General features: G+C 56.3%; 41 protein-coding genes. 26 read left to right on the forward strand and 15 right to left on the reverse strand.

The window, feature by feature from the left end; all coding sequences use genetic code 11:
• Positions 1-248 precede the first annotated feature (248 nt).
• From AC0L8N_RS10500 to AC0L8N_RS10560, 13 genes are all read left to right on the forward strand, one after another.
• Positions 249-1,079 (forward strand): alpha/beta hydrolase family protein, encoded by an 831-nt coding sequence (locus AC0L8N_RS10500; RefSeq protein ID WP_473667598.1) that lies wholly within the window; start codon positions 249-251, stop codon positions 1,077-1,079.
• Positions 1,076-2,149 carry a C45 family autoproteolytic acyltransferase/hydolase gene (locus AC0L8N_RS10505; RefSeq protein ID WP_473667599.1) on the forward strand — a complete coding sequence of 358 codons (1,074 nt, stop codon included), beginning with the start codon at positions 1,076-1,078 and terminating at the stop codon, positions 2,147-2,149. The genes AC0L8N_RS10500 and AC0L8N_RS10505 overlap by 4 nt, the downstream gene beginning before the upstream one ends.
• A gap of 211 nt (positions 2,150-2,360) precedes the next feature.
• Positions 2,361-3,710 carry an ABC transporter substrate-binding protein gene (locus AC0L8N_RS10510; protein ID WP_473670121.1) on the forward strand — a complete coding sequence of 450 codons (1,350 nt, stop codon included), beginning with the start codon at positions 2,361-2,363 and terminating at the stop codon, positions 3,708-3,710.
• 6 nt (positions 3,711-3,716) lie between these two features.
• Positions 3,717-4,658 carry an ABC transporter permease gene (locus tag AC0L8N_RS10515; protein WP_473667600.1) on the forward strand — a complete coding sequence of 314 codons (942 nt, stop codon included), beginning with the start codon at positions 3,717-3,719 and terminating at the stop codon, positions 4,656-4,658.
• Positions 4,655-5,488, forward strand: coding sequence for an ABC transporter permease (locus AC0L8N_RS10520; RefSeq protein ID WP_473667601.1), 834 nt, complete (start codon positions 4,655-4,657; stop codon positions 5,486-5,488). The genes AC0L8N_RS10515 and AC0L8N_RS10520 overlap by 4 nt, the downstream gene beginning before the upstream one ends.
• A 17-nt stretch (positions 5,489-5,505) precedes the next feature.
• Positions 5,506-7,266, forward strand: a complete 1,761-nt coding sequence (locus AC0L8N_RS10525) for a dipeptide ABC transporter ATP-binding protein (protein ID WP_473667602.1) — start codon at positions 5,506-5,508, stop codon at positions 7,264-7,266.
• On the forward strand, positions 7,263-8,078 hold the full coding sequence (locus AC0L8N_RS10530; protein WP_473667603.1) for a carbon-nitrogen hydrolase family protein: 816 nt from the start codon (positions 7,263-7,265) through the stop codon (positions 8,076-8,078). The genes AC0L8N_RS10525 and AC0L8N_RS10530 overlap by 4 nt, the downstream gene beginning before the upstream one ends.
• A 6-nt stretch (positions 8,079-8,084) precedes the next feature.
• The gene (locus AC0L8N_RS10535) at positions 8,085-9,275 is read left to right on the forward strand and encodes a diaminopropionate ammonia-lyase (protein WP_473667604.1); all 1,191 of its coding nucleotides are present in this window, start codon (positions 8,085-8,087) and stop codon (positions 9,273-9,275) included.
• A 633-nt stretch (positions 9,276-9,908) separates the two neighbouring features.
• Positions 9,909-12,863: a TonB-dependent receptor plug domain-containing protein gene (locus tag AC0L8N_RS10540; RefSeq protein WP_473667605.1), complete on the forward strand. Its 2,955-nt coding sequence runs from the start codon at positions 9,909-9,911 to the stop codon at positions 12,861-12,863.
• 477 nt (positions 12,864-13,340) lie between these two features.
• On the forward strand, positions 13,341-15,059 hold the full coding sequence (locus AC0L8N_RS10545) for a DUF1592 domain-containing protein (RefSeq protein ID WP_473667606.1): 1,719 nt from the start codon (positions 13,341-13,343) through the stop codon (positions 15,057-15,059).
• A gap of 59 nt (positions 15,060-15,118) precedes the next feature.
• Positions 15,119-16,456, forward strand: coding sequence for a DUF1552 domain-containing protein (locus AC0L8N_RS10550; RefSeq protein ID WP_473667607.1), 1,338 nt, complete (start codon positions 15,119-15,121; stop codon positions 16,454-16,456).
• Between the two features lie 86 nt (positions 16,457-16,542).
• On the forward strand, positions 16,543-17,985 hold the full coding sequence (locus AC0L8N_RS10555) for a COG4315 family predicted lipoprotein (RefSeq protein WP_473667608.1): 1,443 nt from the start codon (positions 16,543-16,545) through the stop codon (positions 17,983-17,985).
• 39 nt (positions 17,986-18,024) lie between these two features.
• Positions 18,025-19,131 (forward strand): hypothetical protein, encoded by a 1,107-nt coding sequence (locus AC0L8N_RS10560; RefSeq protein ID WP_473667609.1) that lies wholly within the window; start codon positions 18,025-18,027, stop codon positions 19,129-19,131.
• Between the two features lie 394 nt (positions 19,132-19,525).
• Here the strand turns inward: AC0L8N_RS10560 and AC0L8N_RS10565 are convergent, their stop codons facing one another.
• From AC0L8N_RS10565 to AC0L8N_RS10580, 4 genes are all read right to left on the reverse strand, one after another.
• Entirely contained in the window at positions 19,526-21,166 is a 1,641-nt protein-coding gene (locus tag AC0L8N_RS10565; RefSeq protein WP_473667610.1) for a SulP family inorganic anion transporter, read from the reverse strand.
• 669 nt (positions 21,167-21,835) lie between these two features.
• Positions 21,836-22,282 carry a cupin domain-containing protein gene (locus AC0L8N_RS10570; protein ID WP_473667611.1) on the reverse strand — a complete coding sequence of 149 codons (447 nt, stop codon included), beginning with the start codon at positions 22,280-22,282 and terminating at the stop codon, positions 21,836-21,838.
• Positions 22,283-22,304: 22 nt separating this feature from the next.
• Complete coding sequence (locus tag AC0L8N_RS10575) at positions 22,305-23,669, reverse strand: Na+/H+ antiporter NhaC family protein (protein WP_473667612.1); 1,365 nt, start codon at positions 23,667-23,669, stop codon at positions 22,305-22,307.
• A 370-nt stretch (positions 23,670-24,039) separates the two neighbouring features.
• Positions 24,040-24,198: a hypothetical protein gene (locus AC0L8N_RS10580; protein ID WP_473667613.1), complete on the reverse strand. Its 159-nt coding sequence runs from the start codon at positions 24,196-24,198 to the stop codon at positions 24,040-24,042.
• Positions 24,199-24,369: 171 nt separating this feature from the next.
• Between AC0L8N_RS10580 and AC0L8N_RS10585 the strand changes: the two genes are divergently transcribed.
• Positions 24,370-25,308 (forward strand): hypothetical protein, encoded by a 939-nt coding sequence (locus tag AC0L8N_RS10585; protein ID WP_473667614.1) that lies wholly within the window; start codon positions 24,370-24,372, stop codon positions 25,306-25,308.
• Here AC0L8N_RS10585 and AC0L8N_RS10590 read toward each other — a convergent pair.
• Complete coding sequence (locus tag AC0L8N_RS10590; RefSeq protein WP_473667615.1) at positions 25,305-27,269, reverse strand: tetratricopeptide repeat-containing sulfotransferase family protein; 1,965 nt, start codon at positions 27,267-27,269, stop codon at positions 25,305-25,307. The two genes, AC0L8N_RS10585 and AC0L8N_RS10590, sit on opposite strands and share 4 nt — an antisense overlap.
• 256 nt (positions 27,270-27,525) lie before the next feature.
• Between AC0L8N_RS10590 and AC0L8N_RS10595 the strand changes: the two genes are divergently transcribed.
• Both AC0L8N_RS10595 and AC0L8N_RS10600 read left to right on the forward strand, forming a co-directional pair.
• Positions 27,526-28,404: a methylenetetrahydrofolate reductase gene (locus AC0L8N_RS10595; RefSeq protein ID WP_473667617.1), complete on the forward strand. Its 879-nt coding sequence runs from the start codon at positions 27,526-27,528 to the stop codon at positions 28,402-28,404.
• Positions 28,397-30,367 (forward strand): tetratricopeptide repeat-containing sulfotransferase family protein, encoded by a 1,971-nt coding sequence (locus AC0L8N_RS10600; protein WP_473667619.1) that lies wholly within the window; start codon positions 28,397-28,399, stop codon positions 30,365-30,367. The genes AC0L8N_RS10595 and AC0L8N_RS10600 overlap by 8 nt, the downstream gene beginning before the upstream one ends.
• 18 nt (positions 30,368-30,385) lie before the next feature.
• Here the strand turns inward: AC0L8N_RS10600 and AC0L8N_RS10605 are convergent, their stop codons facing one another.
• Together AC0L8N_RS10605 and AC0L8N_RS10610 are read right to left on the reverse strand one after the other, a co-directional pair.
• On the reverse strand, positions 30,386-30,976 hold the full coding sequence (locus AC0L8N_RS10605) for an aspartyl/asparaginyl beta-hydroxylase domain-containing protein (RefSeq protein WP_473667620.1): 591 nt from the start codon (positions 30,974-30,976) through the stop codon (positions 30,386-30,388).
• Between the two features lie 165 nt (positions 30,977-31,141).
• Positions 31,142-31,603: a YybH family protein gene (locus AC0L8N_RS10610; protein ID WP_473667621.1), complete on the reverse strand. Its 462-nt coding sequence runs from the start codon at positions 31,601-31,603 to the stop codon at positions 31,142-31,144.
• A 426-nt stretch (positions 31,604-32,029) separates the two neighbouring features.
• Between AC0L8N_RS10610 and AC0L8N_RS10615 the strand changes: the two genes are divergently transcribed.
• The 5 genes from AC0L8N_RS10615 to AC0L8N_RS10635 all read left to right on the forward strand — a co-directional run bounded on the left by AC0L8N_RS10615 (position 32,030) and on the right by AC0L8N_RS10635 (position 41,519).
• A complete protein-coding gene (locus AC0L8N_RS10615; RefSeq protein WP_473667622.1) occupies positions 32,030-34,657 on the forward strand; it encodes a TonB-dependent receptor in 2,628 nt (875 codons plus the stop codon).
• Positions 34,658-34,684: 27 nt separating this feature from the next.
• Positions 34,685-36,619, forward strand: a complete 1,935-nt coding sequence (locus AC0L8N_RS10620; RefSeq protein WP_473667623.1) for an NAD(P)-binding protein — start codon at positions 34,685-34,687, stop codon at positions 36,617-36,619.
• Positions 36,620-36,659: 40 nt separating this feature from the next.
• Complete coding sequence (locus AC0L8N_RS10625) at positions 36,660-38,540, forward strand: NAD(P)-binding protein (protein WP_473667624.1); 1,881 nt, start codon at positions 36,660-36,662, stop codon at positions 38,538-38,540.
• 222 nt (positions 38,541-38,762) lie between these two features.
• Complete coding sequence (locus AC0L8N_RS10630; protein WP_473667626.1) at positions 38,763-40,103, forward strand: glutamine synthetase family protein; 1,341 nt, start codon at positions 38,763-38,765, stop codon at positions 40,101-40,103.
• Positions 40,104-40,124: 21 nt separating this feature from the next.
• Positions 40,125-41,519: an aminotransferase gene (locus tag AC0L8N_RS10635; protein WP_473667627.1), complete on the forward strand. Its 1,395-nt coding sequence runs from the start codon at positions 40,125-40,127 to the stop codon at positions 41,517-41,519.
• Between the two features lie 15 nt (positions 41,520-41,534).
• Here the strand turns inward: AC0L8N_RS10635 and AC0L8N_RS10640 are convergent, their stop codons facing one another.
• The 3 genes from AC0L8N_RS10640 to AC0L8N_RS10650 all read right to left on the reverse strand — a co-directional run bounded on the left by AC0L8N_RS10640 (position 41,535) and on the right by AC0L8N_RS10650 (position 43,116).
• Positions 41,535-42,167 (reverse strand): TetR/AcrR family transcriptional regulator, encoded by a 633-nt coding sequence (locus AC0L8N_RS10640; RefSeq protein WP_473667628.1) that lies wholly within the window; start codon positions 42,165-42,167, stop codon positions 41,535-41,537.
• A gap of 398 nt (positions 42,168-42,565) precedes the next feature.
• Positions 42,566-42,886: a hypothetical protein gene (locus AC0L8N_RS10645; RefSeq protein ID WP_473667629.1), complete on the reverse strand. Its 321-nt coding sequence runs from the start codon at positions 42,884-42,886 to the stop codon at positions 42,566-42,568.
• Complete coding sequence (locus AC0L8N_RS10650) at positions 42,883-43,116, reverse strand: hypothetical protein (protein ID WP_473667630.1); 234 nt, start codon at positions 43,114-43,116, stop codon at positions 42,883-42,885. Before AC0L8N_RS10650 ends, AC0L8N_RS10645 begins: the two co-directional genes overlap by 4 nt.
• Positions 43,117-43,253: 137 nt before the next feature.
• Between AC0L8N_RS10650 and AC0L8N_RS10655 the strand changes: the two genes are divergently transcribed.
• Positions 43,254-43,712 carry an Lrp/AsnC family transcriptional regulator gene (locus AC0L8N_RS10655; protein ID WP_473667631.1) on the forward strand — a complete coding sequence of 153 codons (459 nt, stop codon included), beginning with the start codon at positions 43,254-43,256 and terminating at the stop codon, positions 43,710-43,712.
• Between the two features lie 70 nt (positions 43,713-43,782).
• On the opposite strand, the gene AC0L8N_RS10660 is transcribed toward AC0L8N_RS10655, so the two are convergent.
• On the reverse strand, positions 43,783-44,502 hold the full coding sequence (locus tag AC0L8N_RS10660; protein ID WP_473667632.1) for a helix-turn-helix transcriptional regulator: 720 nt from the start codon (positions 44,500-44,502) through the stop codon (positions 43,783-43,785).
• A 112-nt stretch (positions 44,503-44,614) separates the two neighbouring features.
• On the opposite strand from AC0L8N_RS10660, the gene AC0L8N_RS10665 reads away from it, so the two are divergent.
• Complete coding sequence (locus AC0L8N_RS10665; protein WP_473667633.1) at positions 44,615-45,220, forward strand: glutathione S-transferase family protein; 606 nt, start codon at positions 44,615-44,617, stop codon at positions 45,218-45,220.
• A gap of 169 nt (positions 45,221-45,389) precedes the next feature.
• Here the strand turns inward: AC0L8N_RS10665 and AC0L8N_RS10670 are convergent, their stop codons facing one another.
• A complete protein-coding gene (locus tag AC0L8N_RS10670; protein ID WP_473667634.1) occupies positions 45,390-46,856 on the reverse strand; it encodes an amidohydrolase family protein in 1,467 nt (488 codons plus the stop codon).
• A gap of 351 nt (positions 46,857-47,207) precedes the next feature.
• Between AC0L8N_RS10670 and cueR the strand changes: the two genes are divergently transcribed.
• Both cueR and AC0L8N_RS10680 read left to right on the forward strand, forming a co-directional pair.
• Entirely contained in the window at positions 47,208-47,603 is a 396-nt protein-coding gene (gene cueR / locus AC0L8N_RS10675) for a Cu(I)-responsive transcriptional regulator (RefSeq protein WP_473667635.1), read from the forward strand.
• A 20-nt stretch (positions 47,604-47,623) separates the two neighbouring features.
• A complete protein-coding gene (locus tag AC0L8N_RS10680; RefSeq protein WP_473667636.1) occupies positions 47,624-50,032 on the forward strand; it encodes a copper-transporting P-type ATPase in 2,409 nt (802 codons plus the stop codon).
• A gap of 150 nt (positions 50,033-50,182) precedes the next feature.
• Here AC0L8N_RS10680 and AC0L8N_RS10685 read toward each other — a convergent pair whose 3' ends face one another.
• Entirely contained in the window at positions 50,183-52,549 is a 2,367-nt protein-coding gene (locus AC0L8N_RS10685; protein ID WP_473667637.1) for an esterase-like activity of phytase family protein, read from the reverse strand.
• A gap of 242 nt (positions 52,550-52,791) precedes the next feature.
• A complete protein-coding gene (locus tag AC0L8N_RS10690; RefSeq protein WP_473667638.1) occupies positions 52,792-54,462 on the reverse strand; it encodes an alkaline phosphatase D family protein in 1,671 nt (556 codons plus the stop codon).
• Positions 54,463-54,671: 209 nt separating this feature from the next.
• Between AC0L8N_RS10690 and AC0L8N_RS10695 the strand changes: the two genes are divergently transcribed.
• Positions 54,672-56,816 carry a tetratricopeptide repeat protein gene (locus AC0L8N_RS10695; protein WP_473667639.1) on the forward strand — a complete coding sequence of 715 codons (2,145 nt, stop codon included), beginning with the start codon at positions 54,672-54,674 and terminating at the stop codon, positions 56,814-56,816.
• Positions 56,817-56,831: 15 nt separating this feature from the next.
• Here AC0L8N_RS10695 and AC0L8N_RS10700 read toward each other — a convergent pair whose 3' ends face one another.
• Positions 56,832-57,578, reverse strand: coding sequence for an IclR family transcriptional regulator (locus AC0L8N_RS10700; protein WP_473667640.1), 747 nt, complete (start codon positions 57,576-57,578; stop codon positions 56,832-56,834).
• Positions 57,579-57,671: the final 93 nt, after the last annotated feature.

Consider the following 57,671-nt stretch of genomic DNA (forward strand, 5'->3'; position numbering starts at 1 on the left):
GTTTCCGCTGTGCACGAATACTGTGATCGCTCGCGGTGGACTGGCGTTTGCTTTGGTCGGCGACTTTGCGCTGGCGACGAAGCTGATTGTCAGTACGTTGTGATGCTTGTCAAGGCGAAGTCGCGCGTACTCGAATACCGATTGCAAATGGTTTTTTATGCTTATAAAATACCATTTGGTTGTGAGGCTGCGGCCAATATCGACAATGACTAACAGCAGCGAAGCCAGCTCAAATAAGGAAACTTGACATGCTGAAAGCGAGAACCCTTGGGTACTACGAAAAAGGCGCCGCAGCCTACCGTGTCTGCCAGACAGACCCCCGATTCGGTTTCTTCATGTACCTGCCCACAGGGTTTACGTTGCAATCTGCGGCCGAAAGCAAGGTTTGTGTTCTGGTGCATGGGTCTGCCAGAACACCGCATACCTACAGGGACAAGTTCATCGACTTCGCCGAAAAGCACAACTGCGTCATCGTTGCCCCGATGTTTCCGATCGGTATTACGGATCCGGAAGACGAGTCGAGTTACAAGTTCTTGAAGGCGGACTCGCTGCGATACGACCTTGTCTTGCTTTCCATGCTTGATGAAATTCAGGAGCGATACGGAGTATCGACACAGAGTTTTATGTTGCACGGGTTTTCCGGTGGTGGTCACTTTGTTCACCGTTTCTTTTATTTGCATGCCAATCGCGTCTGCGCGTTGTCAATCGGCGCGCCTGGGATGATCACGCTGCTCAACCCTGACATAGACTGGCACTGTGGCATCGGTGGTATGGAAGATATGTTCGAGCTGCCTATCGTCTGGGACGAAATGCGCTCGACGCCCGTGCAAATGATTGTCGGATCGGAGGACACGGAGACCTGGGAAATAACCGTCGAACCCGGCAACCGCTACTGGATGCCGGGCGTGAACGATTGCGGCACAACCCGCATCGATCGTTTGACCACGCTGCGCCGCAGCTTCGAGGCTGCCGGAATTCCGGTGCAATTCGATCTGGTGCCTGGCGTCGGTCATAAGGGGTACGACATTTTGGGACCGGTGAAGTCTTTCTTTGCCAAGCACCCGGGAGCAGCCTCGTGATCGATGCATTTCCACTGATTGAACTTGAAGGTGACGCAGAGATGCGCGGTCTCGCTTACGGGCGCGCGGCCGGCGACCGGATCGAACGCGGATTGCAAATCTACCGTGACGATTTTTCCCGCCGAAACTCTTCGTGGAATGCCGTTCTCGCCACTGCCCGTCAATACCTCCCGGTACTCCAGAAATTTGATGATGACCTGTACCAGGAGATCGGTGCGATAGCACGCGGTGCAGGGCAACCGATTGAAGCCATCGCACTGTTAAATGCCCGCACTGAGCTTGGTATCGGTACACACGTTTCCGAGGAGTGCACGGCGGCACTCGCATTGCCCGCAGCAACGGCGGATGGTCATGTCCTTCACGGTCAGAACTGGGATTGGCGTCCGGGGTGCGTATCGACCGGCGTGGTCCTGCGAATCAATTGTGGCGATGGACATCAGGTACTTACGTTTTGCGAGGCAGGACAACTTGCACGACACGGATTAAACAGCGCCGGAATCGCATTGACGGCCAATGGCCTCCAGACTCCGGATGACCCCCGCAGCGATGGTATACCCACACCATTGTTGCGCCGGCGCCTGCTGTTGAAACGATCACTGGCAGAGGCTGCCACTGTGGTTTTCGAAGCACAGCATTCCTGTTCTCATGCGTTGACGATCAGTCACTCGGATGGCGAGGCCTACTGCCTGGAAACGACACCTCGCAAAATGTACTGGCTGCTGGCCGAGCATGCGCTGCTTACGCACGCGAATCATTTTAAGACGTTGGATGCCCGACTAACCGAAGTGGACTTGAGTCTGGCACGGCATCCCGAATCTCTCTACCGTGACAGCCGTACCTTGGCAACGCTCCGTCGCAATCACGGTGCAATCACCGTAGAAACATTCAAGGAAGCATTTGCCGATCGTTACGGCTGGCCAAACTCGGTTTGCCGCCCACCGACCGAGCGTGCGGATGATGCGGAATCGGCAACCGTAGCCAGCTTGATTATGGATACCACTGACCGCAAGTTGTGGATTGCCCCGGCCCCGTACGTCGAAGCAAATTATACGGAATACGGACTTGCCTGATTTAATCCCGACCCGCTTTGCCTTTCTATATCTGTTTTGCTTCGCATTCGGTGCCGGGGGCGCATCACCAGCTGACAGCCTAAGGCTGGCAATCCAGGTTGATATCCGCGGTCTGAATCCTGGTGTTACCCGCGACGGTGACACAGACACGGTTCACCAACATATATTCGAATCTTTGGTCGCGTACGACGCCGAGCTGAACGTACGACTGATGCTCGCGGAGAACCTAAACGTATCGACCGACGGCAGACGATACGAGTTCACCCTCCGCGAGGGTATCACTTTCCACAACGGCGAATCGCTGACCGCGAACCACGTCGTTTGGAACTGGCAACGAATGCTGGACCCCGCAACCGGTTGGCGTTGCCGAACCTGGTACGACGGCAGCAATGCCGCCGGCGTGAAAATCGAATCCGTCACCGCACCGGATAACAGAACTATCGTGTTCGAGATCGAGCAACCGTCATCCGTGTTTCTGGATCGCATGGCGTACGTGCAGTGCTTTACTGCGATTCTGCATCCCGACAGCATTGATAGTGACGGTGAGATCCGCCGGCCACTCGGTACAGGCCCATACCGCCTGCGCGAATGGCGTCGCGGAGAGTTCGTCGAACTGGAGCGCTACCAAGGTTATAGGCCACGCAGCGATGAACCGAGCGGATTTGCCGGCCGCAAGCGTGCGCTTATCCCGGTCGTCCGCTTCATGATCATTCCGGATGCTGCAGTTGCCGAAGCAGCCCTGTTGAGCGGCGACATAGACATCCTGACAAAGGTGCCACTACACCTAGTGTCACAGTTGGCGCGTGTACCTGATGTGGCAACGGCCTCCACACCCCAACTCTATTGGATGGCATTGCTGCTGCAATCCGCGGACCCGCTTTTGGCCGACTCGAGAATTCGAAAAGCGCTGGCGCACGCTATCAATATTGATCAGGTCGCGGCGATCGCCACCTTTGATCATGCTAAGGGCAATCCATCGGCCGTGCCTCGCACGAGTCGTTTCCATGATGCAGCACATGACCGGGCCTTAGCCTACGACCCGGAAAAGGCTCGAAAACTGTTGGCTGCAGCGCGCTATGACGGCAGCGAGCTTCGCTTACAGACAAATCGAAAGTTCCCCGCGATGTTCGATTCGGCGATCGCCGTGCAGGCGATGCTAACGGCGGTGGGGGTAAATGTGCGCCTTGAGGTCCTCGACTGGGCAACGCAACTGTCGAACTATTTCGATGGTGATTTTCAATTGATGTCCTTCGGCTATTCCGGGCGCACGCATCCAGTTTTGAATTACGCAACGATACTTGGCGACAAATCCCAGAATCCCGCCTACCAGTGGGGTGACCCGCAGGCTTTGCAATTGCTGGCCCATGCATCGCGGACTGATAACGAGTTGGAACAGCGCAAGGATTTCGATCACTTACATGGTTTGATGATCGAGCAGGTTCCTATACTGGGCCTCTACAATGAATTCCAGGTCGACGCAGTACGTGGAGAGGTGCGTGGCTATGAGCCGTGGCAGCTCGGCCGCCCGCGACTCTGGAACGTAACGAAGAACGGGGAGTAGTCAGTAGTGCTCCGCTATATCACCGCCAGGCTCCTGCTGACGCTACCGACTCTCCTGGTCCTGTCTGTCATCATCTTTGTGCTGATCCGTTCGGTACCGGGTGATCCGGCAGTTTTTATGATCGGCGACCTGGCCGACCCAATTGCACTCGCTGAGGCACGCACGGCACTGGGCCTTGATAAACCCTTTTTCGTGCAGTATCTGCTTTGGCTGCAAAACGTGCTGCAAGGCGATCTTGGCACTTCAGTGATGACGGGCCAGCCGGTTGCCGAGGCAATTGCCAGTCGGTTTGCGGTAACGGCCCAGATTGTTGGCATTGCATTGTTGCTGGCGTTAGTTATCGCGGTACCGGCGGGCATCTATGCCGCGTGGCGACAAAACCAGCTGGCGGACATAGGCACAATGTTTCTGGTCAACCTTTGCTTGTCGATACCGAGCTTCTGGATGGGGTTGTTGCTGATCCTCGTGTTTGGCATCTATCTTGAATGGTTGCCAACGGTCGGCTACGTGTCGTTGACACAGGACCTGGGTCAGGGCCTGCAATACCTACTGCTGCCGGTTTTCTCGATTGTCCTGGTCGAAGTCGGGTCGCTGACGCGTATGATGCGCGCCAGTACCATCGAGGTACTTCGCCAGGAGTACGTGACGCATGCGCGCGCGAAAGGCTTGCCCGAGCACATCGTACTGAGCCGGCATGTGTTAAAAAATGCCTTCGCGCCTACACTCACGCTGACGGGCCTGATGCTCGGTTCGCTGCTCGGTGGCGTTGCGGTCATCGAGACAGTGTTCACGCTCCCGGGGATAGGACGACTGCTGGTAGACAGCATTTATGCACGCGACTACGCCATCGTGCAGGGCGTACTATTGTTTGTCGCCTTGATCTATGTGTGCGTCAACCTGCTTGTTGACATGCTCTACCCGTTGTTCGATCCAAGGGTGCGAATGTGACGGCGTTCGCTCCCTGGTGGCTGCGGCGCCCCAATGCCGCCTTCGGCGGCGCGTTGCTATGTGGTGCCGCTGTTCTGACCGCATGGGGCATCATAGCGCCACCCTTCAGTCCGATTGAGCTCGACTTTGCCGCGCGCCTCGACGCGCCGTCCGCCATTCACCTGTTCGGCACCGACCAATTTGGACGTGACGTATTCAGCCGTGTATTGACGGCCACCGGCGTCAGTTTGTATGTCAGTTTGTTGACCGTTACCTTCGCCACCGTTGTGGGAACGGCTATCGGGGCATTTACCGGTTTCCACGGCGGCTGGGTCGACCGCGGGGTAATGACCGTCATGGATGCGTTACTGGCTTTGCCGAGCATCCTCTTGGCTCTGGTCATCCTCAGTATTCTCGGCCCAGGCAAGCTTGGTGTCGTGTTGGCACTCGGTGTTGCGTACACGCCAAGCGTGGTCCGTGTTGTGCGCGGAACAGTGTTGTCAATTCGCGAACAGGAATACATAGATGCGTCGCGCGCGATGGGCAATTCCGCTGTCTACACCATAGTCAGGCATGTCATCCCGAATTGTTTCAGTTCACTGACCGTGCTTGCGACTGCCTTTTTCGCGCTCTCGATACTGACGGAAAGTGCGCTCAGTTTTCTTGGCCTTGGCGTCCCTCCCCCGTACCCGAGTCTTGGCGGCATGATTGCAGACTCGCGCACTTATTTCTCGATTGCCCCATGGCTTGCGATATTTCCCGGCGTCGTCGTCTCTTTCTTGTTGCTGGGATTCAACCTGTTCGGTGACGCTGTAAGGGACCGTTTTGATCCTAGGATGACGGGGCTGTGACGGACGTGCTACTCACAGTGGATAAGCTGACCGTGCAGCCGTTGCAGGACGCGGCAGCGTCGGAACTGGTCAGCAAAGTGTCGTTTGCAATTGCACCGGGCGAAATCTATTCGCTGGTCGGTGAGTCCGGGTCGGGAAAAACCATCACGTCACGCGCGATCCTTGGCCTGCTGCCGCCTGGCCTAACAGCGACCGGTGGTCGTATCGTATTCGACGGGCATGATTTGCTCGACTGCCCGGTCGGGGAACTGCTCAAGGTGCGGGGCAGGCGGATCGGGATGGTGTTCCAGGAGCCGATGACATCGCTCAACCCTGCTTTGACGGTAGGCAGGCAACTGACCGAGGCGCAGGTACGGCATTTGGGGCTCAGTGAGAAAGAGAGTAGATGCGCGGCAGTCGACATGCTGGAAAAAATGCAGGTACCGGACGCCGCGCAAAGCCTTGCAAAATATCCACATGAATTTTCAGGCGGCTTGCGCCAAAGGATTCTGTTGGCGGGCGTACTCGCCTTGCGCCCGTCGCTAATAATTGCCGACGAGCCGACAACTGCACTCGACGTGCTGATCCAGAAGGAAGTACTCGACTTGATGGTTTCTGCAGTGCGGGACATCGGTAGTGCGGTGCTGCTGATTACGCACGATCTCGGCGTGGTCGCGAAGTACGCAGACCGAGTTGGCGTTATGCAGCGCGGACGTCTGCTCGAGGAGGCTCGCACAGAGGACCTGTTGCACCAACAACGTCAAGATTACACACGAGAACTCTTCGCCGCGATTCCGGTACGAGACCACGCCGCCACTGCGGCTGTTGCACGACGATCATCCCTGGTTACCGTGGAAAACCTTGCGGTTGACTACTTTCGCCGTCGTCGCCTGCCGTGGCGTCCACGGTTGGCGACGCGTGTTCTCGAGCACATTGATCTGACTGTGCATGCTGGCGAAACCGTGGCGATTGTCGGTGAATCGGGCTCGGGAAAGACGACGCTTGCAAAGGCACTGCTCCGCCTTGTTCCGACCGCTGCCGGTACGATTAATTTTCTCGGCGAGGACATAACCAAGGCCGGTGGCAGAGCATTGCGGAAGCTGCGGCGTCGCATGCAGATTGTGTTTCAGGACCCGTATTCAGCGTTGGACCCGCGAATGCGCCTGACCGATATTGTTGCGGAAGGCTTGCGGCATCTCGAGCTCGATCGCACGGAAACGGCAAGACGGGTACACGAAGCCCTCGATGACGTCGGTCTCGACGGCTTCGGGATGAGATTTCCACATCAGTTATCCGGTGGGCAACGGCAGCGCGTGAACATCGCGCGTGCGCTTGTGTCCGGGCCGGAGCTCGTGCTCGCTGACGAGCCGGTCTCGGCATTGGACGTCACAGTGCAGGCGGAAATTTTACGGCTATTCACTCGCTTGCAGGAGAAGCATGGGTTTGCCTGTCTGTTTATTTCCCACGACCTCGGTGTCGTAGAGCAGATCGCCAGCCGGGTGATGGTGATTTATCGCGGCCAGCTCGTTGAAATTGGCACGCGTAACCAGTTGTTCGATCGCCCTCATCATCCGTATACCTGCGCTTTGTTGAACGCGGCACCGCGCTTGGTCCGTGCGGACGGTGAATACCGGCTTGCGCCAGAAACAGCGACTCAGCGGGTGCCCGGACCGGGGCATGATTACGATGGCTGGAATGAGCGGCCAGCACGCAGGGAAGCCCGGCTCATCTGTGTCGACGATGAACACTACGTGTCGGCTTACCCGACACGATCAATCAGCGCGGAGGTGAAGTTGTGAAGGTTACCGTGATTCAGATGAATTCCAGGGACGACAAGGCTGCAAACCTGGAGCAGGCCGCTGCATTGATCGGGGAAGCAGTACAGGCGACTGCGCCCAACTTGGTGAGTTTGCCGGAGCTGTTTACCTACTTGGGCGGGACCGTTGAGGGGGCAAGGGATTCATCGGAACCTTTGCCGGATGGACCGGCGTACCGGATGTTGCGCGATCTTGCACGCGAACACGGAATTTACGTGCATGGCGGCAGCCTTAACGAGCGGGACGGAGACCGCTATTACAACACGACTGTGGTGTTCGATCCGCGAGGGGAACTTGTCGCCAGCTATCGCAAGATCCACATGTTCGACGTCGTGACCCCAGACGGCAAGGTATACAAAGAGTCGGCCACCTACGCGGCCGGCGAGGACATAGTGACCTTTGATATCGACGGTATTACCTTCGGTTGCACGATTTGTTATGACGTGCGATTCCCGGAACTCTACACGCGTCTGGTGAACGCGGGTGCGCAGGTGCTGTTCATCCCGGCGGCGTTCACGCTGATGACCGGCAAGGATCACTGGGAGGTGCTGTGCCGCGCGCGGGCAATCGAAACGCAATGCTACGTGCTCGCAGCCAACCAGACCGGCCCGTATATTGAGGACAATGTGCCGCGTGACTCGTGCGGAAATTCGATGGTCGTCGACCCCTGGGGCATGGTCATCGCTCGTGCCCAGTATGGCATCGGCTATTGTTCGGCAATTCTCGATTTTGACCGTCAGAAAAAGATCCGCGCCGACCTGCCGTCACTGCGCAATCGCGTACTCACAGGATAGATGGTCGTGTCCCAACGAAGATTTCATCCAAACGAATCGGCGAAACGTTTGCGGTCGGAAGCATATTCGGACCGAGTTCAGCAGGTTTATAGCGGCGTTGCACGTGCGACAGACACTATTGCAGCGTGGCCGGGTTATGCCAGAACTCCCCTGCTCGAAATGAATGATGTTGCCAGCAGAACCGGAGTTGGCCGGGTTTTTTACAAGGACGAGGCGAGCCGTTTCGGGCTCGGTAGCTTCAAAGCACTCGGCGGTGCTTACGCCGTCAACGAGGTATTGAGGCAATACCTGGAACAAAAGACGGGATGCAGGGCCGATCCAAAGGCCATGCTCGAAGGGCAATACCGTAACTTGCTGTCTGACATTACTGTCGCCTGTGCGACGGCGGGCAACCACGGTCGCTCTGTCGCATGGGGGGCAGGCCTGTTCGGTTGTCACGCGGTAATTTTTATTCACGACGGCGTCGGCGGTGATCGCGAGGAAGCGATCAGGCGCTTTGGAGCGGACGTCCGGCGCGTGGCGGGGGATTACGATAATTCAGTGCGGGTCGCAGCAGAGACGGCCGCAGCGAATGGATGGCAGGTGGTGTCCGATACGTCGTATGACGGGTACACGGAAGTACCGTTGACAGTCATGCAGGGCTATTCACTGATGTTCCAGGAAATCGCCAGTCAAATGGATGAGCCGCCGACACATGTGTTGTTGCAGGGCGGCGTCGGTGGCTTGGCGGCAAGTGCCGCCGCCTACTATGCGGCGCGCTTCGGTGCGAAACGACCTGACATCGTGGTCGTCGAGCCGGAAAATGCTGCCTGCCTGCTGAAGAGCGCGGTTGCCGGACGAATGACCACGGCGCACGGCAACCTCGAAACTAGAATGCTAGGCATGGCCTGTGGTCAGCCATCACTTGTTGCATGGGAAATTCTTGAGGAGACTGCCGACTTTTTCGTCACAATCAGCGAGGAGGAGGCGATGGCGGCAATGCGCAGCCTCAATCAAATGCACGTTGCAGATCGCAGGATCGTTGCGGGCGAATGCGCTGGGGCCGGCTTGGCATTGCTCGAACGGGCCTCCGTCGATCGGCAATTGTATGAAAGTCTTCGTTTCGACGTGAGTTCGCGCGTTTTATTGATCGGTACTGAAGGTGCTACCGACCCGCGAACCTACACGGAAATTACCGGGTTGCGTTTATCGGCGTAGTGGAGCTGAGACCATGAGTCTCTTAAGAAAGCGATCTCCAAGTACAAACTAAAGGCGTCGAAGTAGCAACTGATGCGCTGGGCGGTGCCAGCATCCATGTGGCAACGCACGTCGCTTGTTAGTCTTGATGAGTGGTGTTTGTGCGGCTAATAACCGGGCTGCAGGTAGCGAACCGCACCTGGCAAGTCGCAGTCTGCTACAACTCGATGTTCGCCGGAATACGAGCGAGTTCTGTACCTGCTTCTCCCATTCATGCTGCCGTTTCAATCTTCTTAATATCTTCCGGCGGTCTTCACCATGTCAGTGAAGATCCGTCACAAACGCGAGCGCCACTTTCCGACAAGATAGGTCATTAACCTCAAGCCAAAATCCAAATGCAAAACACTGCGTTAGAAATATTTGCAGGCTCAATAGACGGCCGTTTGTACCCCATACGGTACTAAATGCACCTTGGTGGTTTAGCGGCTGATCGAGTGTGGTAACTTCCGTCTTCCACAGTTCTTATATGACACGAAAAATTTTTGGATCGCGTTAATTTTGTGATATAAGACAAAACTGCATAAAAAAAAGAGCAAAGTGGAAATACCGCACTATCGGGGAAGTAAGTTGTTGAAACTTGGGGGGAAACTTTAGATGGGAAGGAACGAAAAATGGACGTCGTACAGACGAGCGTGGCAATCGAATGCCGCCACTGTACGCAAAGGCACGGGATTATCCGGCGCTAAATTCTTGCCGGTAGCCGCGTTGCTTGCCATCGGTACGGCCGGTGCTCAGGAAAGCGCACCGGGGAACAACGCGGACGATGAACCTCTGGAAGAGGTCACCGTTACCGGCACGCGCGTCGTACGTGACGGCTTCGAGTCGCCGACTCCGGTCACCGTCCTGGGTCAGGAAGCGCTCGGCGAAATGGGCGTGACCGTGATTGCTGACGCAGTAAACAGACTGCCGATGTTTTCGGGCAGCGTGACCACACGCAATGCGTCCACCACCATTAGTGGCGGTTCGGCCGGCGTTAACACGCTGAGCCTCAGGGGACTCGGTCCGAATCGAACGCTGACATTATTAAACGGCAAACGCATCGTGACGTCACAGTATCGCAACCGCGATAACAACGGCGGCGCCGTCGACACCAACGAATTTCCAAGCGGACTCATTGAACGCGTTGAAGTGGTTACCGGTGGTGCATCCGCCGCGTACGGTTCCGACGCACTCGCTGGCGTAGTCAACTTTATTCTTGATACGGATTACACCGGCTTCAAAGGTACGGTGCAGGGTGGTGCTACGACTCACGGAGACGGTGAGAACGTAATGGGCACCTTCACCGCCGGCTTGCCGTTCGCCGATGGCCGCGGACACTTCCTTTTCAATGCTGAACATGCCTACCAAGCCGCTATCCCTTACAACGATCGCGATTGGGCACAGACTTCGTATGCCTTCATAAGCAACCCGAATTACACGCCTGACAACGGCCAGCCGCGGCATCTTACCGTCACCGATGCCGGTCTGTCTGTCGCGACCCGGGGTGGTTTGATTGTTAACTGCGCAACCGCTCCCGGTGTTGCCTGCCCTTTGCGTGGTACGCAGTTCCTGGAGGGCGGCGCACCTGCTTCATTCCAGTTTGGTTCTCTTATAAGTGGTCCCGTAATGACCGGTGGCGATTGGCAACAGTCCAGAGTGAACACGGACATGAGCCTGGCGTTGCAACTGGTACGCGATACCGCTTTCTCGCACGTCAGATACGACATTGGCAATTCCACTACGGCCTACGCAACAGTGCACTGGGCGCATACGGAAGGCGAGAACAAGCAGTCCGCACCCAACTTCAACCTGGGTAACGTGACTATCCTCTCGGGTAATCCGTTCATTCCTGCATCAGTGCAGGCGGAAATGACTGCCGGTGGAATTCCATCCTTCACATTGGGTACAACCAACTATGATTTGCCCAACTTCGGTGCCCGAAATGATCGCACGTTGAAGCGTTACGTTGCCGGCATTGAGGGTGAGCTGAACGTTGCGAATAACAATTGGCAATGGGATGCGTACTACTCAAAGAGCACCCACGACATCATTTCGCGATCAACAAACAACGAAATCGTTCCACGTTACCGTTTAGCGGTCGATGCCGTACTTGATGGCGGCCAGATTGTTTGCCGTATCAATGCCGATGCCGACCCATCGAATGATGACCCGGGTTGCTACCCTTACAATCCGATGGGCATGGGCGTGAACTCTCAGTTGGCTGCAGGTTACGTCGTTGGCACAGGCTGGGCGGATACCCTCCTGGAGCAGGACGTCTTCGCGGTAAGTGCAGCGGGCGAACCGTTTTCAAGCTGGGCAGGCCCCGTGTCTGTTGCCTTTGGTCTTGAGCATCGGACTGAAAAGCTGAGCGGAACCGCGAGTGATCTTGACGAAGCGGACAGCTTTCTCGTAGCAAACTATCACGGCACTTCAGGTAAGTACGACGTAACCGAGGGTTTTGTCGAAACCGTTGTGCCTTTGGCGAACGACAAGCCGTTTGCAGAACTGCTGGATTTGAATGCGTCGGTACGTTGGACGGACTACAGTACCTCCGGCAAGGTAACTACCTGGAAGGTCGGCACGAGCTGGGCGCCAGTAGAAGATCTCCGTTTCCGTGTAACCCGTTCGCGCGACATCCGCGCACCGTACTTGGGTGAGTTATTCGACGCAGGCCTGTTCGGCGCGGCGACCCCGCTGGATGATCCGTTCAGTGGCACAACGCACGGCGTATCTTCACGGACAACCGGCAACCCGAACCTCAAGCCAGAAGAAGCCGATACGACCGGTATTGGCGCTGTGTTCACGCCATCCTTCCTGCCCGGGTTTGCTGCGTCGGTTGACTACTACAGCATCGATATTGAAGGTGCGATCGCAACGCTGGGCAGAGACGGCTATGTCGCCCGCTGTTTTGCAGGCGATCAGGCGCTGTGTGACTTCATCGACTTTGCCCCGGACGGTTCCGTCGAGTTCGTTCATGTTCAGCCTGCAAACGTTAACTCGCAGTCGACGAGTGGTGTCGACGTGGAGTTGAGCTACACGTTCCCGATGTCCGGCATCTTCTCCAATCTGGATGGCGACCTGTCGTTAAGAGCTTTGGCCACGTTTGTAGACTCACTTGAAACTCAGGACAGCTTCGGTGTTGTTACAGATGGCGCCGGTGTGAATGCTGACAACATGGGAACCGGAGCTGGTTTCACGTTGTTCGGTCCGGACTTCCGCTACCTGATGTCCGCGACTTACGACAGTCATCCGCTACGCACCACACTGACCATGCGGGGCATTGGTTCCGGCGTTTACAATAACAACCTTATTGAATGCGCCACGAACTGCCCGACATCGACGGCGGCAAATCCGACCATCAACAACAATCACGTCGATTCAGTGACGTACTTCGATCTCGCGTTCAACTACTCAATGTACGATGATGCTGCCGAAGTATTCTTTGTTGCCGAGAACCTTCTCGATGAAGACCCACCGCTTATCGCGGGCGGCATCTTCGGACCGGGTAGTGCGCAATTCTACAACGGGCTTGGTCGGATGCTGCGTGCCGGTGTGCGCGTAAGCTTCTAGGCTGCAGCCATCGAATGACGGCTTTGGTGCAAGACAAAAGCGTCAGGTGATCCATTCGGCCGGCCTGGTCGGCCGAATGGATCGTCACGATGGACATGGCAGGGTCGACCAAGATTCGGCGCCTGATTCCATCGACATTGCGGCAAAGCCTCGACAGGCAAAAGGACAATCATTACCCGCTTGAGAACGGAGGACCGCAACGCTGAAAAGCACGCGTATTTCGAAAGCGGCAGAAGCAGGGGGAGCTTGCTGCGATCCTTGCTTCTTTCTTCACTATGTTGCTGTATTTATGGAGTATTCGAAGCTCTGTTGGTACATTTCGAGACCCCCTGACGAGGTCAGATCAGGATGCTCGTGAGTCATAGGAAGAGCCAATGAACGTATTCAGTCAAATGACATGTAACAGAACTTGCCAACTCGGCCACGCATTCTGTAACGTTTGATTCAGATCGGCCTCGCTAGCAGGAGAACAGACAGGTGCATTCGCTCAAAAGAACCTCGGTCCGCGGGACCATGCTCGGACTGCTGGCCGCAGTCACCGTCGTCGGTTGTTCAGGCCCTGCGGAACCCGAAGCGCCCGGCACCGAACCCCGTATGCGGTTGATTACGACGGCCCAATACATCAATTCTCTCAAGTACGTATTCGGCCCCAGCGTTCACACGCAAGGCGAGTTTTCCCCCGCAGCACGAACGGACGGTCTGCTGGCCAACGGCGCGGCGATCGCCGGCGTCAATACCTCGCAGCTTGAACAGTTCCAGCGTGCCGCCTCCAGCGCCGCTGCCCAAGTGGTTAATGAAGAGCACCGTGACTATTTAATTCCTTGCAAACCCGCGGCCGAAGACACGGCGGACAATGCCTGTGCGACGAAATTCCTGTCACAGACAGGCCGCCTGCTTTTCCGGCGCGCTTTGACTGATGAGGAAGTTGCCGCTTACGTCGCAAGCGCTGAGGCTGGCGCGACAAGTCTGAATGATTTCTACGCTGGTCTAGCGACAGCATTGGAAGGGATGTTAATCAGCCCTGACCTGCTGTTTGTCGTCGAGAATGCCGAGCCGGATCCGGAAAACCCGGGTCAGCTCCGCCTTGACGCGTACTCACTCGCATCGCGGCTCAGCTACTTCCTTTGGAATGCCAGCCCGGACGACAAATTACTGACGGCCGCCGAAAGCGGCGAGTTACAGACAAAAGAAGGCCGTGCTCGTGCCGTCGACCGAATGCTGGCCAGCCCGCGGCTTGAAAGTGGCGTGCGAGCATTCTTTGATGACATGTTTGCCTTCGACGACTTCAATACTCTGTCGAAAGACCCCCTTATCTATCCAGCATTCACAAGTGTGACGGCCGAGGCAGCACGCGAACAGACACTGCGCACGGTGGTGAAACACCTGATCGTCGACAAGAACGACTATCGTGACCTGTACACCACGCGATCAACGTTCATCTCGCCGGAACTCGCGGTGCTGTATGAGATGCCTGCGCCGTCTGGCTGGACGCCGTACACGTTTCCGGATGACAGCCTGCGAGCCGGGTTGTTGACGCAGATCAGCTTCCTTACGTTGCATTCGCACCCGGGCCGCAGTTCTCCGACGCTACGCGGTGCCGCTCTGCGTGAGGTGCTGTTATGTCAGCACGTGCCACCTCCGCCGCCCAATGTTGATTTCTCGGCGTTGTCGAACCCCGATTCGCACTACCCCACGCAACGCCAACGCGTAGAGGCGCATCTCGAGACACCCTCATGCGCGGGCTGTCACCGAATTACGGACCCCATGGGCCTCGCGCTGGAAAACTTCAATGGCGAAGGTCGTCACCAGCGAACTGAAAATGGTGTGGTGATAGACGCCAGTGGCAATCTCGATGGCGTGGAGTTTGAGAACGTGGTCGGATTGGGTCAGGCATTGCGAGAGAACCCAGCCTTGCCGAGTTGCCTGGTGCAGCGCGTTTACAGCTATGGGTCCGGTGGACCGGTCGGGGCGGAAGAAAACGCACTTCTCGCACACTTCAATGAGTATTTTGCAGCTGAGGGCTACCAGTTCACGGACTTGCTGCGAAAGATCGCGTTAAGTGAATCCTTCTCGAGAGTGGTGGCCGGCTGGAAGCCGGAGCCATTTGACGAAGAGCAGCATGGCGACGAGCAACCGAACGATACCGAACAAGAAATTCTTACCATGACGCGGAATACCGCGCATCAGCCACAATAAGCCAGACTAACTGAGCAATAGGTTCAAGAAGCAGCAGGCTACGCTGCAGGAGAGATTAGATGAAGAAGTTGAGCAGGCGCCGTGTGTTACGTGGAATGGTGAACGGCAGTGCGGTATCAATTGCACTCCCTCTCCTGAATTGCTTTTTGAACGAAAACGGCACCGCTCTCGCATCGGGAGCGCCGATGCCGGTTCGGTTTGGAACCTGGGGTTACGGGCTTGGGATGACCGCGAACGTATTCGTCCCGAAAAAGTTTGGCCCTGATTACGATCTGCCCGAAGAAATTGCATCGTGGGCGTCAGTTAAAGAACACATCAATCTCTTCACGAATGCGTCAGCGTTTCCGGACGATGCCCCGAACCCATGTCACTACACGGGCTGGGTCATCGGCAGAACGGGCGTGGCGCCTATGGACGGGCAAAGTATTCCCGGCGAAACCATCGACGTGACCATCGCCAATCAGATCGGTCGTACCACGCGCTTTCGTTCGCTGACGGCGACGGCGAACGCCGACGTTCGTACTACCTACAGTTACGAGAACTCCACTACGCCCAATTCTCCGGAATGGTCACCGCTGCAGTTCTACAACCGCTTGTTCGGTCCGGAATTTCCGGATCCCAATGCAACAACGTTCAATCCCGATCCGCAAGTCAGGGTTCGAAAAAGTGTTCTGTCCGGGGTAATGGATCAGACACGCTCGCTGATGCGAAACGTGGGCGCGGACGACCGGCGCCGCCTCGACCAGTACTTTTCTGGTTTGCGTCAGCTGGAGAATCAGTTCGCTCAGCGCCTTGAAAAGCCCGAGCCGATTGCGGGCTGCCGTCCGGGCGAAGCACCAATTTCTGACCCACCGATGGACAAAACCGCGGAATCCGTCGCCTTGCGTCATCGCATGATGACTGACCTGATGGTCATGGCACTGGCCTGCGACCAGACCCGTGTCTTCAATATGGCCTATTCGTCGGCGGCGTCAGCAATCATTAAGCCCGGTTACGAAAAGCCACACCACACGACCACGCATGAAGAACCTGTGGATGCGGAGCTGGGCTACCAGCCGAATGCTTCCTGGTTCACGCGCCGGGCGATGGAAAGTTGGGCCGAGTTTGTGTCGGCGTTCACGACGGTCAAAGAGGGCGACGGCACGCTGCTTGATAACGTTCTTATCTACGCAACGACCGATCACGGCTACGCGCGAATGCACAGTCTGGACGGCATGCCGATCTTTACGGCGGGTCGTGCGGGCGGCAAAGTCAAAAGCGGTATCCACGTGGACCTGGAAGGTGGTGCAGGGACGCGGGTTGGTTACACAGCGCTGCGTCTGATGGGCGTGGATACACCGTCGTGGGGCACAAAAAGTAACCGGACCTCAGCCGAAGTTGGCGAAATACTGGTCTGAGTACGGGACCAGGTCGTTGAGTTTGCGACGACGTCCCCTACGCCGGACGTTCGGAGAAAGAAATACGTTATGAGTGATGACAGAAGATGAGTAAATACGTGGCCACAGCCAGTCGCAGTTTCGTGTCCCTTTCAATGAAAAGTGCATTGCTCACCGTAATTCTCGCGGCAAATACCAACGTAGTGAACGCTGCTGATTCGGCGGCCAGCCGCTCGCAGACGTCGGAGTACTGGCAGTCACCCAGCGTTGCGGTGAAAGAAGAATATGTCGAGACCAAGATGCCGGCCGGTTTTCAGGTGGTAGTGACTGAACTCGAAGGCCCGGTCTTTGCCGATCCTAACGGTTTGACACTGTACAAATGGCCGCTGGAAAATCTCCGCAATGGAGCAACCGGTGATCGCAAAGACGGCAAGTCAGAGTGCGGCGACGAGGTACTGACGGTCACGTCCGGTCTGATGAGCCCTTACCCCGCCGGCCTCGTCTTACCCAACATCGACGAACGTTTGAGCTGTTCTCAGGTGTGGCCGCCCGTGCTTGCTGCCGAGGGTGCTGAGCCCATAGGCGACTGGACCCTGGTCGAACGCAGCGATGGTTCTTCGCAGTGGTCTTATGACGGTTACCCGATGTACGTCTCCATTCTGGACCAGCAAAAGGGTGACGTTCACGGTGGCACGAAGATCGAGAGAGGTGGCGATGCACCTGCTGTGCGCGTACCGGTAGGTCCGCGATCTGCTGTTCCGCCAGTCTTTAAAGTGATACCGATGGCGACCGGAAGAATGGTCATCACGGAAGACCGCTACTCTGTGTACAGCTGGGACGGCGATGAGCCCAACAAGTCAAATTGCTATGACAGTTGTTTGGACAACTGGACGCCTGTGATGGCGCCGGAGACGGCAGTAGGGCAAGGCAAGTGGACTGTCATTGAGCGCTCGCCCGGAGTGAGTCAATGGGCTTTCTGGGGCAAGCCGCTTTATACCTACAATAATGATCCTCGTACCATCAGCCTGATCGGCAGCGATGTGCCCGGATGGAATAACGTCTACACCCAGAGGGCTTTGCTCCCTCCGGAAGACTTTACCGTTCAGTCTTCTCGCCTCGGCCACGTATTGGCGGATGCTGATGGCAAAACACTCTATCTCTACAACTGTTCGGACGATGCCTTCGACCAGCTCGCTTGCGATCATCCTGACACCGCTCAGGAATACCGTTTAGCGATATGCGGCAATGGCGACCCGGAGATCTGTCGCAATACTTTCCCTTATGTTCCCGCACCGATAGACGCCAAGAGCGAAAGCCGACTGTGGAGCGTAATGATAATCAACCCGAATACCGGGCATCGCGCAGCTGAGGGCGATGCCGACGCTATGCACGTTTGGGCATACCGCGACCGGCCGGTGTTCACATTTACCGGTGACGAAGTGCCCGGTGATGCCAACGGCGATGCGTACGGAGAATTTAACGGCTACCGAAACGGTTACAAGGCCTTTTGGTTGCGCGACGATTACATGTCCAACGCTTATTCTCGATAATACCGGCGGTAAAATCATCGGCCCGCCGAGGAGTGACCAATGAACCATAGTGGGAAAAATACAAAGCCACGCCTGTCAACATCAGGACGATTGCTGCTCGGCACTGTAGCGGCGACATTGTTGGGCGGCGCTGGCGCGGTCCAGGCTGAAGCGCCACCCGACGGACGGATTGGTTACGTTTTGACGTACCGGTACTTCGCCGTTTACGAGACCGAAGAAGCCACCGAGTGCCCCAATGGTTTGAACGACGGACCACGCGAGTTGTATGCCAAGCTGTTTCCCGATGACGGCAAAGTACGAACCGTAATGGAGACGCAACTGAAGCGTGAGGGCCAGAACTGGCATCCGAGTACGTCCCCAGGCGAGCTCCCGTTTTACGAGGCGCAGGGAGAAATCTCCTACGGATTTAATCTTGATGGGGAAGTCGGCCCCAATGATTTCACGAGTCCAGACGGCGAAGAAGGTATCGACAACGAGTTGTACCGGGTGCTGGGTTGTACGATGAACTATCGGGCAGCGGGTTCGCTCCGTCACTTTATTAATGTATTCATGTGGCGGTACAACAATAACCGCTGGATGATCGAGCTCTCGGATGTTGATGACCTGACCAACGACGACGACGTAACCGTGACCACGTATCGCAGCGCCGATGGCTTGCTTGCCGATGCCACCGGCGAGGGTTTTGTCGCTGGAGGAACTCAGAACGTCGATTTGCGTTGGGGCAGAGAGTTCATTCAGGAGGTCAAAGGCAAGATCGTGGACGGCGTACTTACCACGGACTCAATTGATACGATCAAGATACCCTGGGGCTCCACGTTCAATACCAACGGCTATCAGACCTTTCGTGCGCTTCGTTTCAATCTGAATCTGACCGAAGAATCGGCAGAAGGGATGCTCGCGGGTTACGTAGACGTTGAAAAATTCCACCATCATCTGAACACGACCTGGTCGACCCACCATCAGAGCTATGGGCAGGAATCTTCATCGGCACAGTACCCGTCACTGCGTCGTCTGGCAGACGCTTATCCTGATCCTGAAACCGGGATCAACACAGCGATCTCTATGGCGTTGGAAGTGCGAATGACCCAAACGTTCGTCATGCGCCCGAACGAAGACGTAAACCAGATGGCTTACACGTCCAACTAAGCGACATCCGGTCTTCAGTTAGGCCGATTTGATCGGCACCTGTTGCCTGGACAGTCACCGATCTCAATTGTGCGAGCGGAAGCTGTATCTGTCGTATCTTGAGTGAAAGCAAGTCGCCATCAGGCAGTCAGTCAAATCCCGGCAGGTCCATTCATTCGATAGTGAATCGACCTGCCGGTTTCGACAGCGAAACCCGCGATCCTCGCTGAGCAAACAGCAGTCGCTTTAGTGATCGGTGCTGCGGCTAATCCCAGCGACCACCTGAACATTGTTCCGGATAATCCACCCTCAGTGCCGCTTGTCGTAGGCATTGGAGCTTGGCGCAGTACACGCTGCGCAAATGGCCGCGCAGAAGAGTTATCTCAATAACGACTGGAGCTCGAAAGGGCGCATTCTAGTGAAGCAAGCGCAATGCCTGCTTGATGTCTTTCACTACCCACTGTCGGTCGAGTACCTGAAAGACGCCGTGACGTTCGAAATCCTTCATCAGTTCATCCTGAACACCCGACAAGATAACCTGAATACCTTGCTTGCGAAAACTGCTGACAATGTCCTTTAACGTCTGATAGCCAGTGGCATCGATCAAGGGTATGTAGCGCATTCGCAATATAATCGCCCGAGTCGATGACGGAATTTGGGTGAGCGTGTGCTGAAACTGCCGGGCTGCACCGAAAAACAACGGCCCGTTGATTTCATACAGCGCCACGCCGTCCGGCATTACCAGGTCTTCTTCATCAAACAGACGCTCCATCCGTTCTTGATCAATATTGATGTTATTGACCTGCACGGATTGGCTCATCTTGTTCATGAACATAAAACTCGACAACACGATACCGACTTGAATCGCGATCACCAGATCGAAAATCACGGTCAGGAAGAATGTCGTGAGCAAAATTATGACGTCAATTCTGTCGCCTTTCAGAATCGACTTAAATTGCCGCCATTCACTCATGTGATAAGCCACAACCACCAGAATTCCCGCCAGACAGGAAAGCGGAATCAGTTTTGCCAACGGCGCAAATAACAGCATCACCAACAACAAAACTACAGCATGGACAATGCCGGCAATCGGTGTGCGGCCGCCGTTATTGACGTTGGTGGCGGTACGGGCAATGGCGCCGGTGGCGGGAATGCCACCGAACAGGGCGGACGCGGAATTGGCCGCACCTTGCGCGACCAGTTCCATATTGGATCGGTGTTTACCACCAATCATGGAATCCGCTACAACCGCTGACAATAAGGACTCAATCGAGCCCAGCAATGCGATTGCAAACGCCGGCTGAATCAGTGATTTAACGATCTCGAAATCCATCGATGGCAAGTGCGGCATGCTGAGCGCGTTCGGAATTTCTCCGAACTGACTATAAATAGTTTCGACCGGAATACTGAAGAAGTGCACAAACAGCGTAGACAGCACAATGGCCACAATTGATCCGGGGATCAGCTTGATAACTTTCTGTAAATAGAAGGTTATCAACACAGTGGTCACCGCAATGGCTACTGCATAGGTATTAATCTGATCAAAATAACTTACGTACACCGACCATTTACCGAAGAAATCAGCGGGCACATTGGAAATCGGCAAACCCAGAAAATCCTTAATCTGCGATGAAAAAATTATCAGAGCAATTCCGCTGGTGAAACCTACAATCAGCGAATAGGGAATAAATTTGAGAAAGTTGCCGAATCGGGCCAGACCAAAAGCGATCATAATAAAGCCGGCCATGAAGGTGGCAATGATCAAACCGTCCACGCCGTGAGTCTGGACAACGCCGTAAACAATGACGATAAAGGCGCCGGTGGGCCCGCCAATTTGTACCCGACTGCCGCCAAACATTGAGATAACGATGCCGGCTACTATTGCCGTTAATAACCCTTTCTCTGGCGAAACTCCCGAAGCGATGGCAAAGGCAATTGCCAGGGGTAAAGCAACAATGCCGACGATTACGCCAGACATAACATCCTTGAGTATCGTTTCGCGAGAAATGCCGGCTCTGATCAGGGAAAATAACTTGGGTGTGAATTCACCCTGCATGATGGTTGTCCATGAGTTCTCGAGCCATCCAGGAAAACGAAGTTGGCAATTGCGCTTTAAGATCAGGAAATGAGGTTATTGCCAGTATCTTAGTCCCCAGACGAGAATCGTTAAAGCTAACCGAACCCATCAGTCGAGGGTATACGCGCGGCGGTGAGGTCGTGCGCTCGCCAAAAGCACACTCAAACTGGGTGACCACACCCCCCTGCATTCAGTCATGCACCGGCCGTTCCGCATAGGCCATCGGATGTATGTGCGCTTGCTGGCAAACGATCAGGTTGGCTTCGTTATTGGCGATCCGAAAGTACGATGTGCTGCATTCATGCCTGTGAAATCAATAATAGGCGCAACCACGAAGTGTCCAATCGCGACACTAACGACCAGATGCATCTGATAATTGACTACGTACTGCTGGATGTCTTTGAGAGCGGACTCGATCGTCGGTGACACGCGTCGAGCAACGAGCCAAGTGAGCGGCCAGTTGGCGTCTCGTGAGTCAGTGACCCTGCGGTTTCGCCACGATGTGGCGCGCGGCCAGCATTGATCGGTGATTCGTTTTGCGCCCGGACGCATGTTCAATCGCGTACCGGGCGCAGCGCACAGCTTTCAACTAACCCGTCAGAAGCTCGCAGGCCGCGGCCCGGTCTGAACGGCTATTACCGGCCTGGCTTACAGCCCGGATCCGTCCTCGGAATAGATAACCCAGATCTTGGTGTAACCGTCGGTTTCCCAGATGCCGGTCCATTCCTTCGGAAGCGTCACGGCTTCGCCTGCGTTGATGACCTGCACGGACCCGTCTGACGAGGTGAGAGTTACGCTGCCTTCCAGGAAGTACATGAACTCATCGACGCCGTACGGTTCGGTCGCTTCGAAGCGACTCTTGCCGGCTTTGTACATGCCGGAGGCGAATTTTTTGTCGCTTGACAGCAGTGATGTCACATCCAGAGTGACGCGACCATCGTCGTACTTCTTCTCAATCATGTCCGGCCGCTTGAAAATGTCGCCGGCGATGTCAGCCTTGCTCATCTTGGCGGGTAACACGGTCTCTTTATTCGCGGCGACTAATGTTCCTGCGACCAATACGACGCCAGCAATCAACGTAAGTATCTTCTTCATTTTTAATTCCTTTAACGGTTATCTAGATATACGCAATAGTGAGAAATCCGATGGTCGTTATTACCGCAGCGATCAATGCGTAAGGGAACTGCGTCAACGCATGTTGCATTGGTGTACAGCCGGTGGATTGCGCCGTCAGCACTGTTGCATCTGAGTAAAAACAAGCGTGACTGCCAAAGGTACTGGCAGACAGGGTGGCGCCAATTACGAGCGACATGTCGGCACCGAGATTGTTTGAGAGTGTGGTTACTATCGGCAAAATAATGACGAAAACGCCCCAGTTGGAACCGGTCATAAACGACACCAGCCCCATGGTTGAGAAGATAATCGCGGGCAGCAACTGCGCAGTGAGATGCGGTTGCATCGTGGCGACGACATAGTCTGCAAGCCCCAGCGCTTCGTTCACGTCATTGAGTATGAACGCGGCAACCAGTACACCAAGCGGCTCGACCATGGTCTTGAAGCCGTCGATGACTGTGTCGAAGGTATCGTTCAGATCGAGAATCCTGAATGCCAGGATTGCGATAACGGTGCCGGCCAGAGTGACGTAGATGCCTTTCAGGAAGTCTTTGTCGAACCAGATAGTGAGTAGCACCAGCGCCAGCATTGGCACCAGAAACATTGCAATGCGTGGGGTGACGCCTTCTTTCGGCTTTACCGCTCTGTTCGCTTTCTCGATGTGCGCGGCTTCCGGCGGGACCACTACGCCGGTTTCCTTGGCGCGCCGTTCTGCGGCCTTCATTGGGCCGAGGGCTGGCACAATGCCCGCGACCACGAGCGGCACCAGAAATATCGCTACCCACGCATACAACATGTAGGGAATGGCGCTGATATAGACGGTCAGGCCCTCGCCTTCTTCAGCAAGCCCGTTTGCTACCAGTAGTCCGGCAAAAAAAGCGCCCCAGGTGGAGAAAGGAATAATGACGCTGATCGGTGCTGCGGTTGAGTCAACGATGTACGCCAGCTTCTCTCGTGAGACCTTGTACTTGTCAGTTAACTCGCGCATGGCGGAACCGACGGCCAGGGAGTTCAGATAGTCATCAACAAACATCACTATGCCGAGACCCCAGGTGGCCATCAGTGCACCTTTCTCCGAGCGCACGCGGGCTGAGAGGCGTTCCGTGAAAGCGCCGGTTGCACCGGTGCGAATCAGAATGCCGATCAAGCTACCCATGAAGCCGCAAACAAGGATGACCCACGCAACATCTTCGTTGGTCATGACGCGAATGGATGATTCGGCAAAACCGTTGATAAAGCCGCCGCCGTGCAGAATCACCAGGCCGACTATGGAGCCGCAAACCAGCGACTCGATTGGCCGGCGTGTCCACAGGGCGAGCGCGAATACGCACAATGTTGGTACTAAGGATATGAAACCGGTTTCGATCATGACTTCAGTGGCTCCTTAATTGCGCCATTTCTGTGCAGGCCAGGCGCACCTGAGCTTCAAATTGAATTTTTGGGGGTACGTGTCGCTGTACTGTCAGCGAGTCTATTCCAGTGAATCCTGAAGTTCGATGCACGTCGAGACGCCGGCGAGTCACCACGGGTCTGAAACGTCCACGGGGTGGCGAGAAAGCCGAATTCATCGTGACCCGCAGTTCAACGGGTGCCAGGGTCGAGCCCGAAGTGCCGTCGCCGGAGGGCTTTGACAGCGTACCCTGAAATACCACGCCGACCATCATCGGGTAGAAGTGGCCATCGGCCTGCCAGGCTGGACCGGGCAATTCGGTCCCGAACCTGAGCTGAGCGCAAATCCGCTATTTGAAAGTCGGTTGATTGCCATGCAGAGCAGTCTGAGTCAAAGGGGATGCGCAGTAACCAGCGGCGGCGGCTGACAACGCCATGGCCGCTATGCCGACGCCGAGGGCACTGCCGGTACGAAAGTCGCGTCGCGCTGTATTCGGCTTCTCGGTCATTCGCTATCCGCCAGACTTGCCCCATTGGGCTATACGTTGTTGCATACTAGACGCTCGCTGCGAATGCCACAAGCGCAGGCACAGGCAGTACGGCCCCACTTGTTGTAACACCGCGGCTCAACTTCTAGTATCCGTCTCCCGTGCAGGACCAGAACCGTTGAAGGATAAGCTGTGAATGAAGTGACCTTGCCCAAGCTAATCGCTACATCTGTCGTGCGCGGCAGTCAGCAAGGCGAGAGTCATGGCGGTGTCTATACCATCGATTTCGCCCGCCAAGAGGCTTCGCAACGGTTGGACTGGAACACCGCCGAGATCGACTGGGAAGGCCGGGGCGCAGACCGTGGACTGCGCGGCGTCGAGTTTGACGGTGACGATGTCTACGTGGCCGCCAGTGATGAGTTGTTTGTTTACGATCGCGAGTTTGCGCCACTAAGGTCATTCAGGAACCGCTACCTGAAGCATTGCCACGAAACCTGCCGAATGGAACGCATGCTGTTCGTGACCTCGACAGGCTTCGACAGTCTTCTGGCGTTCAATCTCGACAGCAGGCAGTTTGAATGGGGGTTCCATTTGCAGCGTAGCGGCAGCGATTGGACGGGTCACACTTTCGATCCGCGCGGCGAGGCGGGCCCACGGCCGGTCAATGATTTCCATATCAATATGGTGCACGTCGATGACACCGGTATTTACCTGAGCGGACTTAAGACCAGAGCGCTCCTGCACATCAATAACCAAATGCAGGTGTCGACAGTTTGTGACCTGCCGGCAGGAACCCACAATGCACGGCCCTGGCTGAACGGCGTAGTTTTCAACGATACCGCCAGCGACTGTGTTCGCTATGTCAGCCGCGATGGCGCTGAGAAAGCGTTTAAGATCGTTTCCTATGACGAGTCGCAACTGCAGTACGCCGGTGTCGATGACACGAACATTGCCCGACAGGCGTTCGGCCGCGGACTATGCCCGGTCGGCGAGCGGTTTGTCGCTGCCGGCTCGTCACCGTCGACAATCACCCTCTACGACATCGCCACCAATCAGGTGGTGGGGTCGGTCAACTTGTCGATGGATATCCGCAACGCAATCCACGGCCTCGAAGTTTGGCCATTCGACTAATCGGTCAGGATGGGTTGCAGTATCTGAACCAGCTCATCCAGATGAGCTTCGTAGTTGCGCCACAAATTGACAGAGCTGGAATAAATAGGCCGCCGCACTTGTTCCGAGCTCGCCGTCTTCACGGCCCGGTCGGTTTCGTGGAAGCGCAAGCAGGCTTCCTCGAACGGTAGTCCGCAATAGTCGAGAAGTCGCGCCACCTGACCGTCAAGATCGGCGACGACATCCTCGTATTGAACGTCAAGTACGAAACCCGGCAAGACCGTGTGCCAATGATCCATCAGGCGCTGGTATTGCAGGTAGTACTCGCCCAGTTCGATCATGTCGTAGGTGAACGGCTGACCACTTGCAAACAGCTGTTTAAACGAACCGAAGCAACTGTCCAGCGGGTGACGTCGCGCATTGATGATTCTGGCATTTGGAAAGGCGAGCTTCAGCACACCGATGTAAACGAAGTTGTTCGGGTTTTTGTCTATAAAATACGGAGCGCCACTGCGAAATATTTCCGTGCGCTGCAAATACTCCGCAGCGATGCTTTGCCAGCCCGAGTGCTCCAGTTCGGCCAGCGTTTCCGGGAAACGCGAATGCCGGTTCTTCCCCCGCCGAACGGATTGCACGGCACGCGTCAGGTCACCGAGTTCGTGCGTGCCATCCACCTGGCTGTGACTGGCCAAAATCTGTTCAATCAATGTTGAGCCTGAGCGCGGCAGGCCGACCACCAGGATAGGCGTCACGTCCGACGCGGGTACACCCTCGTGTTTCGCAAAGAACTCCGCATCGAAAAGTTCAATGATCCGATCGTAGGTGGTTTCGGTTTCGACAGGGTCGTAGGATTCGTTGAGTCTCTGAATTTTATTGCAGGCCGCAAAGTTCTGAAATGCGCCGCTGTAGTCCTTGCGTGACTCGAGCTCCAGACCGAGCGCGTTGTGCAATTGCGCACGAGAAACATCTGGCAGTGATTCGTCGCTTAGCAGTTTCTGCATGGCGGCGACCTCGTCGTCTTCAAACCGAAAGGTCTTGAGATTGGCGAGGCTCCAGTAGGCTTCCGCGTGGTCCGGCTTGACCGCAATAGCGCGGCGATAGCTCGCGATCGCCTCGTGCTGATGGCCGATTGTCTTCTGGTGATGCGCCATGGCACACATGGCACCTGCCTTCTCCGGTGCCATGGCAATCGCACGCTGATAAGCTTCAATAGCCTCCTCGTGCGCGCCGGTCATGCCGATCGCGCCGGCGTAGGCCATGTACGATTCGGCACTGTCCGGCGCCAGTCGCAACACTTGTCGGGCACTGTCGACGGCGTCGTCAAGCTGGTCCATTTCCCGTTGCACGTTGGCAAGGTCGAGCCAGGCACGTGCGTGATCGGGTGCAAGTTCCAGTACTTTCCTCAGGAAAACTTCGGCGTCGCGGAAGCGTTTGTGGTGCACGGCGATGCCCGCGAGCAGCCGGGCCGCTTCGACATGCGTTGGATCGCGGGTGAGGATGTCGCGATAAATCATCTCAGCCGACTGCAGGTCGCCACTGGTTTCGAATGCCACCGCTTTCCTGAGGTCATCCTCGAAAGGTCTGCGTTTTGCAGGGGCCTGAGCTGCGCGAGCCTCGTTAACAGAATTCTCAAGTTGTGTTGCTCGACCGAGTTTCTCATGCGTCAGGTTCCTGCTCGGGTCCAGCCGAATCGCAACCTCATAGGAGGCACGCGCATTGCCCGGGACTCCTTTCAGAAGCATGAGATCGCCGTGTATCTCGAACGCAGGCGCAAAGTCGGGGACTACGCGAATCGCTTCATCGATGTACTTTTCAGCGTTATCAAACTGCTTCAACGCAATGCTGGCCTGTCCCGCGAGGCATAGAAAACGGGCATCGCCCGGGGCTGTTGCAAGAAACTGATCACAAAGTCGTACGGCTTCGGCAAAGTTGCCTGTGCGGAGCTGCGAGACTGCAGCATTTAGCTTTTCATTCTGACTCATGGCGGGAGTTCAGCATAACTGACGAGCGAGTGCCAGACCCGGGCCACGGGTAGCGTCAGCGGAGATAAGCCGGAAGCGAACTGCAGGATGATGAGCTGGCGAACAGAGTTTGAACCGGGTCAAACGTTGTCGAAGCATCGGCAAATTGCGGTGCACCGGAAACTTAGACTAGTGTGTACACTGCGCTCTTCTTCCATTCTTGCATTGCCTTGCGCGCACGGGCAGCGCTGCAAACAGTCTGTGAACCAGTAAGACATTGAAGACTTTCAAAAAAGCCGTAAGAGAAAAGGACTTTGCGGTCACTGCGCAATTGTTTCTGCGTCCGGAAACCGATGCGCAGGCCATTCAGGTTCAGGCTGACGTATTAAGAGACGCGGTGGACGGCGTTCTCCTCACCGACAATCAATTCGGCCAGTTGCACATGTCAACGATCGCGGCCGCAAGCATTCTGCTGGATCACGGGGTTGATCCGGTCATTCAGCTGTCTAGTCGCAATCGCAACAGGATTGCGTTGATGAGTGATTTGCTGGGTGCGGCAGCAATGGGCGTTAGCAGCTTGTTGCTGGTTGCGGGCGAACGAGCCCCTGACAGCTTCCAGCCAAAGCCAAAGCCGGTCATGGATTTGACCGCGACCGACCTTATTCGTACCGCATCAACGATGAATGCGGATGAAGACCTTGCCCACAAGCCTGACTTCCTGATCGGCGGTATCGTGACGCCCGTGATGCCAAAGCCAAACTGGGGTGCCAGGAATTTGCGGGGAAAAATTGAAGCCGGCGCACAATTCCTGCAGACCCACATCTGCATGGATGTGAATCTGTTGTCCCGATACCTCGGGTTCTTGGTGACCAATAAACTCATTCAGCAGACCAGCGTCATTGGTGCCGTCGCTGTGCTTGGCTCAGTCGAAGACGCAAACTGGATGCGTACGAACAGGCCGAACACGATGCTGCCGGATAGCACCATTGAGCGCTTGCAGGCGGCCAAAGACCCGCGCGAAGAAGGAATCAGGATTGCTGCGGAGACAATCAAAGCAATGCGCAATATCCCTGGAATCGTCGGTGTAAATATAATGGCAGCCCGGGACCTGACGGCAATCCCTGCAGTCATTGACGCGGCGGAACTGCATGGCTGACGACGTTCGCCATACTCTGCAGCAGGTCATTCGCCTGATGCAGGCGAATGACAGCGATGCGGCGGAACGGGAGTGCCGTCGAGGACTTGCGCGCTGGGAAAATGAAGTCAATCTGATCGCGATGCTGGGCGCTGTTCTCGCCAGTAAAGGCGACAGTGAGGAAGCCGAGAAACACCTTCGCCTGGCGATCAGGCTGGAGCCGGCATTCCCCAAGCCCTACGAAGACCTCGCCGTGGTACTGCTCTCGCGTCAGGATCACGAGGGTGCCATTCAGTTGTTTCAAAAGGCACTTGCGCTCAATCCGAATCAGGCTTCCGCGTTGCATGGCCTCGCTGTCGCCCTGGAGCATGCTGGCCGCAATGCTGAGGCCAGTGAACTGCGAGGTCGCTTGCATGAAGTCATGCCGATCGGGAATTTGCTGCAGGACGCCGAGGCATTGCGGGCCCGGGGAAATTCCGCTGAGTCTGAAAAAGTCTGCGATGCGATCTTGCGCCGCGAGCCTGCGAATACGAATGCTCTGCGGGTGCTTGCGAAAGTGGCGACAGACAATGAGCGTTTTGCGGTGGCCGAGGGCTACCTGAAGCGAATCGTCAAGCTATCTCCGGGTCGTCCTGATGCATTGTTCGAGCTGGGTAAATTCCTGCGCGACCGTGATCGTTATCCAGAGGCGATTGCTGAACTTCAGGCTGCGGCACGTCTGGCTCCTGATGATCCCGAGATTCAATCCTACCTGGGCAATATGTACGGTGTCGTAGGTCAAACGGAGGACGCGTTACTGGCCTATGAGCGTTGTCTCGCCAGTTCGCCCGATCACCCGGCGGCCCTCATCGGTCGCGGTCATATGCTGCGTATGGAGGGCCGCGCAGAGGAGGCCCGGGAAAGTTACGCGCAGTGCACGCGGGTTCATCCGGAGATTGGAACTGCGTGGTGGTATCTGGCCAGTCTGCACGGCTTTGTTGCGAGCGACGACGATTGTCTTCTAATGCAGAAGCAGCTCGAAGCTGGCGTCAGTGATCCGGAATCCGAAGTTGGATTTCACTTTGCTCTGGCGCGTGCATTCGAGAATAGACAGCGGTTCGATTCGGCCTGGCAACACTATTCGCTGGGCAATACCGCCAAACGCCGTCTGGTACGTTACGACCCGGACAAGTTCAGCAGAGATAACCGCCGGATCAAAGAGGTGTTCTCGCGCGCCTTTTTTGCGGGCGGTGCGGCGCGTACAGCAACTGACCCGACCCCGATTTTTATACTCGGCATGCCACGTTCCGGCTCAACGTTGCTTGAGCAGATACTTTCAAGTCATAGCCAGAGTGAAGGCTGCGGCGAGCTGCCCACCATCATCACGCTGACCTCAAGCTTGCCCGCTAAACGGCCGGGTAGCCTGCACTATGCTGAGTTGATGGAGCAATTGAGTCCCGCGGAGTTGATCGGTCTCGGGCGCAGTTATCTCCAGAGTACTGCGGCCCGATGCAGTGACGGTTGCCGGTATTTTACGGACAAGATGCCGGCCAATTTTCCGCACGTGGGTTTTATCCTCAGTATCTTGCCGCACGCGAAGATCATCGATGCCCGCCGTAACCCGCTGGCAACCTGTGTCGCCAATTATCGTCAGCTGTTCGCGCAAGGTAAGAATCAGTCCTACGATTTGAGCGAGCTCGGCGACTACTACCTCCAGTACATCGAGATGATGGCGCACTGGGATGATGTGCTGCCTGGAAAAATACTGCGGGTGCAGTATGAAGATGTCGTGGCTGATCTTGAGGGGCAGGTTCGTCGGCTGCTGGATTTCTGCGAATTGCCTTTTGAGTCCTCCTGCATCGAATACCACAAGAGTCGACGGCCTGTTAACACCGCCAGTGCGGAGCAGGTGCGGGAGCCGCTCTATGCCAGCGGTCTGGACTTTTGGAAGCACTATGAGCCGTACCTTGACGAGCTTCGGGCCAGGCTGGCACTTGTCGTGTAGGTCGATTCGGCCAGCGCATTACGTTGTCTTGCTTACAGACTGGCCCTCATTTCCGGCGGCGACCTGATCCGCTGGTACGTAGTCAAAAATAAAGGTAATGCGATCTTCTGCGCCCTTGTTCATCACGGAATGGGTCTTCTGGTTGTTGATCTCGTAGGCCTGGCCGATCTCAAACCGGTACGGTCGGCCATCAATCATGAACCGAACCCTGGGGTTGGTGGTTATCGGGATATGGATCCGGTGGCCAATATGGAACGACGGGTGTTTGTCATAATGCGGGCTGATGACCTTGCCGGCGAGTAGTTTGGCGGCCATCGCGCGAATGACGGTGCCGCCCGGCGGGTAGTGTTTTTCAATGATCTGGTTCATCAGCGGCAACGCCGTTTCCGCGAGCCGCGGCCAACCGGGCTCCCTGCTTACGACCAGTTCGGGCCAGCGATCGAGATTAACGAACAGCATCACGATCGACTGGGTTGCATGGTGAACTTCGAATTCTTCCTGGCGGTACTTGTCCTCGTTCCAGGCATCAGCGTCCTGACTGAGAATCGCTTCTCGTAGTGCGCTGGAATCGATGCTACCCAGCTCGCGCAGTGGTGTGTCGATATTCATAGATGGTCAGACCCGCAAGTCTTGCCTGTGAATAACTGGCCGAAGGTGTCGCTGGCCAGTTGCGGTGCGCACGGCAGCGTTGCTGCGGCCAGCAGCATGTCTCGAATCGCCGGTCATAGTGTGCGTGTTCTGCATAGTGCGCCCCAAGAGGTTATGCCGGATGCGTTATTCGTCGTCGTTGGCCGACGTGTAGTGGACGTGCGAAATGCGCCAGCCATCGTCAGTCTTGAACCAGACATCGGTCTCGTGGGCTTTCTGGCTGCTGAGTCTGTTGCCCGGATATTCCGTTTGAATCTCAACCTGATAGGTGGCAATCGCGGCGTCGCCGCCGGGGCTCATCTGTATCCGGATATCTGAAAGCGTATTCTTCCGGACGCCACCGCCGGAACCGATCAACTTGTACCAGCTGTCACGATACGATGTCAGCTTGCTGCGGCCGGAGTTGAACCACAGCGTTGCATCGTCGGCATAGAAATCAAAATACTTGTCCAGGTCGTTCTGCAGGTAGGCGTCATTGAACTCGACCACCAGAGCGCGGATTTCGTCCTCTGGTTCAGCTGCGCTAGCAAAGGCAGGCAATGCGATGAGCGCCAGAACAACGAACAGATTCTGAACGGTACGGGTCATGTGAGTATTCCTGTTGGGATGCGGTGTAGCCCGGACATTGCCGTTGCGATAGCGGCCGTGTCAACTGGCTTGCAAGGCCGGCGATTAATGACCTGGGCCTAGCTGCTTGCGCAGAGTCGCCAACTGTTCAAACGCGCCGCCAGTTTTTAATGACGACTCAATAAATGCCTGCAAAGAATGAAATATTCTCACGCCGAACATGAGTTTTACTCATCAGGGCTAACCTATGTGTTCGATAAGGATATAGATTTGAAAGGATTTAATGACTGTGTCGAATTTTGAGCCAGCGCGGAAACGGTTATCATGAGTTTGATTTGTTTTCTAGACGTACCTAAGATACAAACATAAATTGCCCATACGGGCTATGACTACGCTTCGGCCGGTTTTGCTGGTGCAACGATTGCTGATTTCGGGGGAAACTATTTAATGAATAGTACGCACAAACTCATGTCGCTCACACCGGTGGCTGCTGCCGTAACGGCGGCTCTTTGCCCAGGCCAGTCGGTTGAGGCTCAGGAAGCTGCCAGCCGGACAGACTTCCTCGAAGAGATCACCGTAACCGCGCGCAAACGAACGGAGTCTGCACAAGAAATCCCGTCTGCCATTCAGGCTATTTCGCAGGATTCGCTGGCCTCGATGGGCGCGAAGGGCATGGAGGACTACGCTCGGTTCGTGCCTTCGATCAACGTTGTTTCCTACGGCGCAGGCTCCAGTGTGGTGGTGTTCCGTGGTGCCATTACCGGCCCCAGCTTTATCGGCCAGGCAACATCATCGGTGTACCTGGACGAAATCTCGGTTACCCAGACCGGCTCGCAGCCGAATATCCGCACGGTCGATATCGCTCGGGTAGAGGCGCTGTCAGGCCCGCAGGGAACGTTGTACGGCTCAGATGCACAGGCAGGAACATTGCGCATCGTGACCAACCAGCCGGTACTGAACGAATTCGAAGCGATGTTCGACAGTGAATTGCGTGGCGGCAGCCAGAGCGATGTCAGCTACCGCAGTTCGTTGATGTTCAACGTGCCGCTGGTCGATGACACGCTCGCCATGCGGGTGGTCGGTTACAAAGATCACGACGGCGGTTACATCGACAACGTTTTCGGCCGGACGGCAGACTCGTACGGCTTCGGTGAGAACAAGGCGCCTTCAGGGTGGGGAACGCTGGACAACAGCGCGTCCGTGAAAGACCGCTGGAACGATGCAGATGTAGTAGGTGGGCGCATTCACCTGTTGTGGAACATGAATGACCGCTGGTCAACCACGCTGTCTTATCACCATCAGAGCACCGATTCCGGCTCAGAAAATTACTACGATCCCTACGTTGGCGATCTGCAAACCGTCCGTTTCCATGATGAATGGCGGAAAGAAGATTTCAACATGGCGTCGCTCAAGATCGACGGCGATCTTGGCTTCGCGCAGCTGGTCGCGGCCGTTTCGTACTACGAACGGACCGCTGAATCGCAGTTTGATAACACGAACTACGCTCATTACTGGGCGGCCCAGTACTGCCACGATTCTTCGTACACTCCGAACGCAGCAATGCCTTACTACTGGACGAATCCGGAAACCGGCTACCTGGTTTTGTTCCCGGTTTATTGCCAGGGCCCGACCGTCGAATCTGACTATCTGACCAAGAGTAAAGGCAAGTCGGATGACGACAAGCTGACAGCTGAAATCCGCTTGTCCAGCGAAGGCGAGACCTTCGACTGGATCGTGGGTTTGTACCGTGAAGAAAGTGGCAATGGTGCGTTGGAAGGTACGCCATTTGCCGTGCCGACCACAGGCGGCGATGGCAGCAACGAGATTTACCAGAATTCGGTCTCCCTGCAATACTGGGAAATGTACTGGTCGAATTATTACGGCACACCGACCACCTACCCAAATGCGCAAGCTCACTGGTATTCAGGCGGTCACACCGACTGGGAACAAACCGCAGTGTTTGGTGAAACCACCTGGCACATCAATGACGAATGGGACCTAACTCTCGGCGGACGCTACTTCGATCGGTCAAACGAACGCCAAACCTGGGTCGATCACCCGGGCGGGCCAGGCTGGTCTTCCGGCGAACCGGATACGACGTCCGGCGACCGTGATTACCGGGTTGCGAACAATGGTGCACCGCCCAAAGTGTCGGGCGGCGAAACCCAGTTCATTCCCAAGATCAGTCTGAACTACAACTTTGCTGACAACAAAATGGTCTATGCCTTGTACACGCGGGGTCTGCGTCAGGGCGGAGTGAACAACATCCGTGGCGAACCGTTCTTCCCGCGGGCGTACGAGTCGGACATCATGGATAACTACGAAGTTGGCTTCAAATCAACCTTCGGTGAAGGTCGAGGCCGCTTCAATATGACCGCTTACAACATGGTCTGGGACAAGTATCAGCTTAGCCTGGTCGATCCTACCGATCCGCCGTGTGAAGTGAACGGTGTTATTGACTACGAACTCAGCATTGCCGGAGTGTGCGGCCAGCCGTACCAGAACCTGATTGCCAATGCGGGTAACGCGCATATCGATGGCGTGAACGTCGAACTGGACTACGCACTTGGCGAAAACTGGACACTCGGCATGAACTACGAGTGGATGGAAGCTGAGACCGATACGGATCAGGATCTGACTGGCGACGGTGAGCCGGATCTGGTTGCGGGTTTGCGTTTGCCGCTGGTGCCGAGTTCGAAGGCTGCCTGGTGGGTTGGTTACAGCAAACCGACAAAAATGTTCGGCGGTACCGAATTCACGGTTCGTACCCAGTGGTCCTACACGGGCGACAGCCTGACGATTCTGGACCCGAGAGGGCTCGAGGATCCGAATCCACAGTTCAAGTCCCCGTCCTACGTCATCGGCGATTTGCGATTCAGTCTTGATGCTGAAGACTGGGGTGTCAGTTTGTTCATCAATAACGTGACGGATGAGCGGGCGGTTTACACGACCGGAACCGGCACCTTCGAATGGGGAGCTGCACAGACCGCAGAAGGTCGCGCACATCACAGCTCGCTGTTTGTTGCCCGGCCTCGCGAAGCGGGCGTGCGCTTCTGGAAGGGTTGGGGAGAGTAAACCCGGCCCGGACCTGTTGAGGCTGCTGTGACGGATAAGAGCAAAGGCAGCAACTCCCATGACCGTGACCTCGGTATGGGCAGGCTCATCGAGCGCCGCGACTTCTTACAAGGCGCGGCGCTCACGCTGGTGGCCGGTGGCAGTATCCCGTCGCTGGTCTTCGGCGCCGATGCGGACGCTGCTATCGCAGCCCAGAATCAGCCGGGGTACAACCCTCCAATCCGAACAGGTATGCGCGGCAGTCACCCGGGTTCTTTCGAGGGGGCCCACGCGCTGCGGGACAATCCGCAGGCCATTGCAAATGCTGACGAGACGGGTGAGCACTACGACCTGATCGTTGTCGGTGGCGGAATTAGTGGATTGGCCGCCGCGCACTTTTATCGCAAGGCCGCAGGTCCTGACGCAAGAATTCTTATCCTGGACAATCACGACGACTTTGGCGGCCACGCCAAGCGCAATGAATTTCAGGTCGACGGCAAACTGCTGATCATGAACGGCGGCACCGCCGGAATTTCCAGTCCGACCCCGTACAGTGCTGTTGCTGACGGATTGCTGCAGCACCTCGGCATACACCCGCTTGAATTGGCGGACGCGACCTACGATCAGGATGTGTACCGCAAGTACAAACTGGGTTCTGGCGTCTTCTTCGATCAGGAAACCTTTGGGGCTGACAAGCTCGTCTTGCAATCGGGTGGTCGCCAACCATCGGTTGCTGAAACGGCCGCTTTTTTGGCACAAGCACCATTGAGTGAAGTCGTTCGCAAAGACATTCTGGCCATAGAAACCGGCAGCATCGATTACCTGCCCGGTTTGTCAGACGCCGCCAAAAAGGATCGCTTGTCGCGCATAAGCTATGCCGATTTTCTGTTGACGGTCGTCAAAGCCGATCCCGCTGTCTTGCCCTATTATTTTCACCACACCGACGGTCTCTGGGGATGCGGTATCGATGCTGTTTCCGCACTTGATTGCTGGGGCGTCGGCTTTCCCGGCTTCGAGGGCCTGAATCTGCAGCGCACAGCGACCGGACGCATGGGTTATACGCCAGGCAAAGATATTGAAACCGGTGGCTCCTACCGCTATGCGTTTCCGGATGGCAACGCGACAATCGCGCGGCTGTTGGTACGCGATCTGATTCCGGAAGCGGTGCCGGGCACAACGGTGGAGGATTCCATCGCTGCCAGAGTGAATTACGCTAAGCTGGATGACGACGCTGGTAACGTGAATATTCGGCTGTCCAGCACAGCCGTGCATGCGACCAATACGAAGGGTGGTGGCGTAAAGGTCACCTACATGCGTGACGGCAAGGCGTATTCCGTCCGCGGCAAGCACAGTGTGCTGGCTTGCTGGAACATGATGATTCCGTTCATCTGTCCGGAACTGCCCGAGCAACAAAAAACGGCGTTGCACTATCTTGTCAAAACACCGCTGGTCTATACGTCGGTGGCGCTAACGAATTGGCGTGCATTCGCAAATCTCGGCGTGTCACGCCTTCGCTGTCCCGGTGGTTATCACTCAAGCTTCAGCCTCGATACCGCCATGGACATTGGCGACTATCACAGTGCGAAATCACCGGACGAACCGGTTATGGTGCATATGACTCGTGCACCGGCACAGCCTGGTCTTAGTGAGCGGGAACAGCACAAGGCCGGTCGGGCAGAGCTGCTTACCACGCCTTTCTCAACCTTTGAACGCAACATTCGCCGTCAAATGAATCAGGTCCTGGGTTCCGGCGGCTTTGATGCGGCAAAGGATATCGCTGGTATTGCCGTGAATCGATGGCCACACGGGTATGCGCCCGAGTACAACTCGCTCGTTGATCCCGACGCAGGACTTCCTTTGCTGACAGCACGTGCGCGTGCCGGAGCCATCTCCATTGCCAATGCGGATAGTGGTGGCGGTGCCTACACGGACGTCGCTATAGACCAGGCGCACCGGGCCGTGGCGGAGCTTATGTCGGCCTGAAGACCGGACTATCTTTCTCGCCCACTTAACTGAGAAGAACATGCCTTCAAGACTGGATATCACACGCCGGGATTTCCTGAACGGAGTCGCTCTGGCCACTGTAGCCGGCAGCACACTGTCGCCTCTGGACCTGCTTGCCGCGCAATTACCGGCTGATTACTATCCGCCGCTCAAGACCGGCATGCGTGGCAGTCACGCGGGTTCGTTCGAAGTAGCGCATGCCGTGGCCTGGGCCGGGCATAAATACCCGACTCCAAAACGGCAAACCGATGATGTGTACGACATGATTATCGTCGGCGGTGGCATCAGCGGGCTGTCTTCAGCGCTCTTCTACCATCAGCGCGCCGGTGCGAACAAGAAAGTGCTGGTACTCGACAACCACGACGACTTCGGCGGTCACGCCAAACGCAACGAGTTCAATGTCGACGGTCAAACTCTGATCGGTTACGGCGGCAGCCAGTCGATCGACGGGCCAGGGAATTTTTCGGCGGCGTCCAGTCAGTTGCTTAAAGACGTCGGTATCGTCACTGAACGCTTCTACGATTACTTTGATCAGAATTACACCAAGAGCCGCGACCTTGGCAGGGCAATATATTTCAGTGCCGATGTCTACGGACGCGACGTCACGGCACCAAACCTGTTCCGTGGCGGGTTTGGTGGCGACCCGGACGAGCTCAATGCAATTGTCGAGCAGTACCCGATCTCCGGGGAGTCCAAAGCCGCGTTACTGGGGCTAATGCGGGATGAGACGGACCATCGACCCGAACTCAGTCGCAGCGAAAAGATCGATTTTCTTGGCAGCATTGCTTACACAAAATTTCTGCGCGAGTACCTCAATATTCCCCGCGAAGTGACTGACGTACTGCGAGACACAATTCTCGGCCTGTGGGGAGTAGGGTGGGATTCGCTGTCCGCGCTTGAAGCCTACCGATCAGGAATGCCAGGCCTGCAGCATATGGGTATCGGCGAACTCGAAGAGGAGGGCCACGAACGAGACGAGCCTTATATTTTCCACTTTCCGGACGGCAATGCCGGTGTGGCCCGATCGATCGTTCGCAGTTTGCTGCCCGAAGCAGTGCCCGGAAGTACGATGGAGGACCTGGTAACGTCGCGGGTCGACTACAGCCAGTTGGATCGCAACGGGCGGCCGACACGGATTCGTCTCAACAGCACTGCAGTCAACTTGAGTCATACCCCCGATCAAGAATTCGTTGACGTAACGTACGTAAACAACGGCGACGTCTATCGTGCTCGTGCAAGACACGTGGTGTTCGCCGGGTACAATGCACTACTGCCGCATCTGTGTAGCGAAGTCCCGGCAGAGCAGAAAGCTGCCATCGATTACGCGGAGAAAGTGCCGCTCGTGTACACCTCAATCGCGGTCCGCAACTGGAAGGCGATGGCTGAGTTGGGTTACAGCAGTGTGTTCATTCCCCAGTCGAAATACATATACTCGTTCGGTCTGGATTTCCCGGTCAGCATGGGCGATTACACGTTCACGCAAAATCCGGAACAACCGACAATCCTGCACGGTTCGTGGGTGCCGTCCGCGCCGGAGCAGGGGCTTAGTGCGCGTGAGCAACACGTCGCCGGTCGTCGCCAGCTCTACCAGTTGACCTTCGATGATTTTGAACAAGACATTATTGCCAAGTTGTCGGGTGCGTTAGCGCCCGGTGGCTTCGATGCAGAACGGGATATTGCCGCGATCACCGTCAATCGATGGCCGCATGGCTATGCCTACGAATACAACGATCTGAGTGACCCCGCCGGCTTCACGCCGAAGAACGGTCCGCACGTCGCTGGTCGTGCACAAATCGGTCGAATTTCGATTGCCAATTCAGATGCGTCTGCTTATGCCTACGTCAACGGTGCGGTTGATGCCGCGGACCGGGCGGTCAACGAGCAGATTCACACCGGCTGAACGCCTGCCCCAATTGACGATACCGCCCCGATTCGGGGCGCATCCCGGCTCAGTCGATTACGCGTAGCGGGTGCTTTTGCGCTGAGCGAGCAGGCTGCTTTTAACGGGTTTTCGCCCGGTATTCGCGCCTGATTCTGCCGCGTACACCTCCCTCGCCATTGTCAATTTCGTTCATTCGTGGATAGAATGCAGCTATTCTTGCCCAGATAGGCTAAATTCTTCATGTCGACAGCCAACGACTTTTTCGCGGCCAACCCGCAACTCGATTCCCTGGATCTGATGATTGTGGACGCCAATGGGTGTTTGCGCGGCAAGCGCCTGCCAGCCGATGAAATCACGGACGCCATGGTCAACGGCGTCCTGTTGCCACAATCACTTTATGCTTCGGATATCTGTGGACATACGGTGCCCGGAACAGGATTGGGTATAGAGTCCGGTGATCAGGACCGGCTTTGTTTTCCGGACCCGACAACCTTGCGCCTCGTTCCCGGCAGCAACAACCGTGCCGCTCTGTGCATGCTGGATATGCAGAACAATGAGGGAGGGGCGAACGAGGCAAGTTCGCGTCAGGTACTCCGCAATATCATTGCAAAGTTTCATGAGCGCGGACTCAAACCCACTGTGGCGATCGAGCTGGAGTTCTACCTGGTCCGGAATCGGCTCGAGCCCAACGGTATGCCATCTCTGTTGCTCGACCCGGTCAGCGGTACCACCACAAAGCAAACGCAGGTTCTGAGTCTGGATGATCTCGATGATGTCGGACCGTTCATTGAATCCGTACGCGAAGCCGCGGCATTGCAATCGGTGCCTGCCTCAGCCGCGTCGGCTGAGTACGCGCCTGGCCAGTACGAGATCAATTTGCGGCACACGGACGATCCGCTTGCCGCCTGCGACGATGCAATCTATCTCAAACGTATTGTTCGTCGTGCCGCGAAACAACACGGGATGCTTGCCACGTTTATGGCCAAGCCGTTTGAACACCTGTCCGGTTCAGGATCTCACATCCATATCAGCCTGCCCGACGATAAAGGAGTCAATCGATTCCAGGTCGAACCCGAAACAATGAAGTTCGCGGTCGCGGGTCTGCAGAAAACCATGCGGGAAGCGATGTTGCTATTCGCCCCGAATGCGAACTCATTTCGGCGCTATCAGGAAGGCTCGTACGTCCCTATGTCGCCAAGTTGGGGTTACAACAATCGTTCGGTTGCCTTACGAATACCTGCTGGATCAGCGGAAGCCACCCGCATCGAACACCGCACTCCGGGTGCCGATTGCAACCCCTACCTGGCCATGGCCGCCGTCCTGGGAGGAATTTTGTACGGGCTCGATGTACGCGAGCAACCGCAGCCCCCGTTTGAAGGCGATGCGGCAACTCAGTGCGAAACCAGCCTGCCGACCGATTGGCTAACGGCGATCAATGAATTCAACAGCAGCCGATGGGCCAAAAACTACATCGGGACAGAATTTCAAACGCTGCTGTCCATCATCAAACGCGCGGAATTTGCCGAATTCCAACGCCGGGTTCCGGCCGTGGATATCGAGTGGTATCTGCATTCTGCGTAGTTCCGAAATGGGAGAAGTATCATGAGTACCAACAAGCCGCTGCAGCCGGCAGCCTCGAACGGCGCCAGCAATTTCCGCGATCTTGATCGAATGCACCACCTGCATCCCTTCACGGATCTGCAGCAATACGCGAACAAAGGTGGACGGGTTGTATCTAGCGCGGAACACATTTATATCCATGATGCGACTGGCAAGAAAATCCTGGATGGAATGTCTGGCTTGTGGTGCTGCAATTTGGGTTACAGCCAGCCTTCGATTGTCGCCGCTATTACCGAGCAACTGCAGACGCTGCCCTACTACAACAGTTTCTTCAATTGTTCGAATGAAGCCGCAATTACGCTTGCTGCCGAACTCGCGAACGTTATGCCGACGGGGTTCAATCGTTTCTTCTTCACCAATTCGGGGTCAGAAGCAAACGATACCAACATAAGGCTTGTGCACCGCTACTTCGATATTCTGGATCAGCCGCAGAAGAGGATCTTTATCAGTCGCAAAAATGCCTACCATGGCAGTACGATTGCAGCGTCGAGCCTCGGTGGCATGTCTGCCATGCACAAGCAAATTACGGGTCTCACTTACGTCGAGCACATTGAGCAACCCTACTGGTTCGAAAACGGTGGCGACCATACGCCCGAAGAATATGGCGTAATCGCAGCGCGTGCCCTTGAGACCAAGATCGACGAGCTGGGTGAAGAGAATGTCGCCGCGTTCATTGCCGAACCTATTCAGGGCGCAGGCGGTGTCATTGTGCCGCCGGCAACGTACTGGCCGGAGATTCAGCGGATCTGTGACGAGCGCGACATCCTGCTGATCAGTGACGAAGTGATCTGTGGGTTTGGTCGCACCGGCAAATGGTTCGGCTGCGAGACCTACGGCATGAAGCCGGATTTGATTACGTTCGCCAAGGGCGTCAGCAATGGTTTTCAGCCATTGGGTGGTGTCGCGGTCAGCGATAAAGTAGCGGATGTCATCACTACGAGTGACGGTGAGTTCGCACATGGTTTCACCTACAGCGGCCATCCGGCGGCTTGCGCTGCGGGCATCGCGACGATAGGTTTGCTACGTGACTCCGGCATTTTGGAGGACACTCAGGAACGCCTCGGACCCTACTTCCGGCAACGCTGTCAGGAGCTGTCCGAGCACGCCATTGTTGGCGAGGTCCGAACGCAAGGGATGCTGGCGGCGTTTGAGTTGGTCAAGAACAAGGACTCGAAAGAGCGTCTTGGGCCGGATGGTGTTGGAGCGCAATTCGCAAGGGACAGTGCGATCGAGAACGGCTTGATGGTAAGAACCGTTGGCGACTCAATTATTTCGGCACCGCCATTCGTTTGTACAAACGACGAGATCGACCTTCTCATTGAGCGGCTGGTGGCCGCACTCGATACCGCGCGCGACAAGTTTGGCGTCCGCGGCTGAATAGTTACCAATAGTTCAGCTGGCTTTGCCGCGCACGATTGAATTGACGAGCGAAACAATTCGCAGCTTGTACCGTGAATCGTCCGCAAAGAGTGTTGGCCTGAACGCCGAAACGGTGTGCAGGCCTTCGAGGACCGCAATGGCCGTCAGTACACGTCGTTCCAGTTCTTTCGCCGGGACATCCGGTTCCAGGCGGCGGGCGAAGCCGAGCAGCGCTTGCGTAAAAGACTCGTAGATTTCATCGCGTTTGCTGGCGATGCGACTGCTGGACTCGGCGACTGAAATTATCTGCGAGAAAAACACGCGCACGGTCGGGTCCTGGTATTCGTCTATCCAGCGACTGACGTAGTCATCGAATGCCGCCTGTGGATCGTCGTCGATTGTATCGGACTCAGGATGATGTCTCCGGTAGTACTCGGAGAGTTCATGGTCGATAACAGCCAGCCACAGAGATTCCTTGGTTGGGAAATAGTAGCTGACATTGCCGTCACTTATGCTGAGCCAGCTGGCCACGCTGCGCTTGTTCAACGCCCGAAAGCCGTTCTGGGCAATAATGGCAGACGACGCCTCGAGAATTTGGTTGACCCGTCGGCTTCCCTTGCTGGTCAACTCGGTTCGAACGACCCCGGTAGTCTTTTCTTTGCCCATCTGACTCTGCCGCAGTTCCAGTAGACCAGTACGAAGCTGATCGAAAGTTGGTCCATATTAGCAAGTTAGTGAAGACGCCGCCGTCGATTGTGGTTGCGATTCGCGAGTCGAGCGGCGCCGTTCGATAACCGCTGCTATTGAACAGTCGGAGCGTGACTTGTCGCGGGTGTTCGCCGACTTTCGACGATCGAATCGCTTGGCCAGGGTAAGTATTTCCGAACCGGGTAAGGCCTGCTCCTCCGGCTCCATTCTCTATTTTGGCGCTCTGGCTCTGTCGCGGTTGCTGGTTTAAATGACAAAGACGAATGCGGGCTAACCAGGCTTCAATCGCATGAAGGACTCGGAGAGCCCGGTGTGGTGAGCATTTGTTCTGCCCGTACTTACGTGACCCGGCGCAACTACTTGTCAACGTGTATCGATACGGTCTCAGTAAGCTGGCTAAGCTTGCGGCAAAGCAGGTCGATTTTTCGTGGATCTTCCGCTGCGAAAGCGAGCTGCACTTCCACAAGGTTATTGTCCCTGATTGCGGTAGCGGACGATTCGGGCACGATGGATACAGTGCCTACAAGCCCGAAAACCCGGCAGAGTGACATAGGCGAATTCTCGACAGCGAGGTGTACTGTGAGTTGCGCAGCAAGGTGATCCGGCGTTGCTGATTGAGTGCGCGGCGCTGTGGAGTACACGTCCTGCTGCACAGCGACGCCGGCGGACAGTGTCATGCGTGATCCTCTGCCAGCGATTGTGACGAAGCTGCACTATGATGCGTCGGTGTTGCTGCCGATTCATTGCGGAAATGCCACCGAACCGCGCGGGCAGTATTGGGATTGAGGGTTGCCGGGCGCGAAGTCGTTGATGTCGTCAACCCGGTCGCGGACTCGTTATAACGAACCATTCCCGTGTGATTGCGAAAACCGACGGGGCGATTCCGGTCCGGCTTCTCGACATTCATGCCTGCTCCCTCAGTCGTATGTTACGCATAGAGTAACCGTCAGAAGGCGAATTTTCTTATCAGAATCCGCTTAAATTGCCACAAAGTGGAATAATTAATGCGGAAATCCCAGTTTAACTGTATAAAATAACCGACCTATGGAATTCGACAACATTGACCTCAAGATCCTCCGACTTTTGCAGTCCGAGCCCGATATCACCGCCGCCGTGATCGGCGAGCGCGTCGGGGCGTCGCAGGCGACCTGCTGGCGCCGCATTCAGCGGTTTCGCGACGAAGGACTCATCCCTGATCAGTTCGTTACCCTGGATCGCAAGAAAGCCGGGTTCCAGGCCATGATCTTCGCGCAGGTGAAGTTGAGTACTCAGGGCCGAGCGAACGTGGCGGCGTTCTCGGAAGCCGTCCAGAAATTTCCCGAAGTACTCGAATGCTACGTACTGATGGGCAGCGTCGATTTTCTGCTGAGGATCGTTGCCAAAGACATCGAAGCCTACGAGCGTTTCTTTTTCGAGAGTCTGTCTCAGTTACCCGGCGTGCAGGAAATCACCTCGACAATCGCCTTGTCTGAAATCAAACGGACCGGGGCCTTGCCTATCTAGTCGAGAAAGTGCCCGGCGATGCGGCGGTCAGGCCGACTCTGGTATCTGACCGGTTCGGCTGAAGTCCCGACTACCGCGTTTCAGTTTGCGTGCACTGCTCACCGCTAGCGTCTTCAAGCTGACACCGCTGGTAATCAATCAGCCGTTTGCCTTTCTCGTCAACAAAGTGCTCAGGAAGGATGACCAGCCGGCTCATAAGGTCGAGCCGGAAGTTTCTAAAGTCCTGACGCGTTTCGCACCAGGCGGCGAGCAACCAGACGGGCCCGAAAAAAGCGAGGCAAAGTGGCCGCACCGTCCGCGTTGTTTTCGCGCCGCTCAGCGCCTGATAGTTAAACGTCACCTTATTGCGCGTTCGAATGGCGCGTCGCAGCGAAGAGAAATCGATCGTAATTGTTGCTTTGGCCCGACTGGCTGGCGAGAACAATGCGGTTTGCAGTATTTCGGCACGCAACGGCGCTGGCAACACGACCGTTATCTTGTCGATCGCGCGCTGTGCCGCACGTGCAATGTCCCGGTCACCCCAGCTGTCTACCATCTGTGCGCCAAGTGCCAGCGCATCGAGTTCTTCGACATCGAAGACCAGCGGCCGTACGGTGTAGGCGCGATCCAGTACGTAGCCTATGCCGGCTTCGCCAATGATGGGCACATTGGCGGCGCAAAGATCGGCGATGTCTCGATAAACCGTACGGACACTGACGTCCAGTTCGGCGGCCAGACAGCCCGCCGTCACGGCTCGTTGTCGCGCTTTAAGGTATTCAACAATTCGAAACAGTCGATCGGCTCTGCGCATGGCGCCACTCCCTCATTCAGTACTGTGTAGCTTACTGACAGTCTGCTGACAACACGCTGTCAGGAGGGGTATCGGATGCTACTCCTGTGCCCACCTGACCAGGAATGCCGCCATGATCACGCTCTACCACCACCCGTTTTCCCAGCACGCACGGCGCGTCACCGCACTGCTTGATGAGGCAGCAATACCGTATGAAATTCAGCATGTTGCGCTGAATGAAGGCGCTCACATGCGAGCCGAGTACCTGGCGGTGAACGCGAACCATCAGGTGCCCACCCTGATCGATGGCACGCTGAAAATTCACGAGTCGAACGCGATACTCCGGTACGTCTGCAATAAGAATGCGCTGATCGATTGGTACCCGGCGGACCCCGAAACGCGGGCAGTCGTGGACCAATGGCTGGACTGGAATCAGTGCCGGCTGGCACAACCGGTGATGGATATCGTCTTCAATAAAGTGTTCTTGGGGGCTGACGCGGATACGTCCGCTATCGCACGAGGCGAATCGCAAATGGTCGAGCTTGCGGACATTCTCGCTGGCACCCTATCGAACAGCGACTATCTGGCAGGCAGTAAACCCACTATCGCAGACCTGTCAGTAGGGTCGAACCTCACCCAGTTGCTGCTTGCGGAGATGACAATGGATCACCCCGTGGTAGAGGCGTGGTACCAGCGCCTGTCGCTGATTCCGGGGTTCGCCAAATCGCTGCCCAGCTAAAATACGCACACGCCTTGGGTGATCGGTCAGAGCCTTGCGACACCTCGGTATCTGCTTGCAGTAACGGCCGCGCAATCCGTGATGCCGATGTTCGCAGCCACCGCCTGGACCCGGTAATCACGAATAATGTCGGCTAGTCTGAGCTAGCCGTTGTAACTTCGCTGCCAGATTACTCGATCAGGTCGGCCCGAATAGCCTGACCCGGAAAAACACCTTGTACGAAATCGCCGTTCTGTCTAATCACGACACCGTTCACCATGACGACTTCTATACCGTACGGCGCTAGCAGTGGTTCCTCGTAAGTCGCCCTGTCAATCACCACTGCGGGATCAAATACCACTATGTCGGCATCCATGCCGACTTGCAGGCGACCCTTACGGGCCATTTGTGGCACCGCATCCTGCAACGACAAAGCGGGCAGTAAAGTCATCTTTCTTATTGCTTGGGGAAGTTCCAGCAGCTGCTCGTCACGAACGTACTTCCCGAGAACTCGAGTGTGCGTGCCCGCAACTCTGGGATGTGTTTCGCCGTCGTCCCAGCCGCCATCCGACGCAATCTGGGTCAGCGGATGGGCAATGCATTTTCTAATCCACTCTTCCCGCATCCAGTGGATGATTACCCAACCGCCTTCTTCGCGATATTTTTCGAAGGTAGCCCGCGTAAGCCTCTCGCCCGTTGCTGCCCACTGGTATTGCCTGAAGCGGTCGTCCGGCCATTCGCGCCATGTGTCGAACATTGCCGCTTGAATACTGGTTTTTCCTGCCGTATACGGGTAACACTCCGTTGTAATGGGAAGACCGCGTGCCGATACTCGATCCAAAAAATCAAGATAGATATCGATGTACTCGGCAGATACGGAGTTGAGATGGCTGATGTGTATTGATGCGCCAGTGATAATCGATCCCGCGATTACCTCGTACATCGCATCGTGGTCGGTTAGTGGGTCCCACGCCCGCAGATGAATTTGCGTGCTGCGCCCATACTTTGCGGCCAGTCTGAAGACTTCAAGAACCTCGTTGTTGGTTGACGCGGGGAAGTACTCGGGACCAATTCCTACAGCTGGTGCGCCGGCTTTCAGCCCGGCTTCGACGACTTCGAGAACTTGAGAGAACTCCTGCTGAGTCATCGCATGGTTCTCAATCTTCGAAACATCAGATTGCCGTAACTCGCTGGGCAAGTAAGCGATACCCTTCCGGACCTCAATCTCGCCCTCATATGCGACCTTGCTGCGTGCCGCCCCTTCGCTGCTCGAGAAACCAAAGTTGATTATCGCCGTTCCATCAAGTGCTGAGTAAGCCTCGGCGACGTCAATTGCCCCTTCTTCAAGATTGAAAGTGGTTGTTACGCCATCAGCGCTGCGCAGCCGAAACAGATCCATGCCAAGGTCATAGGTATTGCGATCAATAAAACCCGGCGACACCACTTTGTTTCTGGCGTCGATCAGGTTTTTGCCGATAAGCGGCAGTTCGGAGACAGCGAGTATCCGGCCGTCTTTGACTCCAACATGCCGGATCGCATCAAGCTGTGTTTCCGGGTCAATAACCCGCCCATTGTTGATCACAACGTCGTACTCAATCGCGCATGCTGACGAGAACGCCAGGTTGAGAATCGTAACGATGCAAGTGATTCGGGCCACAGAGCGCTCCTGACGTAGCCGCTGGTTAGCAAATTACGCGAGATTTCGGTCATCGCAGTGCATGAATATCTGCATCGCACAGACGTGGGACTGCCTGCAATGCAACCTGAATGTGTGCAGTTCATAGAGTACTGCGACACAGGCTGTGAGGTCGAATGCGTCCTGTCAGGGGTGCGGGCAGCAATATGGCTGCGCCTGGTTCGGCCGCAGGCAGCTGGAGTACTCGTGTTCCGCGCGCTGACAAGGTCGCCAATGCACGGCGACGAATTTAGATCTTGACCTTCCCATAATGGGAAGGTCTACGATAACGCTACGTTTCACGGTTATTGGCAATGAAAGAGGAATGAGGCGATGAAGATCAGTCAGGCCGCCGCCGCTACAGGTTTATCGGCGAAACGCATTCGCTACTACGAGGAAATTGGGCTGTTACCTGCCACCGGCCGCAGCGAAGCCGGCTATCGGCAGTACGAGGCCGCCGATATCCACACCTTGCGGTTCATCCGCAGCGCCCGGCGGCTGGGTTTTGCGATGCCGCAAATCTCGACGTTGTTGGAGCTTTGGCACGACAAGGGCCGCAGCAATGCGTCCGTCAGGGAGATCGCACGCGAACACATTAATGAGCTCAACGGCAAGATCAGTGAACTGCAGGCGATGGTAAGCGCGCTGACCGACCTCGCGGATCGTTGTCACCGAAGTAACCGCCCCGAATGCCCAATCCTTGAAGAATTGGAAAAGAGCACCTGCTAAACCGACTTTGGAGCTGACCTATGCACCCCGCAAACGAATCTGAAACGGCCACCAGTTGCCACAAATGCGGCACGGCCCCAAAACAGCAATCGGCCGCGCCGACCAGTGCGCAATACATCTGCCCGATGCACCCGGAAGTTGAGGCGGACGCACCCGGCAGCTGCCCGCTATGCGGTATGGCGCTGGAAAAGAATTTCCTCGCGCCGACCAGCGCGAAATACACCTGTCCGATGCACCCGGAAGTTGAGTCCGACAAGCCCGGCAGTTGCCCGAAGTGCGGCATGGCATTGGAGAAGACAACCCCGGCCGGTAAGAAGAAACAGTACACCTGCCCGATGCACCCGGAGATTATGGAGGACGAGCCCGGTAGCTGCCCGATCTGTGGCATGGCGCTTGAGTCCGTGATGGTCAGTGAGGAGGAGGACACCAGCGAACTCGATGACATGACGCGACGGTTCTGGGTCAGCACGATTCTGACCCTGCCTCTGTTTATCTATGCGATGGGTGACATGATCCCGGGACAGCCGCTTGAGCACCTGGTGCCGGTCGCCTGGCGGCAGTGGGGGCAGTTCATACTGGCAACCCCCGTGGTGTTGTGGGGTGGCTGGCCGTTCTTTGCGCGCGGCTGGCAGTCGCTGCGAACCATGAACCTGAACATGTTCACACTGATAGCGCTCGGCGTTAGCGTGGCGTTCGTGTACTCGCTGGTGGCAACGGTAGTGCCGGGTGTTTTTCCGTCCGCTTTCCGTAACGCGTTTGGCGAAGTCGCGGTGTATTACGAGGCGGCGGCAGTGATCACGACCCTCGTGCTCTTAGGCCAGGTATTGGAACTGAAGGCGCGGAGCCAGACATCCGGCGCTATCCGCGCATTGCTCGAACTCGCTCCGCCAACGGCGCGCCGGATCGGCGCCGATGGCAACGAGGAAGAAGTGTCTCTCGATGAGCTGTCCATCGGCGATCTGCTGCGTGTGCGGCCGGGCGAGAAAGTACCCGTCGATGGCAGTGTGAAAGACGGGCGCAGTGCCGTCGACGAATCCATGATCAGTGGCGAACCGCTGCCTGTTGAAAAACAAGAAGGCGACAAACTGATCGGTGGCACGGTCAACGGCACTGGCAGCTTCGTGATGACAGTAACGCAAGTGGGCGACGACACCGTGTTGTCACAAATCGTACGCATGGTTGCCGAAGCGCAACGCAGTCGAGCACCCATTCAAAAGCTTGCCGACCAGGTTGCATCGTGGTTTGTACCTGCCGTGGTTGTCGCTGCTTTGCTGACGCTGGTCGTCTGGGCGATCTGGGGCCCGGCGCCTGCGATGGCATATGCCATTGTCAACGCGGTCGCCGTTCTGATCATCGCTTGTCCCTGTGCGCTTGGGTTGGCAACGCCGATGTCGATCATGGTCGGTACGGGCAAAGGCGCGCAGAACGGTATTCTTATCAAGAATGCCGAGGCGCTCGAAACACTGGAGAAAGTTGACACGATCGTCATCGACAAGACCGGCACATTAACCGAAGGCAAACCCGCGCTGGTATTGATCGAGCCTGTAGAAGCTTATACGGACGACCGTCTGCTGAGCCTCGCGGCGGCCGTGGAAAATGCGAGCGAACACCCGCTTGCGCAAGCGATCCTCGCAGGTGCTGAAGCGCGTTCCCTTAGCGTTGAATCTGCCCAAGACTTCGAGTCGGTCACGGGGGAAGGCGTGCAAGCTCGCGTTGGCGATAAAGTAGTCGCAATCGGTAACAGCAAGTACATGAAGCGGCTGGGTGCGTACGACTCCCTGTTGGCGGATTCCGCGGAAGGGCATCGCCGTGATGGAAAGACGGTCATGTTCGTCGCGGTAGATGGCCGGCCTGCAGGACTCATCGGTGTTGCTGACCCCATAAAGAGTACAACCCACGAAGCCATTGCGTTGTTGCACAAGGCAGGATTGAAGGTCGTCATGCTGACGGGCGACAGCCGATCGACGGCGGAAGCCGTGGCACGGCAGACCGGCATCGACGAAGTGCACGCGGACGTTTCGCCGGAAGACAAGAATCGCGTTGTGCGCGAGTTGCAGGCCAGCGGTGCGATAGTCGCAATGGCCGGTGACGGCATTAACGATGCGCCGGCACTGGCACAGGCCGATGTCGGTATCGCGATGGGGACGGGCACCGATGTGGCGATGGAAAGTGCTGGCGTAACCCTGGTTCGCGGCGACCTGTTGGGCGTTGCCAAGGCCCGTACCCTTAGCCAGGCGACGATGCGCAACATTCGCCAGAACCTGTTCTTCGCTTTCGCCTACAACACCGCCGGAATTCCGATTGCCGCCGGCGTGCTCTACCCGGTATTTGGTTTGTTGCTTAGCCCGATGATTGCCGCCGCCGCGATGAGTCTGAGTTCGGTGTCGGTCATAGGCAATGCGTTGCGCCTGAGGAATCTGAAAATCTGATGGCCGTTTGCGGGACAAGCGGCGGCATAAAACACCGTGATGGCAATCCAGACGAAAGTGCCGGGCAGACCAACAACCCGGTCAAAAAAAAGCAGCGGAGCGATGTCAGCGCTCCGCTGCATCTCACTTCACACGTTGGTGCGTCGGAAATTATCGGCGCCTGAACAGCTTCCAAACCCGTCCAAGATTCAGAAACGACGTTTCCCCGGACCAGTCCTCAACACCATCATTGTCCGTTACGAGGAAAACCTGACCATTACGGGTCACGGCAACGCCTTCCGGCTTGTCGGTAATCCAGCCGTTGGATTGCTGCATTGCCGGCAGCAAGTCGAATGCGGCTTTCTCGTGCTTTTCGATCACGCCATCGTAAGCCGCCCGCAGCGGTACCCGGACCAGGGTCTTCAGTTCCGTGAAGTCCCCGGTGCGGTTGTCACGTTCGATGATCAGGTAGGAGCCATCGCCAACCTGGGTAATTTCCGACAACCCTACCCAGCTGGCATTCTCGCCTATGTCTTCCAGCTCGTAAGCAATGTGGTCCCATTCGCCGGTGCGGGGATCGAAAATCCAGATACGGGTCTGCGCAGGTTCTGCCGGGTCAAGGCCGTCCGGGTCATCGTCCAATGCCTCGCACTCCGGTGTCGTGTAGTTCCAGCCGCGTTGCTGGGCAACAAGAAGCTTGTACCCCCGCCACCACTCTCGCTTGACGGCTACGCCTTCAAAGCCAGAGCCTAAGGTGCCGCGCGTTGTGCTGGCGGCACGACAGGCGAGGATATTTTCCGGCAGACCAACTTCGCGAATAACCAATCCGGTTTGCGGGTCTACCTGAAACAAGGTGTTCGGCCGGGTATCCGTTGCGTTTCCTTCGCTGGCGATCCAGTAGGTGCCATCCGGAGCAACGGCGATGCCCTCGCTATCCATGTCCACCGTGTTGCCGACGATTGGCAGCTCGTTCGTAATGACGGCAGGCTCTCGGGATGCATCAATGGTGAACACGCGACCTTCGCTGTAGTAGGAATCCCAGACAGCGAGCAGCTCGTTCTTCCGGCTCCATGGCTTGGCAACCATGCCGGACAGTGCAGACCAGCCGATGGGCAGGCCTTCCGCATTCGGACCGGAAACCAGTTGCGGGTAATCTGCTTCGCCGCGCTGGAGTTCATAGATCATGACACTCGAACGCACACCATACGGTGGGTCGTCTTCCTCGCCTGAGGCAATCAACAAACCGCGATCAGGGATAGCCAGTACGCCTTCCGGTCCCAGCGGCGCGGGCAGGACCTGTCGGAAGCTCGGTTCGCCTTTCTTGTTCAGTTCATAAACAGCGACAAAACTGCCTCGTTCTGAACCGACAAACAGGTAATCGGTACGGCCAAAGCGGGCGAACTCAACCGATTCCGGTTCTGCGCCCTTGTTCTCGGAGCGGTCCTCCGGGTAGTGCCCGTGGGCAACCGCAATCTTCTCGAACTCGTTGCCACTGTCGTACACGATGCTGCCTTGCCGGTCGAATACGGAGAAGCCGCGGCTGCCACCGAACAAGTCGCCTTCATTGGCTGTCGCAATCCGGTAGCTGCCGTCCGGCAACTCTATCCAGCTGATCGCGTCTGGCTCGCGAGGTACACCTGCAATGGAGTCGGTCAGGGAAATCAGGCCGTCTTCATTGTTATCGACGTTGTACAAATCGACTGTGCCCATTGAGAAATGGCTGGTGACGGCGCCACTCGCGAGGTCGACAATCGCGACGTGGTTGTTCTCCTGCAGCGACACAACGGCTTCGTTGTTGCCATTGATGTCGACAAATTCCGGTTCCGGGTCTGCAGGCGCGTACAGGGACAATCCGCTCAGATCAACCTGCCGGATGTTCCAGTCAGCAGGCTTGCCATCAATATCCACGATCAACAGAAAGCCTGCCGGCAGCTGCGGCAAACCGCCTTCTTCACCGTTGACTTTAATCTCTTCGTCGCGTTCGTTCTCGATGACGATTGCGGCGTACTGTCCATCAGGACTGACTTTCAGTGAATCGGGCTGCCCACCAAGGTCGTGGGTCGCGACAATGTTCCGCTGCGCAATATCGACAACGTGCAGCTGGCCGCTTGGGGCAAGCAGGTCGGGGCTAGTATTTACCGCGACGAGGGCAAACTGGTTGCCGAGGATGTCGACTGAGGTCGGTTCGCCGCCGACATTCAACGTGCCGAAAGAGACCGGCTGCCGGGGGTTGCTGATATGAATGAAGCCGACGGATTCTGTCGAGGCGTCTGTGTAGACCAGCGTCTTGCCGTCTTTGGTTGCGGCAATGATTTCTGAAACCGTCGAGTCCCCGATTTCGTCATTGTTGACGTAGTTCGGGACGGTCGCTATCCGTTGAAAGCTCATGTTCTTCGAGCTATGCCCGCGGTCATGGCTGTAGCGGTCGTGGTGGCCGTTGTAGCCTCGATTGTCGTTCGTTTTCTGGCCGGCGTGTACTGTCGCACTCACGCATAACGTGACAGCAACAGACAGCAGTACCGATGTGATGGGTCGCATCAAGCTGGTCTCCTGGGATTTGAAAGAGCGAGCTTTGGACCGTAAGCCTGCTTGATGACGAACCGTTTAAGGTTGTATTGCCATTTTCTTGCAGGCAGTGGTGCGGCCGGTTCGAACGCTGTCGAGATAGGCGGGAAACGTCTGTTTTACTTCGGCCGTGACGAACCGGGGTTCAGTTAAAATGCGCGGGTAAAGAGATCGGTCGTCTGTTTGTTATGCAGCCTTCACGGCAGCCGCAATCCTCACACGTACCGTAGCGTACTGCCGTTACTTTCAATATCCACTGAACGAACAATCTCTGTCTCGAACTCTCGCGACTCGACGTTGCTCACACTCACAAAGTCGGCATGCACTTGATCATGATCGATCTGCAGCCGAATGTAGCCACGGTGCCGTCCGTCCGTCCACACAACTTCGTCATTGTTCGCGGCATTCAGCTCATCAAAACGTGCAAGTCCGTCCGGGCCTAAGTCCAGCAGCGAACGCGGTGAGGTGATACCGGTTGCACCCAGCTCGACGCCCATTGCTGTGCCCGCGTCGTCGTACAATACGTCTTGCCAGAAACTGTGGCTATCGCCAGCGAGCACCAGCAAGTCGCGGACGCCGGCTTCTTTGCTGATCTGATAGAAGCTCTCTCTCGCACCCGGGTAGCCATTCCATGAATCCAGATCGAGTGGCAGGTTGAATTCGCCGTGCTTAACCAGCCCGTCCAGCATGGACTTTGCGCCATTATCAAGCGTGTTTCTCAGCGCCGCGAAATACGGTTCATCCAGTTTTGGTGCTGTGCGTTTCGCCATCACGGATTGATTGCCAATGATGCGCCATTGGCGCTGCGCGCTGACTGACTCGGTGAGTTCATCGGCCAGAAACTGATTCATCTTGTCGGACAGCAGCCTCCGGCCCGGTGCATGCACCACATCATTAACAAAGTTCTCTGCATCGGCCTGGCTATGGATGTCGGGAAGGTAATCGTCACTGTCGATCTGCTGGCTGCGACCGGTGTGTCTTGCTTCCAGTGTTATCAGGCTCGCAAGATCGCCGAATTTATAGTGTCGCCAGTAATCTTCGCGCCGACCGCCAGGCGGCGGTTCCCGGACGGGCAGCCACTCGTAAAAGGCCTGCAAAGCTGCGGCTCGCCGTGCTTCCCAGTCGCCTTCATTCGCCTGATGGTTTGCAGCGCCGCCCATCCAGGGGTTGTTCGCGGTTTCATGGTCGTCCCAGAGCACAATCAATGGGTGTCGTGCATGCATCGCCATAGAACCGGTATCCGTCTTGTACTGCGCAAAGCGGCGCCGGTAGTCCGCCAACGCCAGTGTTTCGTGCGCGGGTTCGTGGTTGCGACCGATACGTCGGCCGGTTTCGCCGCCATACGCATCCGTGCCGTGTTCGTAGATGTAATCCCCGAGGTGCACGACCAGTTCGATGTCGTTATCGTCCGCGATGGCTTTATAGGCGTTAAAATAGCCGAACGCATAGTTTGAGCAGGTAACCGCCGCGAAAACCAGCTGTTCAACATGACCTGTTGGCAATGTTCTTGTTCGGCCGCTAGGGGATCGCTTGCCGTCGATCTCAAACCGATAAAAGTACTCTTTGCCGGATTCCAAATTATCGACAACAACTCTAACCGTGTAGTCGCGATCCGCGTCGGTGCCGTATTTGCCGTTTGCGACAACGTTCGTAAAGTTGGCGTCGCTTGCAACCCGCCAATCAATATCAGTAGCGCCCGTTGCATTGCTGACTCGCGTCCAGATAACGACGCTGTTGCTGTCCGGGTCGCCGCTGGCGACCCCGTGTAGGAATGCTACGTTGCTGGCCGATGTCGGTGCCTTATTGGCCCGGCTGCAGGCAATGGGTAGCAGCATCGATGCCGAGACGCCTAGCAGCGCTTCTCTGCGAGTAAATTTCCGGGTCATTTCGTGCTCCGTTACGACAGTGATTCTTGGGTATCCACGTCGGGCATGGGTGGGGTGCTGAATGGAATCAAAGTACACGAGGGTCCCTGTCGGCAGAGTGTCCGAGCTTGGGGCAAACAGATGCGAAGCGCAACGCAGGTAAATAGCCATGGAACCGCCGGAATTGGTACCATCGCGACAGAAGAATAAGAAGTCGTCCGGGGAGCCCAGTGCCAGTATTCGAAGAACTCAAGCGCCGAAACGTCTTTCGCGTGGGTATCGCGTATGCCGTAGCCTCCTGGGTGTTGCTGCAAGTCGTCGACGTTATTTCACCGGTGCTGGACTTGCCCGCCTGGGCGCCGAAACTGGTGTTTGTCATCCTGGCCATCGGTTTGATACCCGCGCTGGTCTTCGCCTGGGCGTTCGAGATGACGCCGGAGGGAATCAAGAAAGAATCCGAGGTAGACCGTTCTGAGTCCATTGCCAATACCACCGCACGCAAACTGAATTACGTCATCACCGGCTTTCTGGTGCTGGCTGTTGTGTTGTTGCTGGTCGAGCGTCAGATGCGACCGGCTGTTGTGGCGCCTGCGGATGTCGAGCCAGTGGCGGCGAAAATGGAAGAGCAGCGCGACCGTTCAATCGCGGTGCTGCCGTTCGTTAACATGAGCTCTGATGTTGAGCAGGAGTTTTTCTCTGACGGCATCACCGAAGAAATTCTTAACTCGCTGGCTTCGGTCAAAGAGCTGAAAGTGGCAGGCCGCACGTCCTCTTTTGCGTTCAAGGGGCAGAACGACGACCTGCGCCGGATCGGCGATTCACTTGGCGTGCAGCATATTCTCGAAGGCTCGGTGCGTAAGTCTGGCGAGAAGGTTCGAATTACTGCCCAGCTCATCCAGGTCGACAACGGTTTTCATCTGTGGTCGGAAACCTACGATCGTGAACTGACCGACGTGTTTGCCATTCAGGATGAGATCGCGAACGAGATTTTGAAGCAGCTCAAATCGCATCTGGTCGGCGCGGAAGAAGTGCTGGCCGAGGCCATGCGTACGACTCCCGAAGTGTATGAATTGTACTTGCGCGCGAAGCAACGCATTTACTCGCGCGAACGTACCGAGATCAAGCTAGCGATAGCAGAGCTCGATGAGGCCATTCGTCAGGATGAGAATTATGCGCCCGCCTATGCTCAGCGGGGCATAGCGACCATGTTGTCATCCGATCAACAATACGGAGACATTCCGCATCAGGAAGCACGTCGCCGCGGTAAACGTTACATTGATGAAGCGCTGCGTCTCGGGCCGGAGTCGGCGGAAGCCTGGGCCGGGTTGGGGCTCTACTACGACAGAGATAGCGAGTTGGCGACGGATGCACTGGTCAAGGCACTCGAAATCAACCCGAACATGATTGACGCGAGCAACTGGCTGCAAATCTCATTGCGTAGTACCGGACAGCTGCGTAGTGCGCTGGACATCTTGCGGGATATCGTGGAACGAGATCCGCTGTACCGGCCCGCCTTCAGCAACGCCATGCAGATGTTTCATGCCTTTGGGTTGAGTGACGAAGCAGATAAATTGCTGAAGCGCATTGAAGCCTTTGACCCTGATCATTCCAGTCTGTTTCTGGCACGTGCTACCAGCTACCTATACGCCGGAGAATCGGGTCGTGGTCTGCAGCAACTTGAGGAATCGGCGAAACTCGGTGCAATGAGCGGTGTGGAGCAGCTGTATCTCAGTTACGGTCTGATCGACACCGGGCAGGCAGAGCGTGCGCTGAATGAGGGCTCGATCTACTTCCGACCTGATGCTTTGTACCAGCTCGGTCGCAAGGAAGAGGCCATTGCGCTGGCCTACGAGCATGCTGGTGGTGGCGAGCCGTATTCCCTGTTTTTCATGCTGGTTCGGGAGAATCGGGACAAGGAACTGGTTGACTACATCGAGGAACGCTGGCCTGGATTGCAGGCGTTTGCGGCCGAAAACCCGGGCGACGACGCCGGTTACGGTTTGATGATTCAAGTCGCGCTGGCGTATCGTCGCACGGGCAACGACGCCCGGGCAGACGAAGCGCTGCAGCTGGTGGATTCCTGGATGAACGTGCTGGAGAGCAATGGCGTTAACAATACCTTGTACACGCTTGGCCAGGCTTCCTACCTTGCCATGTCTGGCGACGTCGAGGGCGCGCTTGCCGGACTGAAAGAGGCCGCTGATGAAGGTCTTTCATCGGCGATGGATCCTGACATCACATACCCCGAATTTGCTGTGCTGCAGGGTGACCCGCGCTACGCCGACATCAAAGCGACGATGCTGGATAACCTCAACTACAACCGGCGCATACTGGAGTTGCCGCCGTTCGATGCGAACTACCAGGTAAGGCAATAGCCAATACGGTCTGCGTTACGAGCGCGAACCCAGTGATGCCTGTGCGGCGAATCCTCGCACGGCATCGATTTCTGCTTGTATGCCGCGTTCTTCCATCACGTAACTCGGGAATGTGCAGCTCATGGCTCCGGCAACTTCGCCGTCGATGCCCAGAATCGGCGCGGCAACGCACACAAAACCGCGCGTGATCTCTTCGTTGTCCACGGCGTAGCCGTCAGCTCGAATCTGACTTAGCTCGAGGCGCAGCTTTTTCGGATCAGTAATGGTGTTCGGTGTGTGCGACTCCAGCTTTCGGCTGATCACCCGTCGCACGGTCGCGGTATCTGTCAGGCTCAGAAAGACCTTCCCCATAGCCGTGCAATGCAAAGGGAATGACTTGCCGACCTCCGAGTGCAGGCGCAATCCAAAACTGCTCGCTTCGATTTTGTCGATGTATACGCCGGTGTCATTGCTAAGTATCCCGAGCGTCGCAACATGACCGAACTGGTCATGCAGTGCTTGCAAAAACGGACGTGCGGCAAGTCGCAGGTCGTAGTTCGTGGTTACGGATGCGCCAATGCGCGCGAGCAGCAGACCGCCGCGGTAGTGACGTGTTTGCGCGTCCAGTGAGAGTGCGGAAAGTTCGCAGAGCTCGCGGAGCAATCGATGAGTACTGGCCTTAGGCAAGCCGGTGGTTTCGACGATGGCGGCGAACGGCAGGCCGGCGGTGCCTGCGGAAGTCACGGCGTCGATGATCTGGAATCCCTTGCTCAAGGCGCTCATAACCTGGGGTCCTTGCGAGGCGCTTGACAAAGCCAGCGCGCAGAGTGATAAAGCAGCATAAAAAAGAAACTTAGTTCCATATTTGGAACTTGT

It is taken from the genome of Woeseia sp. D3-10, from assembly GCF_055809415.1.

Bases quoted from the DNA above. Each gene is read 5' to 3' on its own strand.
- AC0L8N_RS10500 (WP_473667598.1), top strand. From the start codon at position 249: ATGCTGAAAGCGAGAACCCTTGGGTACTACGAAAAAGGCGCCGCAGCC.
- AC0L8N_RS10510 (WP_473670121.1), top strand. From the start codon at position 2,361: ATGCTCGCGGAGAACCTAAACGTATCGACCGACGGCAGACGATACGAG.
- AC0L8N_RS10540 (WP_473667605.1), top strand. From the start codon at position 9,909: ATGGGAAGGAACGAAAAATGGACGTCGTACAGACGAGCGTGGCAATCG.
- AC0L8N_RS10550 (WP_473667607.1), top strand. From the start codon at position 15,119: ATGAAGAAGTTGAGCAGGCGCCGTGTGTTACGTGGAATGGTGAACGGC.
- AC0L8N_RS10555 (WP_473667608.1), top strand. From the start codon at position 16,543: ATGAGTAAATACGTGGCCACAGCCAGTCGCAGTTTCGTGTCCCTTTCA.
- AC0L8N_RS10560 (WP_473667609.1), top strand. From the start codon at position 18,025: ATGAACCATAGTGGGAAAAATACAAAGCCACGCCTGTCAACATCAGGA.
- AC0L8N_RS10565 (WP_473667610.1), bottom strand. From the start codon at position 21,166: ATGCAGGGTGAATTCACACCCAAGTTATTTTCCCTGATCAGAGCCGGC.
- AC0L8N_RS10570 (WP_473667611.1), bottom strand. From the start codon at position 22,282: ATGAAGAAGATACTTACGTTGATTGCTGGCGTCGTATTGGTCGCAGGA.
- AC0L8N_RS10575 (WP_473667612.1), bottom strand. From the start codon at position 23,669: ATGATCGAAACCGGTTTCATATCCTTAGTACCAACATTGTGCGTATTC.
- AC0L8N_RS10580 (WP_473667613.1), bottom strand. From the start codon at position 24,198: ATGACCGAGAAGCCGAATACAGCGCGACGCGACTTTCGTACCGGCAGT.
- AC0L8N_RS10590 (WP_473667615.1), bottom strand. From the start codon at position 27,269: ATGAGTCAGAATGAAAAGCTAAATGCTGCAGTCTCGCAGCTCCGCACA.
- AC0L8N_RS10600 (WP_473667619.1), top strand. From the start codon at position 28,397: ATGGCTGACGACGTTCGCCATACTCTGCAGCAGGTCATTCGCCTGATG.
- AC0L8N_RS10605 (WP_473667620.1), bottom strand. From the start codon at position 30,976: ATGAATATCGACACACCACTGCGCGAGCTGGGTAGCATCGATTCCAGC.
- AC0L8N_RS10610 (WP_473667621.1), bottom strand. From the start codon at position 31,603: ATGACCCGTACCGTTCAGAATCTGTTCGTTGTTCTGGCGCTCATCGCA.
- AC0L8N_RS10615 (WP_473667622.1), top strand. From the start codon at position 32,030: ATGAATAGTACGCACAAACTCATGTCGCTCACACCGGTGGCTGCTGCC.
- AC0L8N_RS10625 (WP_473667624.1), top strand. From the start codon at position 36,660: ATGCCTTCAAGACTGGATATCACACGCCGGGATTTCCTGAACGGAGTC.
- AC0L8N_RS10630 (WP_473667626.1), top strand. From the start codon at position 38,763: ATGTCGACAGCCAACGACTTTTTCGCGGCCAACCCGCAACTCGATTCC.
- AC0L8N_RS10635 (WP_473667627.1), top strand. From the start codon at position 40,125: ATGAGTACCAACAAGCCGCTGCAGCCGGCAGCCTCGAACGGCGCCAGC.
- AC0L8N_RS10640 (WP_473667628.1), bottom strand. From the start codon at position 42,167: ATGGGCAAAGAAAAGACTACCGGGGTCGTTCGAACCGAGTTGACCAGC.
- AC0L8N_RS10645 (WP_473667629.1), bottom strand. From the start codon at position 42,886: ATGACACTGTCCGCCGGCGTCGCTGTGCAGCAGGACGTGTACTCCACA.
- AC0L8N_RS10650 (WP_473667630.1), bottom strand. From the start codon at position 43,116: ATGAATGTCGAGAAGCCGGACCGGAATCGCCCCGTCGGTTTTCGCAAT.
- AC0L8N_RS10655 (WP_473667631.1), top strand. From the start codon at position 43,254: ATGGAATTCGACAACATTGACCTCAAGATCCTCCGACTTTTGCAGTCC.
- AC0L8N_RS10660 (WP_473667632.1), bottom strand. From the start codon at position 44,502: ATGCGCAGAGCCGATCGACTGTTTCGAATTGTTGAATACCTTAAAGCG.
- AC0L8N_RS10665 (WP_473667633.1), top strand. From the start codon at position 44,615: ATGATCACGCTCTACCACCACCCGTTTTCCCAGCACGCACGGCGCGTC.
- cueR (WP_473667635.1), top strand. From the start codon at position 47,208: ATGAAGATCAGTCAGGCCGCCGCCGCTACAGGTTTATCGGCGAAACGC.
- AC0L8N_RS10680 (WP_473667636.1), top strand. From the start codon at position 47,624: ATGCACCCCGCAAACGAATCTGAAACGGCCACCAGTTGCCACAAATGC.
- AC0L8N_RS10685 (WP_473667637.1), bottom strand. From the start codon at position 52,549: ATGCGACCCATCACATCGGTACTGCTGTCTGTTGCTGTCACGTTATGC.
- AC0L8N_RS10690 (WP_473667638.1), bottom strand. From the start codon at position 54,462: ATGACCCGGAAATTTACTCGCAGAGAAGCGCTGCTAGGCGTCTCGGCA.
- AC0L8N_RS10700 (WP_473667640.1), bottom strand. From the start codon at position 57,578: ATGAGCGCCTTGAGCAAGGGATTCCAGATCATCGACGCCGTGACTTCC.